Here is a 57,528-nt window from a genome sequence, read left to right as displayed (position 1 = left end):
CAAGCGCGACTGTCTGCCACGAAGCCCCGATGCCCACCTGCGCGGCACCAGATGGCCGCCGGGGGCTGGTGGAGGAGAGCCGGCCAGGCGGCAAATTTGCACCAGATTGCGAGTTGCCGGCGACCGGAGCGCAGAACGTGCACGGCCGCGGCGGCGCGCGGGCCGGCCTTTCCGGTTTTGGCCCGACTTTGGCCTAGCTTCGGCCCGACTTTTGCGCGGCATCGAGCAAGCGTGGCGAGCTCGGTCACTTCGCGCTTCAAGCTGACCGACCCGATCGTGGCACCGCCTACACAACCACACTCGAGGCGACCAAATGTCCGACGAATCCAGCAACGATACCCTGCCCCACTACACCTGGCCCCTGCTGCTGGCCGGCCAGAAGGCGCTGGTGACGGGCGCCAATTCCGGCATTGGCAAGGCGGTGGCGACTGGTCTCGGGCGGTCGGGAGCGGATGTCGCGATCAATTACATCACCGATGAGGACGTCGCCGAGGCGATGGTGAAGGAGATCGAGGGCTTTGGGGTGAAGGCCATCGCGGTTAAGGCGGATGTCTCAAACGAGGACGAGGTCCGGGCGATGTTCAACACCGTGCTGGATGCCTTCGGCACGCTCGACATCCTGGTGGCGAATGCCGGCCTTCAGCGCGACGCCGCCTACGACGAGATGACCTTGGAGCAGTGGAACAAGGTCATCAGCGTCAATCTGACCGGTCAGTTTTTGTGTACGCGCGAGGCGGTGAAGGAATTCAAGCGCAGGGGTGTGCGCGAGGAGGTGTCGGCCGCGGCCGGCAAGATCATCTGCATGAGCTCGGTGCACCAGGTCATTCCCTGGTCCGGCCATGCCAACTACGCGTCATCCAAGGGCGGCATCGACATGCTAATGCAGAGCATGGCGCAGGAGCTGGCGCCGCTGCACATCCGCATCAACAGCATCGCGCCCGGGGCGATCCGCACGCCCATTAATCGCAAGGTCTGGGATTCTCCGGATGCCTACGCCAAGCTGATGAAGCTGATCCCCTATCAGCGCATCGGCGAGCCGGAGGATATCGCCCAGGCGGCGGTGTATTTGGCCTCGGACATGTCCGATTACGTCAATGGCTCGACGCTGTTCGTGGACGGCGGCATGACCTGCTATCCCGGCTTCGCCACCGGCGGCTGAGGGGTTCTCCGCGCATCCTCGTCACCTCGATACACACGGGATCACGCCATGCCTTCCAGCGCTTCCGTCACCGATCACTATGACCTCATCGTCATCGGCAGCGGGCCCGGCGGCGCCTCCCTCGCGTGGCGGCTCGCCGGAACCGGCAAGCGTATCCTGCTGCTGGAGCGCGGCGGCTACCTGCCGCGCTCGGTCGATAACTGGGACCCGCAGCGGGTCTTTGGCGATCTCATCTATCAGACCAGCGAACAGTGGCAGGACAAGGACGGCGAGTCCTTCAGCCCCGAGCTGCACAACTACGTCGGCGGCAATTCCAAGGTCTATGGCGCCGCCCTGTTTCGGCTGCGCGAGCGCGATTTCGGGGAGATTGCCCATGGCGGCGGCATCTCGCCTGCCTGGCCGCTCGGCTACAGCGACTATGCCCCCTATTACGACGAGGCGGAGCGGCTCTTCCAGGTCCACGGCCAGCGCGGCGAGGATCCCTGCGAGCCGCCCGCGGATACGCCCTATCCCTATCCGCCGGTGCGCCACGAGGGCCAGATCGACCGGCTCAATCAGGCCCTGACCCAGCAGGGGCTCAAGCCCTATCACATCCCACTGGGCATCCGGCTCGATGAGGACGCGCAGGGCGCGACGCCAACCAGCCCCTGCATTCGCTGCAGCCGCTTCGACGGCTTTCCCTGCCCCACGAACGGCAAGGCCGACGCGCAGGTCATCTGCGTCGACCCGCTGCTGGCCCGATATCCAGACACCGTCAGCCTGCTGAGCGGGGCGAATGTCACCCGCCTGGAGACCGGCGCCGATGGCCGCCGGGCCGAGCGCGTGCTGGTCACCCGCAACGGCAAGGATGAGGTCTACAGTGCCGAAATCGTCGTCGTTGCCGGCGGCGCCCTGTCCAGCGCGCTGCTGCTGCTGCGCTCCGCCGACGACCGCCACCCGAACGGACTGGCCAACGCCTCTGGTCTGGTGGGCCGCAATTACATGCGGCACAACCTCTCGGCCCTGATGTGCGTGCTCCAGGAGCGCGACGAGAGCGTCTTTCAAAAGACGATGGCGCTCAGCGACTATTATTTCAGTGCACCGGACTGGGCGTATCCGCTGGGCCTCGTGCAATTGATGGCGCGGGCCTACGGCGCGCAGATCCGTGCCCAGGCGCTGCCGTCGTTCCTAAGCTTCCTGCCCGACTGGCCGTTCGAGAAGCTCGCCGCCCATGCGCTGGATTTCTGGATGCAGAGCGAGGACCTGCCCGACCCCGACAACCGCATCCACTACGACGGCGAGCGCGTCGTGCTGACCCTGACCCCCAACAACCTCGAGGCCCACGAGCGGCTGATTGACCGCTGGAAGCAGGATCTCTCCAACGCCGGCACCTTGACCCGGCTGCCGGGCGGCGGGCACCTGTTCTTCACCCAGCGCATCGGCGTCAGCGGCACCGCGCACCAGGTGGGCACGTGCAGGTTCGGCACCGACCCGGCGACGAGCGTGCTCGACACCGACTGCCGCGCCCACGAGTTGGATAACCTCTATGTCGTCGACGGCAGCTTCTTCCCATCGATCGGGGCGGTCAATCCAACCCTGACTATCGTCGCCAATGCCCTGCGGGTGGCCGATCGCATCAAGGAGCGCCTCTGATGGACGCGCTGCTGCACTGGCTCAATGGCGAGGGCGCGCTCCTGCTGGCCCGCATCGGTCTGGTGATCCTGTTTCCCTTCAGCGCCCTGCACAAGATCTTCTTTCGCCAGGAAGCGATGGCGCAGGCCAAGTCGTCGATCCTGCCCGGCGCGGCCGTCCTGCTGGTGCTGGCGGGCACGCTGGAGATCGTCGCCCCGGCGCTGATCGTGCTCGGTCTGTTCGATCGGCTCGCCGCCTTCCTGATGGCGGGCTACTGCGTGGTCACCGCACTATTCTTTCACCGCTTTTGGCGCTACCCGGATCTGTTCTCTCAAGGCGAGAGCGAAGGCCGCACCCATCTGTTCGATTTCATGAAAAACTTCGGCCTGGTCGGCGGATTCATGCTGCTGATCCTGGCCAGTCAATTCCAAACCGTCAGCGACTTCGCGCGGGCGCCCTTGGCGTCGGCACCGCGAGCGCCCACGAGCCTTTCATCGACCCACCCCAGAGGAGACCAACAATGAGCGGCGATGCAACGCCCCCGGTCACCCATTACTGGCACCTGTGGCGCGACGACAATGGCGTCAGCCACCAGGAGCGCTGCGCGCTGAGCGGCTTCGAGCAGCACAGCGTCGGCGATGCGGACCCGCAATGGAACGACCAGCAAGAGCGTGTCGAGTCGACCGTGGTCTTCACCGTGCAGCCGGTGGGCTGGGTCGGCGAATGGCACGAGAATCCCGCGCCGCAGTGGATCGTCCCGCTCTCCGGGCGCTGGTTCGTCGAATCAATGGATGGCACCCGCATCGAGATGGGCCCCGGCGAGCTTTCCTTCGGCGAGGATCAAGGCTGTGTCGCCGACGCCGAGGGGCGCAAGGGACACCGCTCCGGGACGGTGGGCGACGAGCCCGCGCGCCTGATGACCATACAACTGCACGAAGAGGCCACGGCACGGCCCTGCCACCGCAGCTAGCCATGGACCATCTCGAGATCATCGACGAGTCCTTCCGGCCCCTGGTGCTGCCCAATGCGCCGCTGGAGAAGCTGGCGGACGGGTTTCGCTGGCTGGAAGGCCCGGCGTGGTTCGCCGACCACCAGGTCCTGTTGTTCAGCGACCTCCCCAACGACCGTATCATGCGCTGGAGCGAGGCCGGCGGCATATCCGTCTTCCGCGAGCCGGCAGGATTTCCCAACGGCCACTGCCGCGACCAGCAAGGACGCCTGATCGGGTGCTCGCACCGGCAGCGCGCCATTCTCCGCACCGAATGGGACGGCGACCTGACCGTGCTGGCGGAGCGCTTTGCCGGACAGCGGCTCAATTCACCCAACGACGTCGCCTGCAAGCGCGACGGCAGCATCTGGTTTACCGACCCCGTCTACGGCATCAGCACGGACTACGAGGGCGGCAAGCAGCGCAGCGAAGCGCCGGAAGCGGTCTATCGCATCGATCCCGCGGACGGCGCGCTGCACCGGGTGGCCGAGGATCTGCACGGCCCCAACGGGCTCGCCTTCTCGCCCGATGAGTCGCGGCTGTATGTCGTCGCGTCCGGCGCGCAGTTCGCCGCGGAGCCGGAGCACGCCATCCGCGTCTACGACGTCGTCGAGGAGGATCGTTCGTTGGCGAACGGACGCTGCTTTCATCGCGTCACCCCGGGCCACGCCGACGGCCTGCGCTGCGACGAGGACGGACGCCTGTGGAGCGCCGCCGGCGACGGCGTGCACTGCATCGACCCCGACGGGCGCCTGATCGGCAAGATCAAGCTGGGCTGCACGGTGGCCAACATCGAGTTCGGCGACCGCGCTCGCAGCCGGCTGTTCATCTGCGCCGGCCAGGCCTTGTACGCGACCTTCCTCAACGTGCGCGGGGCGCGGCGGCCGTGAGCGTCAGCTGTCTGCTCGGCATCGCCCGCAACTGCCGCGATCTCGGGGCGGCCAGCGCCTTCTATCGGCACGCCTGCGGCTGCGTCGACGGCGAGCCGGCCGCACCCGACGCGCTGCTGATGCCCTTGCTGCGGCCGGCCAGCGAGCCGATGCGGGCCCGGCGCTGGCTGTGGCGCGGCCGGCAACCCCTGTTGCTGCTCGCAGCGCCCGCCGAGGCCCGGCCCGTGCCGCAAGCGCTGCCGGGCAACGACCTCGCCTTCCAGCACATCGCCTTCGTCACCGACGACATCACGGCCGAGCATACACGCTGGCTGCAACACGGCGTGCGGCCGATCAGCCGTGACGGCCCACAGCAGTTGCCGCCCGAATCCGGCGGCGTCACGGCGTTCAAGGGTTACGATCCCGAGGGCCACCCCATTGAGCTGCTGTCCTTTCCCCCGGACGAGGGCGCACCCGCCACGCGCGGCGGCATCGACCACAGCGCCATCTCCGTACGCGACGGCACGGCGAGCATCGCCTTCTATCAGGACATGCTCGGCCTGGACTGCACCGCCCGGCAGCTCAACCGGGGCGCGGAGCAAGACCGGCTGGACGACCTGACGGACACGCAGGTACAGGTAATCACGCTCGCGCCCAGTGACACGCCCGCGCCGCACGTCGAGCTGCTGGCCTATCTCGATCCGCCGCCGCAGGCCCCGGATACACCGCCGGCGCCCGGCGACATCGCGGCCGACCACTTGCTGTTCACGACAACGGCGCTGGAGCAGATCGTCGCCAGGCTCGGCGACGGCGGTCATCCCATTCTTGCGCGAACCGAGGACGCGGGCGGGGTCACCGGCATTGCGACGCGCGATCCGGACGGGCATCAACTGATCATCCTGCTCGCCGGCAGCGCTGGCGAAATAGGCAATAGCAGGGAGCCGACAAAGGCGTAAGCGCTCCTGGCGGCCGCATCGCCTTGTTGGCACTGTGGAAGCGCCGTCTCCGGCGCGGCAAGCGCCAAGTCACGCGCCGGAGCGGCTTTTCCAGCACTTGCGGAAATTCGTCACTCCCTTGGCGCTCGGTTGAACAGTCTTCGAGCCTTCGCTACGCTCATCGTGTCGGCGTCTCTGGATGGGCCGTGACGCGCGGGAGTGCTTGGATTTCTCCGCCGCCGGGCTTGAAGGAGCGGTCGCGGCCAAAGGACCCCCTCAAGGCAATGCTGATTGATTGCGTTTTCCGTCCGCGGCTCGGAGGGTCCAGCATTTTCGAGTGCGCCAAGCGTTTGCAGACGGCGGTGGCGCGTAGCGAGACTCCCGCCCCGCGGAACGGGAGCTGCAGCAACTCCCAGCAACTCCCAGCAATTCAGGGAATCCGCATGTTCTTCATCGTCGCCAACTTCACCCTCGCCGGCGTGTTGCTCGTCATCGGCGTGCTGACCCTGCGCCATGTCAGCAGGCCGAGCGAGTACGTCTTCGCCAGCCTGCCGCTCCTGTTCGGCCTGCACCAGTTCGTCCAGGGCCTCGTGTGGCTTGGGCTGTTCGGTGTCGGAAGCCACACCACGCTGCACGTAGCAGCGACGGTGTTCGTGTTCTATGCCCAGGCCGTGTTGCCGCTGCTAGTGCCGCTGGCCGTCTGGCTGATCGAGCCACGCAGCCGCAGGCGTGTGCTGATCCTCGGGTTGGCAGTGCTGGGCGGCCTGCTCGGGGCCTATGTGGCTTGGGGCCTCATTAAAGTGCCAACTCGGGTTTACGTGCACGACGGCTCGCTGGTGTACGACAACCCGATGACCGAGCAGATCTGGATCGCGGTGGTGTATGTGCTCACGACCTGCGGCTCGCTCATTCTCAGCAGTAGCGTGAGCATACAAATCTTCGGCTGGCTGAACCTCGTGGGCCTGATCGTGGTCTTCCTGGTTGCGCAGTACGCCTTCACTGCGCTGTGGTGCCTGTATGCCGCGCTGGTGAGCGTCGTGCTCTATCTGCACTTCATCGAGCGCCGCATCAACGCGTTGCGCCGCCTACGCGAGCGCGAACAAACACTGAGCCGCGAAGCAGCGGTCGAGCTGGATCAGCTCACCCGCCACTTCCCGCGGCTGCGCCGCTTTCTGTTGCACGCTATCCAGTGATGCCTTCGGGTGTCTCGTCGCAGCCTGTTCGCTCGTGACAGCGCCTGGTGCTTCGCTGGCGAAGTTTCGAGACCGGGCGCCCTCGCTGTCGTTGTCGTCATCGGCGTCCTCATCGAGTAGCCCCGCGGGGGTTGCGACAACGACAACGACAGCGACCTGAGAGGGTCGCGGGACTCGCGCACTGTTGCATTAGATCGTCATCCCGCACCGGGGCGCGGACGACGAGGTCAGGCGCCTTCCTAGCTGAACGCTTCCAGCGCCGCCGCCAGCTCCGCATGCCGCCTGGCGTGCTCGGCTACCGGCACCCCGGCGGCGATCGCGTCCCACGCTTGGCGCAGGCTCGCCGCACCGCCGGTGGGCCCATGCGGGTGGCTGAAGACGCCACGGCCGGGGACGAAGCCGAAGTCCGCGCTGCCGACCTTGGCATGCACCACGGTCAGGGTCGCCGCCGAGTCGCTGCCGCCGGGGACGGGCAGCGCGGGCAGGATCGGCCCCATGGGCTCGGTGCAGGCGGCGATGCATTCGCGCACCTCGGGCTCGGCGGTCATCATGCGTGGGCCGAAGCCGGGCATGATGACGACATCGAAGCCGGCGAGACGTTGCAGCTTAGTGAGCACGCGGGTGTGCACGCCGAAGTTGGGCAGCCGGCTCATGGCCGCGATGACCGGGAAGTGGGCCACCAGCGGCACTTTGGCGTGCTTGCGCAGCATGCGCACGGCGCTGAAGCCGACCGGCAGGGCGTTGACCATGACGGCGTTGGCGCCGTTGCCGACGGCGGTATCGTGCAGGTCGATGAGCCGGTCCACCTCGTCGGTGATGTTGGCGAGATAGACCTTAGGGACGCCGGTCTCCTGCTCCGCCTGGCGGCGGGCGGCGCCGAGCAGCTTGGAGCGCTCCGCCAGCGGTGACCAGTCCGGGTCGGCGAGCATCTCATCGTCCTTGGCGATGTCGAGCCCGCCACGCCAGGCGGCGAGGCCCAGCTCGGCGAAGGGCGCGGGGGCGAGGCCGATGTTGGGCTTGATGACGCCGAAGAAGAAGGGTCGGCCGTGGATCTGCCAGAGGTCGCGCAGCCCGGCGAGGCCGTACCCCGGGCCGTCGAAATGGGCGAGGTAGGCGTCCGGGAATTCGATGTCCAGCAGCTTCACGACGGGGATGCCGGGCGCGAAGTAGGCGCCCTCGCCGAGCACCGCGGAGAGCAGGTTCGGGATGCGCGGGCCGAAGTTGGCGTGCGGATGGGCGATGCGCACCCGGCAGACGCTCACCGGACCGTCCACGGCGGGGTCCAGCGGGCAACTGGTGCCGGACAGCGTCGTCTCGACCTCGAGGTCCACCACCTTGGCCGCGAAGCGCGGGCGGTAGTCCTCGTCCACGCCGACGCGCCGCCACTGCGCCGTGGACTGCTCGCTGGCGAGATGCGCCGCGGCGGCGCGCGGGTCGCCGGTACATTCGATGCGGTAGTCCAGCAGCAGGTGGGCGTCGGCGTCCAACTGCGACAGGTCGGCGTAGAAGCCTGCGATGTCGGCGTCTTGCATGGCGTCCGTCCCCTCAGAAGCTGCCCAGCAACTGGACCATGACCTGGCGCTTCGGCCGCGGTCCGTCCAGCTCCACGAAGAAAACCGACTGCCACTCGCCCAGCAGCAGCTCGCCGTCCGCCACCGGGATGCTCTCGGAGGCGTTGGCGAAGAGGCCGATCAGGTGCGCGTGGGCGTTGTCGCGGTCGTCCACGGGGGCGATGTTGTGGCCGTAGTCGCCGTCGCGCGGCACCAGGCGCTTGAGGAAGGTCACCATGTCCTGCTGCAGCCGCTCCTCGCGCTCGTTGAGGTTGACCCGCGCCGTGGTGTGGCGGGAGATCAGCGTCACCACGCCATCCCGCAACCCGCTGGCCGCGAGCCGCTCGCGCACCGCGGCGGTGATGTCGATGAGCTGGATGGGCTCGGTGGTGGCGAGCTGGATGTGGTCGATGAGGGCATTCATGGGCGGGGCGCGCAATTCTCGGATCAGCCGCGAGCATACTGAAGCAGGCTGCTGCGGGCGAGGGGATGATTGAGTGCGCAGTGCGTGGTGCGAAGTGCGTTGGGGCGCCGCGAGGTGGTGAACCGTGTCATTATTTCTGCACGGTTGTCTTCCCACGCCGCACCCCGCACCCCGTCCACTGGTCGCGGCACCGGGACTGCCGCTCCCACGACACGCGCCCGCGCTTGACCGTCATCATTGTGCACCTGCGGCTGCTGTGTGATTGTGTGATGTTCGGGCGGCCCAGGCCGTCCCGCGTCCTCTGAGCTTCCGCCGATCGCCTCATGCCCCTGTCCGACCTGGTCAATACCTTCGGTCAAGACCTGCTGCGCCGCCATGGCCGGCGGGTGCACAAGCTCGCCATCCACGCGGGCTTCAGTTGCCCGAATCGGGACGGCGCCAAGGGCCGCGGCGGTTGCAGCTTCTGCAACAACGTCTCCTTCAGCCCGAACGCGAAGGCGTTTCCGGACGTCGCCGAGCAGATCGAGGCCGGCCGCCGGGTGGTGCGCAAGCGCACCGGGGCAGAGCGTTTTTTCGCCTACTTCCAGGCGTACACCAACACCTACGGCGATGTCGAGCGCCTAGGTGCGCTCTATCGCGCGGCGCTGGCGGAGCCCGACGTGATCGGCATCTCCGTCGGCACGCGCCCGGACTGCGTGCCGGACGCGGTGCTGGACCTGCTCTGCACGCTCAAGGACGCCGGCCACGAGGTCTGGCTGGAGCTGGGGCTCCAGTCCGCCTTCGACCGGACGCTGGCGCGAGTGAACCGCGGTCACGACTTCGCCGACTATCGCCGCGCGGTGCGTGCGGCGCGACAGCGTGGCCTGCCGGTGTGCACCCATCTCATCATCGGCCTGCCCGGCGAGGGGCGCGAGGCGGCGCTCATGAGCCTGGACCGCGTGCTGGAGCACGGCACCGACGGGCTCAAGCTGCACCCGCTGCACGTGGTGCGGCACACGCTGCTGGCCAAGGAATGGCGCGACGGCGGCTACCGACCGCTGACCATGGAACAGTACATCGCCATCGCCTGCGACCTCATCGAGCGCACGCCCGCCGAGGTCAGCTTCCACCGCGTCACCGGCACCGCCGGCCGTGACATTCTGCTGGCTCCCGACTGGTGCGCCAAGAAATGGGCCGTGCTGAATGGCATCGAGGCCGAACTGCGGCGTCGCGGCACGCGGCACGGCGCGCGGTCGGCGGAGCGGATTGCGGCATGACCGGAATAAAGTGCGTGGTGCGAAGTGCGGGACGCCCGAGCCGCTTGGTCGCTCCTCGCACTTCGCACTGCAACTCGGACAGCCGCCCATCGGCCCCGGCGCCAGCGTCGCCAATCGAATCAGACCCCAACACGAGAATAGCCCATGGAACTCGTCTGCCCCGCCGGTAACCTGCCGTCGCTGAAGGCCGCCGTGGACAACGGCGCCGACGCCGTCTACACGGGCTTCCGCGACGACACCAATGCCAGGCACTTCGCCGGGCTCAACTTCACGCCGAACAAGCTCGCCGAGGCCCTGCGCTACGCCAAGCAGAAGGGCAAGCGGGTGTTCATCGCGCTCAACACCTATCCGCGTCCGGACGGCTTCGAGCGCTGGCAGCGGGCGGTGGACCAGGCGGCGGACCTGGGCGTCGACGCGCTCATCGCCGCCGACATTGGCGTGCTGGACTACGCGGCCAAGCACCAGCCGGGGCTCAATCTGCACCTGTCGGTGCAGGGCTCGGCCACCAACTACGAGGCGCTGCGCTTCTACAAGGACCACTTCGGCATCAGGCGCGCGGTGCTGCCGCGGGTGCTGTCCATCGCGCAGGTGCAGCACGTCATCGAGAACAGCCCGGTGGAGATCGAGGTGTTCGGCTTCGGCAGCCTGTGCGTGATGGTGGAGGGGCGCTGCATCCTGTCGTCCTACGCCACCGGGCGCTCGCCCAACACCTTCGGCGCCTGCTCGCCGGCGAGCCACGTGGAGTGGATCGAGACCGACTCGGGCCTGGACACCCGCTTGGGCGGCGTGCTGATCCAGCGCCATCCCAAGGGCGAGAACGTCGGCTATCCGACCCTCTGCAAGGGCACCTACCGCGCCGGCGGCAACACCTACCACGCCATCGAAGACCCCACCAGCCTCAACGTCATGGAGCTGCTGCCGCAGCTGGCGCAGGCCGGCGTCTCGGCCATCAAGATCGAGGGCCGTCAGCGCAGCCCCGTCTATGTCGCGCAGGTGACGCGCGTCTGGCGGCAGGCGCTGGACGCCTTCAAGCGCGACCCGGCAGGCTTCACGCCGCGGCCGGAGTGGACCGCCGAGCTGGCCAAGGTGTCCGAGGGCGCGCAGACCACCCTTGGCCCCTACCACCGTCCCTGGCAATAAGCGCGGGAGCCGTATCCATGTCCGAAACCACCACCAAACCCCGACTCTCCCTCGGCCCGATCTCCTACTACTGGCCCAAGGACCAGGTGGACGAGTTCTATGCAATGGTGGCCGAGAGCCCCGTCGACATCGTCTATGTCGGCGAGACCATTTGCTCCAAGCGCAACCAGGTGCGCTGGGAGGACTGGCTCGAGATCGCGGCAACCCTCAAGGCGGCCGGCAAGGAGGTGGTGCTGTCCACCCTGGCGCTGCTGGAGGCGGAGTCCGAGCTCAAGCGCCTGCGCGCCATCTGCGGCCAGGACGACCACCTGGTGGAGGCCAACGACATCGGCGCCGTGCAGCTCCGGCGTGGGCGGCCCTTCGCCGTCGGCCACAGCGTCAACGTCTACAACGACCGCACCCTGGAGCTGCTCGCCGCCGACGGCTGCATGCGCTGGGTGCTGCCGGTGGAGCTGACCCGCGAGACCCTCGCGGACATGCAGCAGCGCCGCCCCGAGGGCATCGAGACCGAGGTCTACGCCTACGGCCGCCTGCCGCTCGCCTACTCGGCGCGCTGCTTCACCGCCCGCGCCCGCAACCTGCCTAAGGACGACTGTCGCGACGCCTGCATCGACCACCCCGACGGCATGGTCGTCGAGACCCAGGACGACAACCGCTTCCTGGCGCTCAACGGCATCCAGACCCAGTCCGCCCGTACCATGAACCTGCTGCCGGCACTGGACGACCTGCGCGGCCTCGGTGTGGACATCCTGCGCATCAGCCCGCAGTCCCAGCACACCGATAAGGTCATTGATATCTTCCAGCAGGTGCTCACCGGCGAGATGGAACCCGCCGCGTCCGCGGAGCCCCTCGCCAAGCTCATGCCTACCGGCCCCTGCGACGGCTACTGGCACGGCGCCGCCGGCATGGACGCGCTGGCCGCCGCCTGACTCGCCTCTCCGTCGCGCGATCGGCACCGGCCACGCTGACCCGCCGAAGCGAAGCCCAGTCCACCCTAGGACGGCGTCGGCACCCCTTGGGGGCGCCGAGTTGCACTCGGCCGCGCCCGCCGCGGGCTCAATGCCCGCGGTGGGCGCTCATCCGCCGGACAGACGTTGCACTATCGTATGGGCACCGCAGCGCCGCCGGCGCGGCATCGAGCCGCGCCGGCGGCGGGCCGAGTGCAACTCGGCGGCCCAAAAGAGCCGAGTAAAACTCGGCGCCCCCGGGCGGCACCTGAGCTCCGCCTGCCCTCGCTCAGAACGCGTACAGGAACTTGAACCAGAGGCTGCCACCCTCGGGCCGGTTCTCCACCGCCGTCTCCGCCAGGTACTTCAGCGTGAAGGCCATGTTCTTGTGGTCGTACTTGACCTCCGGGCCGATGGCGAAGGCGCGCCCCCTGAAGCCGCCGAGGAAGGTGCGCCCGTCCAGTTCGTCATCCGTGGTCTGCTGGTAGTAGTAGCCGCCGACGCCGAGGCTCCAGGGCCCGGTGTGATAGCCGATGGTGTAGTCCGCGTGGAACGCCTGCCCGGAGTGGTAGTTGGTGGCGTTGTTCTCCGTGCTGAAGTCGTACATCAGCTTTGCGGATGCCTCGAAGCCGGCCTGGTTCAGATAGGTGAACGCGAAGATCGGCTCGAAGGTCCAGTAGTTGCGGCCGATGTTGGCGAGCCAATCCTTGTCGTAGGCCCCGGTGGGCAGATAGATGTCGACGCCCGTGGTCACGTGCCAGTCCTTGCCGTGCCAGCCGAGGATGAACGGATCGACGATGATGTCGCCCAAGCCGAAGCGGTCTTCGGTCTCACGCGGAAACGGTGGCGCGATGCGTCTGGAGACATCCACGTTGGCCAGCGGCACGAAGGCGTGCAGCGCCCAGTTGGCGCCAAGCACCTTGTGCTCGGTCACGTGGATGAAACGGAAGGTGTTGGCGACGACATCGAGGTTGAAGTCCTGGAACAGCCGCCCGCCGTCGCCGTCGCGGAACGAGTCGGCGCTATACCAACTGAGATAGTCGATGAAGTAGTTTCCGGGCGGCGGCAGCGCGCCGACCATGAAGTCCTCGGCGCCGTTCGGATAGTGCGAGCCGCCGCCCTCGGTGGCGATGGCCGGTGTGCCCGCGACCAGCGCCGCCGTGGCGACGGCTGCGATGACGGCCGTCTTTCTTGTCGAGTCCTGAGCCGTGCCGGAAGTCTGCCCGTGGTCGCTGCTCGTGCGATGGCCTGTTCGATGCATGCTCTGTCCCCTTGCGTGAATTGTAGCGATCACGCAACACATCCGGGCCGACCGCGCCAAGCAAGGCGCGGCGCATGACCGCTGACGGTTACGCAACAGTACTATTGCTGCAACACACGCGCGGTGCATTGACCTGGGTTCAGCATCCCGGCGAGCAACGGGGGCGGACATACGCCGGGTGCAGCATGGCGAGGGTGCTCTGGGCCCCACGCTCCGGCATTGGCTTCGAGCGCCATGTCGGGCTTCGTGCCTCAGCCCGACCTACGGGCGCGGTAGGTCGGGCCGACGTGAGAAGGCCCGACGCTCCCGCTCACAGGGCAGCCCCCGCTTCGGATCGGGCCCGGGGCCGGCGCAGCAGGCTGCGGCCGTCGGCGAGGGCGACGATGGCGAGGTAGAGCGCCATGAGCACACTGCCAGCGGCGAGGTGGTGCCAGCCGAGGTCGGTGGTGAGCCAGCGGCCGGCGCCGTAGAGCCCGAGCCCCAGCACGATGTAGCCCGCGACCCGCGGCACGTCGTAGGGCACCGGGTAGTAGCGCCGGCCGAGGCCATAGGACAGCGCGACCATGACGCTGTAGCAGGCGAGATGCGCCCATGCGGCGCCCTCGTAGCCGATGCGAGGCACCAGCAGCCACAGGATTATCACGGTGATGCCGGCGCCGGTGAGCGACACCCAGGCGCCCATCAGGGTGCGGTCGGTGAGCTTGTACCAGATGGACAGGTTCACGTAGACGCCGAGCAGCAGATTCGCCAGCAGCAGCACCGGCACCACGTGCAGTCCCTCGCGGTAGGCGCTGCCGACGAAGTACTGGAACACGTCGAGGTACAGCGTCACCAACAGGAAGATGAACACGCAGAAGATGACGAACCAGTTCAGCACCAGCGCGTACACCTGGCGCGCGTTCTGCTCTCTGGCGTAATTGAAGAAGAACGGCTCGCCGGCATAGCGGAACGCCTGGATGAAGAGCGTCATCAGGATGGAGAGCTTGTAGCAGGCGCTGTAGATGCCGAGCTGCGCCATGTTGGTGGCGTCGTCATACGGCAGCAGGTACTTGAGCGCGGCGCGGTCGAGCATCTCGTTGACGATGCCGGCGGTGCCGATGACCACCATGGGCAGCGAATAGCGCAGGATGCGCTTGAACAGCGCACGGTCGAAGCCCGTCAGCGCGCCGCGGAACTGCGGCGTCAGCAGCAAAAGCTTGAGCACGCTCGCCGCCAGGTTGGAGATGAAGACGTAGCCGACGCCGATCTCGGGGTTCCAGATCTGGCCGAGGAAGGAGCTTGGGTCCGCCTCGTAGGCGTGCCGGCAGAGCACGATGAAGAAGACATTGAGCCCGATGTTGGCGCCGATCTCGATGAGCTTGATGCCGGCGAACTGAAACGCCCTGTCCTCCGCCCGCAGCCGTGCGAAGGCGGCGTTGCCCACCGAGTCCATGGCCAGAATCGCCGCCACCCACCAGATGTATTCCGGGTGGTCGGCGTGGCGCAGCAGGTCCGCGACGGACTGCTGGAATACCACCGCCGCCAGGAGCATCGCGCCGTTGGCGAGCACCAGGAACCGCACCACTGTCGCCAGCACTGTGCTCGGGTCGTCGTCGCCCTTGGAACGAAAGCGGAAGTAGCCCGTCTCCATGCCGAAGGTCATCAGCACCGCCAGGAAGCCCATGTAGGCATAGAACTCGGCGACGACGCCGTAGTCCGCCGGCACGAAGGTGTAGGTGTAGAGCGGCACCAGCAGGTAGTTGAGGAACCTGCCGATGATGCTGCTGAGGCCATAGACGGCGGTCTGGGAGGCGAGGCGCTTGAGGGGGTTCACGTCGGAGTTCTTGGGGGCGGCCGTGGGTCAGGTTGGTATCGGCGGCATTGTCGCACGCCGCCGCGAAGGCTCGCCCCTCGGCGCTTGACGCCGCTACTTGACGGGCGTAGCGTCGAGAACCGAATTTGAATCGAATTTGGTTCGACGCGATGACTGACAATGTGCTGAGCTTGAGTCAATTCAAGGCTGACGCGAGCCGGCTGCTGGACCAGGTCCGCGATGAGCCCACCACGCTGGTCCTGACCCAGAACGGTCGTGCCCGCGCCGTGGTGCAGGATTACGCGCAGTACCAGGCGCGCGAGCGCGCCATGCTGATGTTGAAGCTGATGGCCGAGGGTGAGCGGGACGTCAGCAGTGGGGACACGCTGCCGCAGGCAGAGGTCTTCGCGGAGCTGCGGCAGCGGCTGCAGGCGCTGCGCGACGAGCGCGATGGCTGAGCGAGCGGTCAGTTGGACCCGCACCGCCCGGCGCGACCTCCATGCCATCGTCGGCTACATCGCCGAGGACAACCTCGAGAACGCCTTCGCCGTGCTGGATCGGCTGCAGGCGCGGGCGGAAACCCTATCGGACAATGCGCAACGCGGCCGCGTCGTGCCGGAACTGCGCGCAATCGACGTGTATCAATACCGCGAGCTCATCGAAAAACCCTGGCGAATCGTCTACCGGATCGAGCGGGACGCGGTGCTGATCATGGCCGTGCTCGATGGCCGGCGGGACCTGAGATCCGTGCTGCTGGAACGCCTGGTCAGGGTGTAGCGTGCCCACTTGATACCGCGCCCGATGGTCAGCGCTCCCGCGTCAGGTGGGCCTGCACCATCTTGAGCTCACCGTAGGAGCAGTCGTCGCCGAGCGCCTGCTTGGCCGCGCTGAGCCCTGCCGCCCCCGTCTCGGCGAGCGCGGCGCTGATGCGCGCGAGCTCGTCTTCTCCGATGAAGTCCGTGACCGCGACCTCGCCGGTGCCGATGTAGTGGGCGAGGTGGCCCTCGATAGTGGTGGGCTTGAGCCCGCGGCGGCTGGCGATCTCCTCGATGCTCAGGCCCTCCTGGTACAGGCGATAGCTGGCCAATCGGGTATCGCCTTCTGCTGCGCCTGCCTTGGTCTTGGCTTCTCGGGCGGCCCCGGGCCGGGTCGTCGGGTCGATGTCGTTGCGCCGGCAGTGGTCCGAGACGATGTCCAGCACCTCCTTGCCATAACGCTCGACGGTGCGCTTGCCGATGCCTTTGATCCTGCACAACGCCTCGGGACTGTCCGGCAGGGTCTCGGCGATTTGCCGCAGGACGGCGCGGGTGAGGATGCGATAGCGGGTTACGCCCTCGCGCTCTTCCGCTTCCCCCGTGCGGGCGCGCCAGCGCCGCAGCGCCGCCAGCAGGCTGTCGTCGTTGGCATCGGGCAGCTGGTCGTCCGGTCGCCGGGCCGGCCCTTTCTGCATCGGCGGCCCGCCGGCCTCGGCGTCGATGCCGGCCTTGGCCAGCTCGGCAAGATAGTCGGACGTCGAGAAGCGCTCGCGGCAGCTCTCGATGCAGGCGGTCTTGATGGTCAGGACCTTGCGCAGCTCGTCAACGGCCTGGCGGAGCGTCTTGCGCAGGGCCTGGTTGTCGGTGTCGAACGCGAAGGCATCGAGCCACGGGACCAGCCCCTCCCGCAGCGCCTCGTCGAAATAGGCGGACGCCTTGCGCACGCGCTCCTGGACATGGTCGTCGTCTTCCGGCGGCAGGTCGGCCCGGAACCGTGACTGGAGCTGGTGGCGAAACTTGGCGCCGACCCCGACCACCTGCTCCAGCGTCTGCCGCTCCAGCGCGTCCATGTCGTGCGCGCCGCTCACGTCGAGGACGCGCTCATTGTCGCGCAGCACGCCGAGGAGCCGCCGCAGCCGGGCGCCGAGAGCGTCGAAGTCCCAGCATTCCAGCAGCAGCCGCTGCTGGTAGGCGATGCGCGCCTGATCGAGCTGTTCCCGGGTGGGCGGATGACGGCTCGCCTCGGCGGAGTAGTGCGCCACACGCTGATCGGTCATGACCGCCCGGCGTGGGATCGGCGTGCTGAGCGCCATGCCCTCGAAGGTCTTGCAGCGGCTCAGGGCAACGTAGACCTGCCCGTGAGAGAAGGCGGCACCGGCGTCGATGATGGCCCGCTCGAACGTCAGGCCCTGACTCTTGTGAATGGTAATGGCCCAGGCGAGGCGCAGCGGGTATTGGATGAAGGTACCGATGACCTCCTCGGTGATCTCCTTGGTCTGCGGGTCAATAGTGTACTTGATGTTATCCCAGGTGACCGGCTCGACGTCGATTTCGCTGCCGTCGCCAGCGCATTGCACGACGATGCGCTCTCGCTCCAGGTGCGTGACGGTGCCTATTTTGCCGTTGAAGTAGCGCTTTTCCGCCGCACCGTCGTTGCGCACGAACATGACCTGGGCGCCCTGCTTGAGAGTCAGCGCTTCGGCGGTGGGATAGCTGTGGGCCGGGTAGTCCCCCTCAATGCGCGCCGTAAAGGTGTGGGGCTTGCCGGCAAGCGCATGCAGGCGTGCCTCGTTGATGCGATCGGCGCCGCGGTTGTGCGTGGTCAGGGTGATGTAGCCGTCCGCGTCGTCCGGCTGGAACCGCTCAATGTGGCGGGAATTGAGCCGCGCCAGGGCCGCATCGTCCAGCCGGCTGTCGCGTACCAGGTTCAGGAGCTCGATGAAGTCCGCGTCGGACTGCCGGTAGATGTGCTCGAGGGCGATCTGCACCACCCGGGTATTCTGAAGCGCCTTGCTGCTGAAGAAATAGCCGGACTCGTAGCGCTCTCGCAGGATGCCCCAATCCTGCCCGGGCACCACGGGCGCGAGCTGATGCAGGTCGCCGATCATCAGGAGCTGCACGCCGCCGAAGGGCAGGTTGGAGCGGCGCTGGTTGCGCAGCACGAAGTCCACCGCGTCGAGCAGGTCGCAGCGGACCATGCTGATCTCGTCGATCACCAGCAGGTCCAGGCTCTGGATGATGTCGCGCTTCTGCCGGTTCAGCCGGTGCGCCGCCGCTTGGCGCTCGGTCTCGCCGCCGGGCACAAAGGGGCCGAACGGCAGCTGGAAGAAGGAGTGCAGGGTCACGCCGCCGGCGTTGATCGCCGCCACGCCGGTGGGCGCGGTGACGATCATGCGCTTGGGCGGGCGCCGCGCCAGCGCGTGCAGGAAGGTGGTCTTGCCGGTACCGGCCTTGCCGGTCAGGAAGACGCTGTGGTCGGTATCGCGAATGAACGCCCGTGCCAGTTCCAACTGCGGATTTGGCATTGTCTTCTCGATGACGCTGTGTGCCCCGTGACTCTCCAGTCCGGGGATTATTATGCATATCAAGGTCCGCGGGAGCGCCGAGTTGCACTCGCCCCGGAGCGCCGAGTTGTACTCGGCGCGCCGCCGGCGCGGCTCAATGCCGCGCAGGCGGCGTCAGCGCGCCAACCGCAGCTGCCCCTTCCAACCGCCGCACGGCGCCTGCCACGGGCATCGAGCCCGCGGCAGGCGCGGCCGACTGCAAGTCGGCGCCCCCAGGAGCCGAGTACAACTCGGCGCCCTCACGCCGCCGCCCTCGGGTCAGCTCGCGGCGGCGAGCGGGGGCACGCCGCGGGTGTCGTCGTGGCCGGTCAGCAGCTCGCGCTCGAAGGCGGTCCAGTCCACGCGCGCCCCCAGGTGCTCGGCCACCAGACGCATGTCCTGCTCGGCGTTGCCGAGGCAGCTGGTGCCGCCGGGCGACGGCGTCATGTTGAAAACGATGCCGTGGCCGTCGAGGATCTTGACCTCGCCCATCTTCAGCTCGCGGGTGCGGCGGTCGATGAGCTGGGGGCGGACGCCGCCGTAGCCGTGGGCGTATTCGATATCCCGCACGCGCAAGTCCGGGACGATCTTGCGGATCTCGCGCAGGAACAGCCGGCGGTTCAGGCCGGGCACCTCGTAGAGGAAGTTGCGCAGCACGTAATTGCGCACGTCGCGGACCTTCATCAGGTCCCATAGGGTCGCCACCACGTCCCGGTCCAGGTTCAGCACGCGGAAGAAGTCGCGGATGGTGGCGCGGTTGTAGCGCTCGAGCATGGGCAGCATCAGCGCCGTCGGGCCGAAGCGGGTCTTGCCGTCGGTGACGATGTCACGATCGCCATGCACGGCGGCGAACGGCAGCTTCGGGTTCTGCACCGTGTAGACCTTGCCGTTCAGCGCCTCCGGGGCGAAGTAGAACGACCCCGCCACCGGCAGGCAGGAGTACTCCAGCCCGAAGCCCATCTGCTGCGCCATCAGCAGCGAGTGCCCGCCGGCACACACCACCACGGAGCGCGCCAGCATAGGGCCGCGGCTCGTCTGCAGCACGTAGTCGTTACCGTCCTTGGCGATGTCCGACACCGCCGTGCCGTAGAGCTGGCTGACATGCCGGTCGGCCGCGCGGTCGATGCGCACGCACTGGGCCGAAAACGACTCCGCCAGCGCCTGGAAGTCCACGGCGCAGTAGTCGTCCGGCGTGCCGGTGGCGACGATCTCCTCCTTGCGCCAGGCACCGTCCACCAGCGCGACGTTGGGCTCCAGGTCCGCGATGTCGTGACGCTCCAGGAGCTGCATGCGCGGATACAGATCGCGGAATGCCTGGAAGCGCCCGCGCAGGTAGCCGCACTCCCGTGCCCCGACGCCAAGCACCATCTTCGGCATGCGATGAATGATGCGGTCGCGCTCGCGGCTTGGCAGCTTGGTGGCGTAGTTGACGATCATCGACGCGGTGCGCTTCACCGCCGCCGCCTTCTCCAGGCTGTAGTTGGTCTCGATATCGCCGAAGTGGATGGTCTGGCTGTTGTTGTGAGCGTGAGAGTTGACCTGCGCCGGGCGCTCGCGGCGCTCCAGCAGCAACAGGCGCTTGAGGTCGGTGAACCGCGCCAGCTCGTAGAGCAGCGCGGTGCCGGTTACGCCGCCGCCGACGATGACGCAGTCGGAGTGGGTCGAGGCTGTCATGGGCTCGGACTCCTGATCGATCCGGGCCGCGGCGCCCGATGCACCGCAGTTGCGCGCTAGGTTATGGCGGCGAAAGACCCACAACCAGCCAATGGCATCGGTTCAAAGTATTGGGATTTCGGATGCAGCCTGACGGAAGCCAGCTTCAGCCTTGCACCAGAAAGCGGCGCACCGCCCCAATCCGGCGCAACTCGTTTAGGCGGTCACTGGGCACGCGCCCCGAGAGCAGGCCGAGGCCTCGGTCCCGGGCGTGCATGCGGGAGCAGATGCGTGCGCGGATTCGCACGCCTGGGGCCAACCGCGCTCTGCGCGCGATCCGACGGCAAAGCCATTCGCGGTCTTGGCGCACAATTTGCTTAACCTTCGAGCGTCGCAACCGGTATCCGCAGCACGCGTCACGACCAAACCCCCGCCGTGTCAACCGCCTTCCAGAGTCAGTCCTTTCGCAGCCTCGACGCGCGCAGCGCGACCGCCGGCAGTCCCACCATCTCGGCCTACCACGAGTTCTACCAAGACGACTTCCGCCCCCGTGAGCACTACCTGCCCATGTGGGAGCACATCCAGCGCGCCGGGCAGCACCTGCTCGGCGACAAGGCGCGGGAGGCGCACCTGGCGCTGCACACAGAGGGGGTGACCTTCACGGTCTACTCGGATTCGGACCAGGGCATCGAGCGGGTCTGGCCGTTCGACATCCTGCCGCGCATCATCACGGCCGCGGAATGGGCGCACATCGAGGCGGGGCTGAAGCAGCGCATCCGCGCGCTGAACCTGTTCTTGAAGGACCTCTATCACGGCCAGCGCATCCTCAAGGACCGGGTGCTGCCGCCGGAGCTGATCTTCCGCGGCAAGGACTTCTGCCGCGAGATCATGGACATCGACGCCCCGCACGACATCTATACCCACATCGGCGGCGTGGACCTGATCCGCGACGAGGAAGGCCGCTACCTGGTGCTGGAGGACAACCTGCGCACGCCCTCGGGCGTGTCGTACATGATCGAGAACCGCGTCGTGGAGCGGCGCATCCTGCCGGAGTTCTTCGAGCGCTACCGGGTGCGCCGCGTGGAGCACTACCCTGCCCTGCTGCTGCAGGCGCTGCGGCACCTGTCGCCGCGCGGCAAGGACCGGGCGAACATCGTCGTGCTGACGCCGGGCATCTTCAACTCGGCCTATTTCGAGCACACCTTCCTGGCCAAGGAGATGGGCGTGGAACTGGCCGAGGGGCGGGACCTGGTCTGCAAGAACGACTGCGTCTACCTCAAGACCACCCACGGCCTGCAACGGGTCGACGTCATCTACCGGCGGGTGGACGACGCCTTTCTGGACCCGCTGGTGTTCCGCGCCGACTCGGTGCTCGGCGTCGCCGGCGTCATCAACGCCTGGCGCGCCGGCAACGTCGCGCTCGTGAACGCACCGGGCTCCGGCATCGCCGACGACAAGGCGGTCTACGCCCATGTACCGGACATCATCCGCTACTACCTGGGCGAGGCGCCGATCCTCAAACAGGTGCCCACCTATCAGATGACCCACGCCAATGACCGTGCCTACGTGCTCGACAACCTGGAGCGCATGGTAGTCAAGGCCGTCGCCGAGTCCGGCGGCTACGGCATGCTGATGGGCCCGAGCTCCACACCCAACCAGCGCACCGAATTCGCCCGCAAGGTGCAGGCCGACCCACGCAACTACATCGCCCAGCCCGTGGTCCAGCTCTCCCGCCACATCTGCTACCTGGACGGCGAGTTGGAATCCCGCCACCTGGATTTGCGCCCCTTCATCATCTACGGCGACGGCATCGACGTGGTGCCGGGCGGCCTGACGCGGGTGGCGATGACCAAGGGCTCGCTGGTGGTGAACTCCTCGCAGGGCGGGGGGAGCAAGGACACTTGGGTGTTGGCGGAATGAAGGTAAGCAGAAGTACGGAGTTCGGGGTACAGAGTACGAGGGCGGCCGGCGCGAGTCTCGCGGTGCCCGCAAAGACAATCGTTGCTGCCCGGTCCCAAGGACGTCGAAGGTACGGACCACGGCTCGTTGCCTGCCGAGGGACCGGGTTCCGCCACCGTACTCCGTACTCCGTACTCCGTACCATCCCCCGCACCGGCGTCCGCCCCGAGCCCCTGTCGCCATCTCCATGCTGAGCCGCATCGCCGAATCCCTCTATTGGATGTCCCGCAACCTGGAGCGCGCCGACGACACCGCGCGCATCCTGGACATCAACGTCCGCCACATGCTGGAGGCGGACGAGGGTGCCACCGAGGAGATGCAGTGGCGGCCGCTGCTCACCATCGTCGACGCCGATGAGCCCTACCTGGAACGCCACCCGGACGGGCAGGTGACGGTGCAGCGGGTGATCCGCTTCCTGACCCAGGGTCCGGATTACCCGAGTTCGCTCTATAACAGTCTTAGGCTGGCCCGCGAGAACGCCCGCGTGGTGCGCGACCGCATCTCGCAAGAGATGTGGGAGGCCATCAACGAGTTCTGGCTTGCCACCGACAGGCATCTTCAGGCCAAGCTCCAACCGTGGAGGGCGGCGGAGTTTTATGCCTACGTGCACCGCGAGGTGGCGCTCTTCTTCGGCCTCAGCCAGAGCACCATGATGCGCGGCGAGGCGTACGGCTTCACGGCGCTGGGCAGCCTCCAGGAGCGCGCCGACATGACCGCGCGCATCCTGGACGTGCGCTATCACTTGCTGCTGCCGGACCTGACCCTCGTGGGCTCGCCGCTGGACTACTACCAATGGGGCGCGCTGCTCAAGTCCCTGTCCGGCTTCGAGGCCTACCGGCGCAAGTACCACGCCGGCATCCGCCCCATCGACGTGGTGGAGTTCGTGCTGCTGGACCCGGCGTACCCACGCTCGCTCCGCTACTGCCTGGACGGCATGGAGCGCGCCCTTGCCCGCATCGGCTATCTGCCGGACGGCGCCGTTCCGGCGCGCATGCAGGCGCTGCGCGAGCACCTGGCCGACGTCTCGCCACGTGGCGTGCTGGAGCAGGGACTGCACGAGTATCTGGAGCGCTTCCTGACCCTGCTCGCGGACCTCACGGGCGCGCTGCAAAACGACTACTTCGAGGCCCATATGGCGGACGCCGCCGACGCCGGAGTCGAGGCATGAAGCTCCGCATCCACCGCAGCGAGCAGATCGCCTTCGACGGACCCGTGCGCGAGCACCACCTGGAGTGGCGCTGCGCGCCCTGGGACGACGCCGGCCAGCGCCTGCACCGGCTGGAGCTGAGCTGCCAGCCCGTGGCGGCGCTCGCCTCACACCGCGACTGCTTCGGCAATCAGGTGCACCGCACCGCGCTGCTGGGCGCCCACGACGGCCTGACCCTGCACATGGAGGCCGAGGTCGAGACGCAGCTGGACGACCCCTTCGACTTCAAGCCGGTGCCGCTGGAGCGTGAGCGCGAATGGCTCCGCAACGCCCTGCGCGAGGCGCCGCGGCTGTGGGACCTGGTGCTCGCCCGCAACGCCGCATCGCCGCTGCTGGATGCCCTGATGAACGGCGACTCGGCCGCGGATCTCGGCGTGCATGCGGCCGTCGCCGACGGGCTGCCGGTGCCGGGCGCTGGCACTGCGCTGTTCGCGAGTCTCCAAGCCGCAAACAGTTGGATCGGCGCCACGTGCGCCACCACCGACCCCGCCGACATGGATGCCGACGACGGCGCCGAAGCCGCTGCTCGGGGGCCCAGCGCCGACACCCCTCTGCGCAGCGCCGCGGGCAGCACCACAGAGCTCGCGCTGCTGCTGCTTGCCGTCGCCCGCGGCTGGGGCCTGCCGGCGCGGTTGGTGAGCGGCTATCGCCACGCCGCTACCGGCTTCGGTCACTCAACGGCGCATGCAGGCCTGCACTACTGGGCCGAGGTGCTGGTGCCAGGCGCCGGCTGGCGCGGCTTCGACCCCGCGCTCGGGCGGCTGGCGGACGGCGCGTACGTGCGGCTCGCCGTCGGGCGGGATGCGGGCGACCTGCAGGGACTGCGCCAGAGCTGGAAGGGGGAAGGCGGTCTCGGCGAAGCGCGCACCGAGATCTTGGTGGAACCGCTGGGATGAGCTGTTGATTGGCCATCCCGGCTAGAACCGGTAAGCATGGCTTACCGACACCCATCGTCGGGTTACGCTGCGCTGACCCGACCTACACGGAATACTTTCATGGTCTCGAAACGCATCCCCCGCAGGCCAAGACTACGGTGTCCACGTTGTTTCTGAACCGTTAAAAACTCTGCGCTTCCCGCAGAAAAAAAAGCCAAGGCCCGGGATTGGCCCCAGGGCCTTGGCGGTCAGTCCGCCCGTGATCCGGCGGCAGCCTGCGATCGCTTGGCTGCCGCGGATGCTTGCGGGGTCGGGCGGGCCAGGGGGGAAGCTTAGTCGAGGAACGGGTTCTTCGCCGCTTCCGTCTTGTGGTGCGTGTCGACCTGTTGGACCTCGACGACAGCCGGCTTGTTGTCCTGCTTGGCGGCGACTTCGTCTTCCGTCACAACGGCAGCGGTGGAGACACCACCGACGACCAGTGCTGCAATGGCAAGTGCTTCGAGCATCTTAAGTCTCCTGCTCAGTTGGGTTTGAACGTTGAGGAGTAGTATATAAGCAGATTCTAAAATTGGAAGTAACAAATCGTAACAGGGCGTGTAACATTCCCCGAAAGTTACACCGCAAAAATTAGGGTTTTCCGCCAGATTCGGCAGATTCGCCAGATTCGTTGGCCAGGCAGCGCCAGCACCCACATGCAGGCCGGCCCGGCGAGCCAGGCCGGACAGCCGTCAGGATCCCGCCTCCAGCGCCCGCTGCGACCGGGTGCGGAACACCCGCATCTCCTTCGCCGCCTGCACGTCGCCCTTGGACTCGGCGGCGGCAATGCCGTGGTCGAACGCCTTCATGGCTTCCTCGTGCCGGCCGGCGGCGGCGAGCGCCTTGCCATAGAGCTTCCAGGCGGCGGAGTAGCCCGGCTCCATGCGCACCGCCTCGGCAAGGTGCTCCAGCGCGACGTCGAGGCGGTCGGCCTTTAGATACTCGTTGCCGAGGCCGTAGCGCAGCAGTGCGGAGTCCTGCCCATGGGCAAGCATGGTTTCGAGGTTGTCGATGATGCTCATGCTGGCTTCACCCTCTTGGTCATCATGTGTGTCTCGGCCCGGGCGGGCTATGCCGCGGCGGACGGATACCGGAGAGATCCCCAAGCCACCGCGGCAATGCACCGCCTGGGCAGCGCCGGGCCCAGCCCGGTGGAAACCCGATATCCTCGACCACAGACAACGAGGAACGCCATGCATGCCCGCATCGACTCCGCCGTCCAGGCAAATTCATGCGTCGCCCCGGCCTGCACGTGTACCTGGGGATGCCGCTGGACGAGCGGAAGGCGGGGCGCGCACTGTGGCTTTCGCGGCGCTCACCTACCCGAAAGGCCGCGCCCGAGGAACATAGGATGCGACGCTGAGTCGATGGCAGTAAACCCGGTGCAGGGTGACAGGCGTTGGGGCTGCGCCGCGGAAATTTCAAGACCGGGCTCCGTCGTTGTCATAATCGGAGTCGTGATCGAATATCCGCGCGGCTGAGGTCACGATTACGACAACGACAACGACAACGAAAGCAAAATTGGGAGAAGCGCTCCCCTAGCCCCTAGCCCCTAGCCCCTAGCCCCTAGCCCCTCTTGAGATGCAAGCCATTCTCTTTGACCTCGACGGTGTCCTCTATCAGGGCGACACGCTGCTTCCGGGCGCGGCCGAGACCGTCGCCTGGGCGCGCGCCGAGTGCATCCCGCACTTGTTCCTCACCAACACCAGCTCGCGGCCGCGGGCAGCCATCGCCGAGAAGCTCGCGCAGCTCGGCATCGAGGTGGCAGCCGAGCAGATCCTGGCGCCGCCGGCGGCCGCGTGCACCTGGCTGCGGGCGGAGGGCATCGAGGACATCGCACTGTTCGCACCGGCCGCCACCGCGGTGGACTTCGCCGGGCTCAACCTATTGCCGGCGAACGCCGAGCGCGGCGCCGGCGCGGTGGTAGTGGGCGACCTCGCCGAGGGTTGGGACTTCAGGACGCTGAACCGGGCCTTCCGGCTGCTGGTGGCCAAGCCGGCGCCGCGGCTGCTGGCGCTGGGCATGACCCGGTACTGGCACGCCGCGGGCGGGCTGCAACTGGACGCGGGGCCTTTCGTGGCGGCGCTGCAATACGCCTCCGGCATCGAGCCCGTGGTGCTCGGCAAGCCGGCGGCGGCCTTCTTCGACACCGGCGTCGCCGCGGTGGGGAGCCTGCCCGCGCGGACACTGATGATCGGCGATGACATCCGCGGCGACGTGGCCGGCGCGCAGCGCGCGGGACTGAAGGCGGCGCTGGTGCGCACGGGCAAATTCCGCCCCGCCGATCTGCACGGGGATGTTCGCCCGGATGCGGTGTTCGACACCGTGGGCCATCTGCCAGCCTGGTGGCAACGGCACGCGGGTTGACCGGCGCCAGGCTCGCCGGGAAGCCGACTCAACGCTGCCAGAATGCCGGCGTGAGCAGCACGACCAGCGTAAAGACCTCCAACCGCCCCAGGAGCATCGCGAAGCAGAGTATCCAGATGCCCACGTCGTGCATGTCGAAGTAATGCGCACCGACGGTGGCAAGGCCCGGCCCCAGGTTGTTCATGCAGGCCGCCACCGCCGAGAAGGAGGTCAGCAGATCGAGACCCGTCGCCGCCAGCGCCAGGTACATGATCACGAACGCGGCCACGTACAGCGAGAAGAAGCCCCAGACGGCATCGACGATGCGGTGGCTGATGACCTTGTCGCCCACGCGCACCGGCATTTGTGCACTCGGATGGATGAGCCGGCCGATCTCACGCATGCCCTGCTTGATGAGCAATAGAAACCTGATCTGCTTGATGCCGCCGCCCGTGGAGCCGGCGCAGCCGCCGACGAAGGCCAGGAACAGCAGCATGATCTCGATGAACGGCGGCCAGTTATAGAACTGCGCCGTCGTAAAACCGGTGGTGGTGCCCACCGAGACCACCTGGAACAGGCCGTTGGTGAAGGCTTCCTCCCAGTCGATGTAGGTGTCGGTGCGGAACAGCGCGACGGTGACGATCACCGTGCTGACCGCCATCAGCAAGATGTAGAACCGGAACTCGCTGTCCTGCGCATAGACGCGCGGGTCGAGCCGGCGCAGCGCCACGAAGTGCAGCGCGAAATTGACCCCGGAGAGCAGCATGAACACCACCGCGATCATCTCGATCGGGGTACTGTCGTAGTAGCCGATGCTGGCATCGTGGGTGGAAAAGCCGCCGATGGCGACAGTGCTGAAGGCATGGCCGATGGCATCGAAGAGCGACATGCCCGCGGCCCAGTAGGCGAGGCCGCAGGCGATGGTGAGCCACAGATAGACGAGCCACAGCGCCTTGGCCGTCTCGGTGATGCGCGGCGTCAGCTTCGTGTCCTTCATCGGCCCGGGCGTCTCCGCGCGGTAAAGCTGCATGCCGCCGACGCCGAGCATTGGCAGCACGGCCACCGCCAGCACGATGATGCCCATGCCGCCCAGCCATTGGAGCTGTTGGCGGTACCAGAGCACCGAGTGCGGCAGCTCGTCGATGCCGAGAATGACGGTGGCACCGGTGGTGGTGAGCCCGGACAGCGACTCGAACACCGCATCCGTCGCCGACAGGTGGGGCTCCGGTGACAGCAGCAGGGGCAACGCACCGGACAAGCCGAGTGCCACCCAAAGCAGCACCACCACCAGGAATCCATCCCGTACCCTGAGCTCCTCGCGCACCCGAGCCACCGGCAGCCAAATGAGGATGCCAGCGCCCAGGATCACCAGGAATGAATCGAAGAAAGGCATCCCGCCACCGTCGCCGTAGATCAGCGCCACTGCCACTGGCGGCAGCATGCTGGCGCTGAACACCATCAGCAGCAGGCCCAGGACCTTCTGCACCGAGGCGAAGTGTTTCACCATCGAAGAAGGTCCGAGGGCCGAGGGCCGAGGACCAGGCGCCACGACCCATTCGTGCCGTCCTGGCCCTCGGCTCTCGGCCCTTGGCGCTGTTCAGGCGTCTGCATCGGGCCAAAAGCCATCGATCAGAAAAACGTCACGCCCACCTGGAACAGCTTCTCGACCTCGGGCACCCGCAGCTTGTCCTGCAAAAACAGGATGACGTGGTCCTCGGACTCGATGACGGTGTCGTGATGGGCGATGACGACCTCGTCGCCGCGCACGATGGCGCCGATGGTTGTGCCCTTGGGCAGGTTGATGGCCTCAATGGGCCGGCCGACTACCTTGCTGGAGCCCTCGTCGCCGTGGGCGATGGCCTCGATGGCCTCAGCGGCGCCGCGGCGCAGCGAGTGCACCATCACCACATCGCCGCGGCGCACGTGCTTCAAGAGGCTGCCGATGGTGGCCTGTTGCGGCGAGATGGCGATGTCGATGGGCCCCGCCTGCACCAGGTCCACGTAGGCGGTGCGGTTGATGAGCGCCATGACCTTGCGCGCACCGAGCCGCTTGGCGAGCATCGCGGAGAGGATATTGGCCTCGTCGTCGTTGGTGATGGCGCAGAAGACGTCGGTGTCCTCGACGTTCTCCTCCAGTAGCAGCTCCTCGTCCGCCGCATCGCCGTGCAACACGATGGTGCGTTCCAGGGATTCCGCGATGTGCTTGCAGCGGTCCAGGTCGTGCTCGATGACCTTGACCCGGTAGCGCTTCTCGGTGGCACGCGCGAGGCGCGTCCCGATGTTGCCGCCGCCGGCGAAGATGAGCCGCTTGTAGGGCTTCTCCAGGCGCCTGAGCTCGCTCATCACCGAGCGGATGTGGCGGGGTGCGGCGACGAAGAAGACCTCGTCGTCCGCCTCGATGACGGTATTGCCCTCGGGCTGGAGGGCGCGGTCGTGGCGGTAGATGGCAGCCACCCGCGCGTCCACGTGCGGCATGTGGTCGTAGAGGGTGCGCAGCTCGTGGCCCACCAGCGGGCCGCCGTAGTACGCGCGCACCGCCACCAGGCGCACCCGGCCGCCGGCAAAGTCCGTCACCTGCAGCGTGCCGGGGTTCTCGATGAGCCGCAGGATGTAGTCCGTCACCTGCTGCTCCGGGCTGATGCGCACGTCGATGGGCAGCGCGCCCGGGCCGAACAGCGCGTCCTGCTCCATAAAGCCGGGCGAGCGCACCCGCGCGATCTTGGTGGGCGTATGGAACAGCGTGTAGGCCACCTGGCAGGCGACCATGTTGGTCTCGTCGCTGTTGGTGACGGCGATGATCATCTCCGCGTCCTCGGCGCCTGCGCGGCGCAGCACGTCCGGGTGCGCACCATGCCCTTGGAGGGTGCGCAGATCGAAGCGGTCGGCCAACTCCCGCAGCCGGCCGGCGTCGACGTCCACCACGGTGATGTCGTTGGCCTCGCTCACCAGGTTCGCGGCCACGGACGAGCCCACCTGGCCGGCACCAAGGATCAGAATCTTCACGAGGAAGGGCCGAACAGGAAGGGGCGAGCGCCAAGGGCCGAGCGCCGAGCTCCGGAAACCGTCCGGCCCTTGGCCATTGGCCCTTGGCCCTCTATTGCCGGAGCGCCATGCTGGATCATCTACGTTCCTTGATCTCGATGCCGAGGGAACGAAGTTTCCGATATAAGTGCGTCCGCTCCATCCCGGCCTCTTTGGCCATCTTGGAAACGTTGCCGGCGTGCTTCTCGAGCTGGTACTCCAAGTACGCCTTCTCGAACTGCTCGCGGGCGGAGCGCAGCGGCTGGTCGAACGACACCATACCCTCCAGTGGCTGGGTCGGCACCGGCGGCGCCGAGCCCAGTGCAGACTCCACCTCGGTCTGCGTGATCTCATCGCCGGCACCCAGGATCAGCACCCGCTGCACCAGGTTCTTGAGCTCACGCACGTTGCCCGGCCAGCTGTAATTGCGCAGGAAGTTCTGCGCCCCGACGCTGAAGCGACGGTAGGCCAGCTTCTCGTGGGTGGCGAAGTAGTCCACGTAGTAGTTGAGCAGGTCCGGGATGTCCTCGGCGTGCTCACGCAGCGGCGGCACCGACAGCGGCACGACGTTGAGGTGGTAGAACAGGTCCTCCCGGAAGCCGCCGCCGCGAACCTCTTCCTTCAGGTCGCGCGAGGTCGCGGCGATGATGCGCACGTCGATGGTCACGGGCTCACTGCCGCCGACGCGGAGGAAGGAGCCCGTATCGAGCGCGCCCAAGAGCTGACCCTGGGCCTCCAGGTCCATGTCCGCCACCTCGTCCAGCAGGAGGGTGCCGCCGGCGGCCTGCTCCAGGCTGCCATAGTGGACGTGGCCCCCCTCCTCGCTGCCGAACAGCTCCAGGGCGGCGTTGCCGCGGGTGATGGCGGATACCGCGAGGTCGACGAAGGGCCGCTCGCGCCGGGCGCTCTGCGAGTGCAGAAAGCGCGCGAAGGTCTCGCGGCCACTGCCCGGCTCGCCGGTGATGAGCACCCAGGTGTCGTGCTGGGCGATGCGCTTGACCTGCTCGCGCAGCCGCTGCATGGCCGCCGAGCGCCCGGCGGGCTCCTGCACCAGCGGCGCGCGCCGGCGCAGCCCGACGTTCTCGCGGGCGAGCTTGTCCGCCTCCAGCGCCCGCTCCACGGTGAGCAGCAGCTTGGCCATGGACAGCGGCTTTTCCAGGAAGTCGTAGGCGCCAAGCCGCGTCGCCTCCACGGCGGTCTCGACGTTGCCGTGGCCGGACATCATGATCACCGGACACGGCAGGCCCTCGTCCTCGTCCCACTCCTTGAGCAGGCTGATGCCGTCGAGGTCCGGCATCCAGATGTCGAGCAGCATCAGATCCGGCCGGCGCTCGCGCAAGGCATGGCGCGCGGCCTCGCCGCTCTCGGCGTTGGTGACGGTATACCCCTCGTCTTCGAGGATGTCCTGCACCGTTTCGCGGATGTCGGGCTCGTCGTCGACGACGAGGATATGGGTGGCGCTCATGTCTCTCCTACCCGGCGCAGCGGTCTCGACGACGCGGTGGGCGTCTCGCGCCAGACGGGTAGTCTGGCCGTAAAGCGTGCCCCTTGTTTCACGTTCTCTGCCGTGATGATACCGCCGTGTTCCTCAATTATCTTCTTGACGATGGCGAGCCCGAGCCCCGTCCCCTTGGACTTGGAGGTGACGTAGGGCTCGAACAGCCGGTCGATGAGGGCGGGATCGATGCCGCCGCCGTTGTCTTCGATGCCGATCTCGATGGAGGGCGTCTCGTCGCTGAAAGCGTAGTGGGTAGACACGTGCACATGGCCGTCGGCATGACCGTCCAGCGCCTCGATGGCGTTCTTCAGCAGGTTGTGGATCACCTGCCGCAGGCGCTTGGAGTCGCCCCGAACCTTCGCCTCGGGCGCGCCGAGCTCGGCGACGATGCGTACCTTGGCGCCCTGATAGAGCTCCAGCACCTCGCTGATCAGCGCGTCCAGCGCAAAGGGCTCGTCCTGCATCTCCGGGGAGCGGGCGTAGTTGGCGAAATCGTTCACCATCGCCTTCATCGCTTCCACCTGCTGGCCGATGGTGTGGGTGGCGCGGTCCACCACCCGCGCATCGGACTCGGGGAGCTTCGCGAGCAGCTTGTGGCGCAGGCGCTCCGCCGAGAGCTGGATGGGCGTCAGCGGGTTCTTGATCTCGTGCGCGAGACGGCGCGCCACCTCGCCCCAGGCGGCGTCGCGCTGGGCGCGGATCAGCGTGGTGATGTCGTCGAAGACCACGACGTGGCCGGTGCGCTCGCTGTCTCGCTCCAAACCGGGGGCGGCACCGGGCAGCGGGCTGCCGCGGCACATGAGCACCTGGCGCACGTCGGCGCCGAGCAGCGTCACCTCCTCGCGCCACTCGGTGCCGGCGGCAATGTGCCTGCGCACTGTCTCGCCCCAATGCAAAAGCCGCGGGTAGGACTGCTCCAGCGTGTCCAGGGCCAGCCCTTCCTCCTCGTAGTCGGGCAGCCTGAGGATGTGCCGGGCGGCAGGATTCATGGTCACCAGCCGCAACCGCTCGTCGAAGGCGATGACGCCGCTGGAGAGCCGCCCGAGCACGGTCTCCAAGTACGCCCGCTGCTCCTCCGCCGCGCGCTGGCTACGCGCCGCCTGGTCGCGGGCCTGGGCGATGCGGCGGGTCATGGCGTTGAACGAGGCCACCAGAAAGGCCAGCTCGTCGTCTTGGGAGGGCAGCGGCAGGCGCTGCTCGTAGTCGCCGTCCGCCACCGCGCGGGTGCCGCGGGCGATGTCCGCCACCGGGGCCACCAACCGCTGCGCGGTGCCGAAGGCCGCCAGCAGCGCCGCCATCAGGCCGAATACCAACACCAGCGATAGCGTGAGCGAGAAGCTCAGCTTGAGCGAGCGGCGCAGGTAGGACAGCTCGGTGTAGCGGTTGTAGGCGTTTTCCAGCTTGGTCGCCAGCTCGCCGATGCGCTCGGAGGTCGGGAAGATAGCCTGTAGCATCATGCGCCGTGCGCGTGGGTCGTTGACCAGCACCCGAACCACCAGCGCGCCGTCCTCGGCGGTCTCCAGCGCCACGTAGTCCACGCCCATGCGCACGCCCTGGAGCATCTCACGCCCAGGGTGGTTGGGCACCAGTTGGGTGGGGTCGTCGATGGCGGTGCCCATCACCTGGCCGTTCGGGTCGAACACCGTCAGCTCCAGCGCACCGGCCTGCCGGCGTAGGTCATCCAGGGTCAGGGTGAGCGCGGTGGCGGAGCGGTCCTCGATGCCGCCGAGCAACTGCTGCGTGTACTTGAGCAGCACGCGCTGATTGAGGTCCAGGGAGGCCTGGTTGAGCGCCAGGGCGTCCTCCATGGCGCTGTCGATCTCGACATCGAACCAGCTGTCGATGCCGCGCAGCAGGAAGCCCAGCGAGTAGTAGTAGACCACGCCCACCGGCAGCAGCGAGATCAGCGCGAACAGCACGACGATGCGCGCCGTGAGCCGCGAGCCCGGGGCACCGCGGCGGCGCTGGTTCACCAGCCGCGTCACGTTGAAGCCCACCATCAGCACCAGGGCGACCAGGCCCGCCAGCACCACCAGCAGCAGCGGCACGAAGGCGCGGCTCAGGGCATCGGAGTTCTGCACGGCGCTGCTCATCAGGTGCAGCGCCACCAGTAGCGCCAGCACCAACAGCCCGACGGCGAAGGCGCCCGGGTGCTTCCAGACCTTGCGGGGCGGCCGCTGGTACGATGGCCCTAGGGGGTCAGCGGCCATTTGGACCACTTGCTGGCTTGCTTCCAGGACGGGTACAGGTAGGCGATCGGGCGCAACGGCAGCGGCAGCTCCTCGATGTCCAGCGAGACACGGACCTGCACCTCGTAAGCCTGATCGTCTTCCAGGCGATCCCGACTCAGCAGCGCCAGACCGCGAATCTCGCCGAGCGCCGTCAGTGCGGCATCGCGGCTGACGTAGGTGCGCCCCTGCTCACCGGGCAACTGCGAGACCAGGTAGCGCTCCGACAGTGGCTTGTAGCGGATGCGGTAGCGCAGGCGCTGGTCCACCAGGCTCTCCTGCCAGATCCAGTCTGCCACCGGCCGCACCTGGATGTGCACCTCCACCGTCAGCGGCACGCCGTTGTCGAGCGCATCCAGGGCGCGGTCGCTGAAGCGATAGCGGATGTTGGCGTCCATGACGTAGATGCCGTCATCCAGGCGCGTGGTCACCTGCTCCACCTTGAAGTCCCGCGCCGGTGCGGCAACGGCGGCCATGACCAGCAGCATCGCCAGCAGCGCCGCGGCGCCCATGCGCAAGGGCCACCGTCTCACGATGCCCGCTCCAGCAACGCGTAATAGAAGCCGTCGCCGCCGTCAGCGGTGGGCAGCAGTTGCAGGCCCGGCGCGCAGGGAACCGTATCAGCAACGCCGGGGGGCGGCGTCAGCGGCAGCTCGCGTGCATCGGGGTGGGTCTCCAGGAAGGCGGCGATGCGCTGCTGGTTCTCGTCCGGCAGCACCGAGCAAGTGGCATAGAGCAGGCGTCCACCCGGGCGCAGGAGGCCCCAGAGTGCGGCAAGGATGGCGTCCTGCGTCGCGGTCAGCGCAGCGACGTCGGCCTCGCGGCGCAGGTACTTGATGTCCGGATGCCGGCGGATGACGCCGGTGGCCGAGCAGGGGGCGTCCAGCAGGATGCGGTCATAGGGCGCGCCGGGCCAGTCGGGGCCGGCCTCGCGTGCATCGGCTGTCAGTACCGTCGCCGCGAGACCGAGCCGGGCCAGGTTCTCGCGCAGTGGTTCGAGCCGCTCGGCATCCACGTCCACGGCGGTCAGTTGCAGCGCGCCGCCGGCCCGCTCCAGCAGGTGCGCCGTCTTGTTGCCGGGGGCGGCGCAGGCGTCCAGCACGCGCTCGCCCGGCCTGGGGTCGAGCAGCACCGTGGCCAGCTGCGCCGATGCATCCTGCACCGACACCAGGCCGCCCGCGAAGCCCGGCAGGCGCAGCACCGGCACTGGCTTGTCCAGCAACAGCGCGGTGTCCAGGCCCGGCAGGGGACGCGCAGCGATGCCGGCGGCGGCGAGGTCGGCAGCATAGGCGGCGCGCTCGCACTGACCACGGTTGACGCGCAGCACCATGGGCGGGCGCTGGTTGCTGACGGCGATGATGCGCCGCCAGTGCGCCGGCCAGGCGGCCTCGAGCCGGGCCACCAGCCAATCCGGGAAGAGCGCGGGATCATCGGGGGCGTTCCCGACGCGCGCCAGCAGCGCGTCGCGCTCGCGCTGAAAGCGGCGCAGGGCGGCGTTCACCAGCCCCGCCGCCCGCGGCCGGCCCAGCGCGCGCGTGGCGTCCACCGTCGCCGCCACCGCAGCATGCGGCGGAATGCGGGTCGAGACGAGCTGGTAGAGGCCCACCGCCATGAGCGCGTAGAGAATCCGGTCGGCACGGCGAAGCGGCCGCGACAGCAGTATAGCGACGAGGGCTTCCAGGCGCGGCAGCAGGCGCAGCGTGCCGTAGCAGAGCTCATGCAGCAGGGCCTGGTCGCGGGCCGCGACCGCGCCGCCGGCGGCGGTCAGCGCGACGGTGAGCGAGCGCCCATCCACGCGCACCGCGTGCACCGCGCGGGCAGCTGCCGCGCGCACCTCCGCGCCCGCGCCGGCCCCGTGCCCGGCCCCGTGTCCGGCGCCGCTGCGGCGCGGGCGCGCGCCGGCCGAATGCCGCGGCGATGTTCCGGCGCGCGGACGCTTCGGCTCAGCCAAGCAGGGCGCCGTCCATGCGGCGGGCATTGAGGAAGTCGCGGGCCGACATGCGCCGCTTACCCGGCGGCTGCAGCTCGGTGATGCGCAGCACGCCGTCGCCGGTGGCGATATCGATGCCGTCAGCGCCCGCCGCCAGCACGCGGCCCGGCTCGCCGCGCGCGGAGACATCGGCCGCCACGGACGCCGCCCAGATGCGCAGCACCTCGTCGCCGAGGCGGGCCTGGGCGACGGGCCAGGGGTCGAAGGCCCGCACCGCGCGCTCGATCTCCGCCGCGGGCCGAAGCCAGTCGATGCGCGCCTCGTCCTTGGTCAGCTTGCGGGCGTAGGTGGCCGCGGCATCGTCCTGGGGCGTCGGCGTGGCGGACCCGTCGAGGATGCCGGGCAGGGCCGCCAACAGCGCCTCGGCACCGAGTGCCGCGAGGCGCGTGGTCAGGCTACCGCCGGTGTCGGTGGCGTCGATGGCCAGCGGCGAGAGGCCGTAGACCGGCCCGGTGTCGAGCCCCGCCTCCATGCGCATGATGCTGATGCCGCTGTGTGCGTCACCGGCCAGCAGTGCGCGCTGAATCGGCGCGGCGCCGCGCCAGCGCGGCAGCAGGGAAGCATGGATGTTGACGCAGCCCCGCTTGGGCGCGTCCAGCACCGCCTGCGGCAGGATCAGCCCGTAGGCGGCCACCACCAGCAGATCCGCGCTCCAGGCCGCAAGCTCCGCCGCCGCGGTGGCGTCCTTGAGCGTCGGCGGCTGCCGCACCGGCAGACCAGCGTCGAGCGCAAGCTGCTTGACCGGCGACGGCGTTAGCCGCCGGCCGCGACCGGCCGGGCGGTCCGGCTGAGTGTAGACGGCAACGACCTCGTGTGCGCCGTCGCGTGCGCTGGCGATGAGGGCGGACAGGGCCGGTACGGCGAATTCGGGCGTGCCCGCGTAGAGGATGCGGGCGGGGGGCGTGCTGGTCACAGGGGAAACTTCGTTGGTCTGGGCGATGGGTTCTGCGACGCTACGGTCCGCTGTCATCGAGACAGCGCACCGCCGCGCAGGTCGGGGCGCCGCTGCGGCGACAGGCACGGTGGCGGCTGGCGAGCGTCGCACCGGCGCACCGGGGCCGCTCGTCGGTCGGCCTCGGTGGGCCTGGGCGCGCGGTCGGGGCGCGGCCAGGACGCTTCCAGGAATGCAGTCGGGGCGCGGTCAGGGTGATCAGATGACCCGGCGGCGCCCCTCCGCGGATGCCGGCTCCGCGGCCTGGCGGCGCTCCTTCTCCAGCTTCTTGCGGATACGCTGGCGCTTCAGCGACGAGATGTGGTCCACGAAGAGGCGCCCTTCCAGGTGGTCGATCTCATGCTGGAGGCACACCGCCAGCAGGCCGCCGGTCTCCAGCTCGAAGGGCTCGCCGTCGCGGTCGAGCGCACGCACCTTGACGAGCTCCGCCCGGGTGACGGTCTCGTAGTAGCCGGGCACCGACAGGCAGCCTTCTTCCATCTGCTCCTCACCGCTGCGCTCGACGACTTCGGGGTTGATCAGGCACAGCGGCTCGTTTTTGTCTTCGGACGTGTCGATGACCACGACGCGCCTGGGCACGTTCACCTGGACGGCCGCAAGGCCAATGCCGGGTGCGGCGTACATGGTCTCCAGCATGTCGTCCACCAGTTGGCGGACGCCGTCGTCCACGCGCTCGACAAGCTCGGCACGACGCCTGAGGCGCTCGTCCGGAAAAGTAAGGATTTCCAATTTTGCCATGACGTTATCGAAACTTGCTAATTCTGGAATACAACAATCAACGATTGCGCTACTATGACGATGATACACCATCGACGGGGCCCTCCGACCTTAGGCGCAGGCAGGGAAAATGCCTTCGCGCCAAACGCTTGCAGCGACGTCGCCGGCCATCTCAGAGGTCCCGCCTGCCGAGCCCCGAGTGAGATCGGAGCGAGCCCAGAGAACGAGCCCAGAGAACGAGCCCGGAGAAGGACCCCGGAACGAGCCCGGAGAAGCAGCCATGTGGCGCCAGCACCCTGCCCACCTGCGACTGTCAACGCTGCTGGCCATCATCACGCTCCCGGGGATCATCTTCCTGGGGCCGATCGATGCCTCGGCACAAGGCCCCCTGCGCCCCGATCATCCGCAAAGCTACGTCGTGCAGCCCGGCGACACCCTCTGGGACATCGCCGGACGCTTTCTCCGGGAGCCCTGGCGCTGGCGGGACGTTTGGCACGCCAACCCCGGTGTCGCCAACCCCAACCGCATCTATCCCGGCGACGTCCTGGTGGTCGACTACAGTGACGGCAGCCCTCGCATCCAGCGTGCCGGCGGCGGCGGTATGCGCACGGTCAAGCTCTCGCCACGGGTGCGGGTGACCGACGTGGACCGCGAGATCCCGACCATCCCGCTCGATGCGGTGGCACCGTTCCTGTCCCGCCCGGTGGTGACCGAGGCCCGTGAGATCGACGACGCCCCATACGTGGTGGGGTTTCCCGAGGAGCAGATCATCGGCGGGCTCGGCAACACCGTCTATGTGCGCAGTATCCTGCGTGCCGGAAAGGACCGTTGGGAGGTGCTGCGTCCCGGCGAGGCTTACCGCGACCCGGACACCGACGAGCTGCTGGGCTACGAGGCGTCTTCCGTCGCCTCGGCGCGGCTCGAGCAGCTGGGCGATCCGGCCACGCTGGTCATCACCCGCTCGAACAAGGAGGTCCAGATCGGCGACCGCGTGCGGCCGGCGCGTGACGAGGAACCCATCCGCAGCTTCTTCCCGGTGCCGGCTCCGCCGGGCACCCGCGGCAAGATCATCTCGGTGCTGAACGGCGTCTCACAGATCGGCCAGTACGACGTCGTGGTGCTGAACCGCGGCGCACGGGACCGGATCGCGGTGGGCCAGGTGCTCGCGGTCTACCGCGGCGGCGAGCTCCGACGCGACCCCGTCAAGGGGCACCGCAGCGCCTGGAACTGGCGCAACGAATCACCGGCCAACGTGTCATTTTGGAACGGCGACTGGCAGCCGGACGGCTGGGCGCGCAACGGACCGGACCCCAACGACCCGCTGCCGCTCCGGCGCCGCTATTCGCGGGCCGATGAGCAGTACATCGTGCCGGACTCGCGCTCCGGTGTCGTGATGGTGTTTCGCGTCTTCCCGAAGGTGAGCTTCGCCCTGGTGATGTTCGCCAACAAGGCGATGCACGTGGGCGAGATAGTCGCCCCGCCACAAGCCCTCTGACAGCCGCGGAGGCGCGCGTGAGCACAGCCGGCATCGACTCCCCGCACCGCTCCCCACAGCGGCGGCCGCGGCCATGAAACCGGCGGAGCGCGAGCGGCTGACCCACTGGCTGGCGCTGGCGCTGGCCCCGGGCGTCGGACCGCGTCGCATCGCGCAACTGCTGGAGCGCTTCGGCGGCGCGGCCGAGGTGCGCGAGGCCGGCCGTGCGGCATTGTCGGACGCGGGCCTGTCCAACGCCGCCATCAACGCCATCGGCGCCCCGGACCGCGACAAGCTGGAGGCGACCTTCACCTGGCTGGCGCATGCGGGTACACAGTTGCTTACCCCGGACACGGCCGGCTACCCGCGCCTGCTGCGCGAGATCGGCGGACCGCCGCCCCTGTTATTCGTGCGCGGCGATACGGCCCTGCTGAACGAGCCGCAGATCGGCATTGTCGGCAGCCGGAACCCCACCGCCGGCGGTCTGGAGACGGCGCGAGACTTTGCCGGCTACCTCGCTGGCCTGGGCCTGGTGGTCACCAGCGGCCTCGCGCTCGGCATCGATGCCGCCGCGCACGAGGGTGCTCTGGCGGGCGGGCGCACCATCGCCGTGCTCGGCACGGGACCGGACCGGGTCTATCCCGCCGCGCACCGCGACCTGGCTCGGCGCATCGCCGACAATGGCGCGCTGGTCAGCGAGCTCATCCCCGGCACCGGGCCGCACGCCAGCAACTTCCCGCAGCGCAATCGCATCATCAGCGGGCTCAGTCTCGGCACCCTGGTGGTGGAGGCGGCCGTGGGCAGCGGCTCACTGATCACCGCGCGGCTGGCGAGCGAGCAAGGGCGCGAGGTGTTCGCGGTGCCGGGCTCGATCCACAATCCGCTGGCGCGGGGCTGCCATGCGCTGATCCGCCAGGGCGCGAAGCTCGTGGACAGCGCCACCCAGATCTTGGAGGAGCTCGGCGCACAGCTCGGCGAGTATCTCGACGAGGCGGGCGATTCCGCCATCCCCGTCGAACCCGACCGACCGGACACCACGGAACTGGACGCCGATCATCACCGGCTCTTGGCGTGCATGGGGTATGATCCTCTTGCACCGGACGATTTGATCGCCCGCACCGGGCTGCCGGCGTTCGAGATCGCATCCATGCTCCTGCTGCTGGAGCTGCAGGGTCACGTGGTTTCCCATCCGGGCGGGCGTTACAGCCTGCGTGGCGGTCGACAGACAACCGAACGGATGGAGCCTGGCCAAAGCTGAGCAAGACGGCCGTCCATTGTCCGAATTGCCCGAGCAGGCCCCCCGTTATAACACGAGGAGTCAGCATGAACGAGAACATGGTCGACGTCCTGATTTACCTCTACGAAAACTACCTGGACGGCGACGCTCGCCCGCCCATCGATCAGGACGAGCTGGAGGCCGAGCTCTCGCGCGCCGGCTTCTCCAACGGCGAGATCCGCCACGCCCTGACCTGGCTCGACGAACTGGCGAGCCACATGGACGCCACCGAGTATCCGCCACGCACCGCGGGCGCCATGCGTGTCTACACGCCGGGTGAATGCGCCAAGCTCGACATCGAGGCACGGGGCTTGCTGCTGTTTCTGGAGCAAAGCGGCATCCTCGACCCGCTCAGCCGCGAGCTCGTCGTCGACCGCGCCATGGCCATCCAACAGACCGCCGTCTCCGTCGACGAGCTGAAGTGGGTCGTGCTGCTGGTCCTGATGAATCGCCCCGGCCGCGAGTCCGCCCACAGCCAGATGGAAGAGCTCATCTACAGCGACGCGCCAGCGCAACTGCACTGAGCGGCTGTGAACAAGACCTGGCGCGGCCCAGAGGCAGGCGGCCACCGTAGATCGGGCCGACGTTAGGAGGCCCGACAAAACGGCGGTTGTGTCGAGCACCGTGTCGGGCTTCGTTCCTTAGCCCGACCTACGCGGTCTGCACTGAGCCCGCGGGCGCCGATCTGACCGGACCGCGTCCGTCGCGCTGACGCTGGCCCGATGGCAGCAACCCCGCAGCAGCAGCGCCATTCGGAACTCCGTCCCCGGCCGCCTGCGCCCTGAGCAACGCGAATCTCGGCCAGGCGCTCCCGCCGCCGGGGGCTTGGCGACCGCTGTCGGCGATCCCGCGCCCCGCACCTTGTGTCTGCACACCCGCCGTCCCCACCTTGACGCGACCTTGGGCTTTCGTATTTCCTAGGTCGCCCCTCGACCCCGCTCCCGGACATCCTCATGCACCTCGTTGTCGTCGAATCCCCCGCCAAAGCCAAGACCATCAAGAAGTACCTCGGTCCCGACTTCGAGGTGGTGGCCTCCTACGGGCACGTGCGCGACCTGGTGCCCAAGGAGGGCGCGGTGGACCCGGAGCACAACTTCGAGATGAAGTACCAGGTCATCGACCGCAACGAGAAGCACGTCTCGACCATCGCCAAGCTCCTGAAGAAGGCCGACACCCTTTACCTGGCAACAGACCCGGACCGCGAGGGCGAGGCCATCTCCTGGCACCTCTACGAGCTGCTGCACGACCGCAAGCTGATCGGTGAGCGGCCGGTGTTCCGCGTGGTCTTCAACGAGATCACCAAGCGCGCCGTCAACGACGCCGTCGCCAACCCGCGCGAGCTGTCCTACGACCTGGTGAACGCCCAGCAGGCGCGCCGGGCGTTGGACTACTTGGTAGGCTTCAACCTCTCCCCGCTGCTGTGGAAGAAGGTCCGCCGCGGTCTCTCCGCCGGGCGTGTGCAGAGCCCGGCGCTGCGGCTCATCGTCGAGCGCGAGCTGGAGATCGAGGCCTTCCAGAGCCAGGAGTACTGGACCGTCGAGGCAGACGCCAAAGCGGAAGAAAAGCCCTTCAGCGCCAAGCTGACCCAGTTCGGCGGCGAGAAGGTCGAGCAATTCAGCATCACTGGCGAGGCCCGCGCCCGCGAGGTCGAGGCGGCGTTGCAACAGGCGGCAGATGGCAAGCTCCGCGTCGAGAAGGTCGAGCGCAAGCAGCGCAAGCGCAACCCGGCGCCGCCCTTCATCACCTCCACGCTGCAACAGGAGGCGGCGCGCAAGCTCGGCTTCACGGCCCAGCGCACCATGCGCACCGCTCAGCAGCTCTACGAGGGCGTGGACATCGGCCAGGGCGCTGTTGGACTCATCACTTACATGCGTACCGACTCCGTCAACCTGGCGCAGGAGGCCATCGCGGAGCTCAGGGACTACATCGGCGAGCGCTACGGCGCCGACCACCTGCCAGCACAGGCACGGGCGTTCAAGACCAAGTCCAAGAACGCCCAGGAGGCGCACGAGGCGATCCGCCCCACGTCCATCCGCAACGTCCCGAAGGACATCAAGGCCCACCTCACCGCCGACCAGGCCAAGCTCTACGAGCTCATCTGGAAGCGCACCCTCGCCTGCCAGATGGCGCACGCGCTCATCAACCAGGTGGCAGTGGACCTGTCCGCCGGCGATGGCAACCTGTTCCGCGCCACCGGCTCCACCGTGGCCGAGCCCGGCTTCATGCGCGTCTACCTGGAGGGCCGCGACGACGCCACGAGTGCCGACGACGACGAGGAACGCATGCTGCCCGACATGACCGAGGGCCAGCTCGTGGACCTGCTCGCCATCCGCCCCGAGCAGCACTTCACCGAGCCGCCACCGCGCTACAGCGAGGCATCACTCGTGAAGGCGCTGGAGGAGCTCGGCATCGGCCGGCCGTCCACGTACGCATCCATCATCTCCACGCTGCAAGAGCGCGAGTACGTGCTGCTGGAGAAGAAGCGCTTCCTGCCCACCGACGTGGGCCGCATCGTCAACAAGTTCCTCACCGAGCACTTCACGTCCTACGTGGACTACGACTTCACCGCCCGGCTGGAGGACGAACTGGACGCCGTCTCCCGCGGCGAAGAGGACTGGATTCCGCTGCTGGAGCAGTTCTGGCGGCCCTTCAAGGACCGCGTGGACCACACGCACGAGAACGTCGAGCGCAAGGACGTAACGCAGGAGACCATCGACGAGAAGTGCCCCGAGTGCGGCGGTCAGCTCTCCAAGCGGCTCGGGCGCAACGGGCTGTTCATCGGCTGCACCAACTACCCGGAGTGCAAGTACACCCGCAACCTGGACGAAGAAAAGGGCGAAAAGGACGAGCCGCAAATCGTCGAGGGCCGCACCTGCCCCGAGTGCGGCTCGGAGCTTGCCATCAAGCGCGGGCGCTACGGCAAGTTCATCGGCTGCACGGCCTATCCCAAGTGCCGCTATATCGAGCCGCTGGAAAAGCCCGTGGACACCGGTGTCAAGTGCCCGAAGTGCGGCGAAGGCACGCTGCAGAAGAAAAAGTCCCGCCGCGGCAAGGTCTTCTTCTCCTGCTCCACCTATCCCAAGTGCGACTACGCCGTCTGGAACCAGCCGCTCGACGAGCCCTGCCCGCAGTGCGGCTGGCCCATCCTGACGCTCAAGGTCACCAAGACCAAGGGCGCACAAAAGGTCTGCCCGCAGAAGGAGTGCGGCTACACCGCACCGGCCGAGGAGACCGAGGTCGAGACGGCGTCCTGACCTTGGAAATGCCCTACGCCGAGAAGCCAGATTCCGCAGGTAGGTCGGGTTAGCGATGGCGTAACCCGACCTATACGGAATACTCGCCCAGCCTCGAAGCGGGCTTCACCACGCGCGCCCGCGTATAGCGCGTCTAGCCGCCGTCACCCGGCCCCTGACTTCATCCATGCGCAGCCTCGGCACCACCCCCTTCGGCCTGCGTGAGGCCGCCCGCCGGGTCAGCGGCGGCGGCGTCGTCGCCTACCCCACCGAGGCCGTCTTCGGCCTGGGTTGCGACCCGCTCGACCCCGACGCGGTGCTGCGCATCCTGGACATCAAGGGCCGCGACATCGACAAAGGCCTGATCCTGATCGCCGCCGACTTCGACGCCCTGCGCCCCTACGTCGAGCCGCTCGCGCCCGCGCGCATGGCCGAGATCCGTGCCACCTGGCCCGGCCCCAACACCTGGCTCCTGCCCGCCCGCCCCGAGACCCCGCGCTGGCTCACCGGCGCCCACGACACGCTGGCCGTGCGCGTCACCGGCCACCCCATTGCCGCCGCGCTGTGCCGCGCCTGCGCCCGCTACGGCGGCCACATCGGCTCAGGTGCGCTGGTCTCCACCAGCGCCAACCGCAGCGACCTCGCGCCCGCCCGCACACCGCTCGCCGTCCGCCGCCAGCTCGGCGATGCGCCCGACCTGATCGTCACCGGCCGCTGCGGCACACAACCGCGCCCGTCCACCATCCGCGACGGGCGCACCGGCCGCGTGCTCCGCGGCTGAGCCAGCGGACCTTCGCGCAATCCGTCATCGGCGTCGACACTCCCAGGGACGGCGGGAGTGTCGCCCTCCATGGCGACACGGACACGGATCGGCCCGAGAGCCGTCTTGGATGTCACCGTGCGGGAGTTCTTCCGCATGGGCGAGGCCGGCGGGCTCGCGCCGGACGCCAGGATCGAGCTCATCGAAGGCGCGATGATCGACATGCCGCCGATCGCCCCGCCCCACGCGGCCAAACCAAGCGCTTGAACCTGCTCCTCATCGAAGCCCTCGGCCGCCGCGCCATCGTCTCCACTCAAGACCGATCCTGCTCGGCGACCTGAGCGCCCCACAGCCGGACATCGCCGTGCTCCGGCCGCGGGACGATTTCTACACCAGCGAGCACCCAAAGGCAGAAGATGTCCTGCTGGTCATCGAGATCGCCGACAGCAGCCTGCCCTGCGACCGCGAGCAAAAGCTCCCGCTCTATGCCCGCTTCAGCATTCCCGAAGCCTGGCTCATGGACATCCCGGGGCGAGCCATCCGGTGTATCGGGCCCCGGAACACGGCGCCTACGCCACCAGCTTCCAACTCGCCGCACCCTACCGGATAACCCCGGCGCTGCTCGGCGGCGTGGCACCGGACCTCGCCGCCCTGGTGACCGAGACCGACTGACGAGCGGGACTGATCAACGGCCTGCGACAGACCGACGGCAAGGTGGCGAGCGACGCGGTGCGGCGCAATTCGTGGGGACACCTCAGGGCCGACACCTCAGGGTCAGAGCCCTTTTTGTTCCCGTGACACCGCTCTGCGGTGTCACGCATCGCCGGGCGCTGCGGTCGCGGGCGCCGAGCAGGTCGGGGACCTCACCACGGGGCAGCTCACCGCGGTAGAGGATCGCCTCCAGCACGTGGCCGGCTCCGGGCGGCAGCTCGCTTATCTGAGGCGATCCCGCTTGCAACGCCCCACCTTGGGCAATACCTGGACATCTGCACGACGACAAACGCCACGGGAGCAGACATGCCCATCTCCGAAGCCAGAATCCTCGACTGGGTGGAACGCGGCCGGGTACCGGACCCGGTGGTGCGCGCCGGCATCCGCCAGCGACTCAAGAAGATGTCCGACGAGCTGCCGGGCGCGGAGCCGGAGGCGGCTTGGGCGCACAAGCGGGACTTCCTGGCCCTGATGGACGCCGCCCCCGTGGCCGCCGTTCCGGAGCGCGCCAACGAGCAGCACTACGAGGTGCCGGCGGAGTTCTTCGACATCGTGCTCGGCCCGCGGCGCAAGTACAGTTGCTGCTACTGGCCCGACGGCGTTGACGACCTCGCCGCTGCCGAGGAGGCATCGCTTGCCACCACCGCCGAGCGCGCCGGCATCGCGGACGGACAGGACGTGCTGGAGCTCGGCTGCGGCTGGGGCAGCTTCAGCCTGTGGGCAGCGGAGCGCTTTCCGGGCAGCCGCTTCACGGCGGTATCGAATTCGGCCTCCCAGCGCGCCTTCATCGAGGGCGAGGCCGAGCGGCGCGGCATCGGCAACCTCACCGTCATCACCGCGGACATGAACGACTTCGACACCACCGGCCGCTTCGACCGCATCGTGTCGCTGGAGATGTTCGAGCACATGCGCAACTGGCGGGTGCTGTTCGGCCGCGTGCACGGCTGGCTCCAGCCCGGCGGGCGCTTCTTCATGCACGTGTTCTGTCACCACGAGCATCCCTATCCCTACGAGGACAGGGGCCCCGAGGATTGGATGAGCCACTACTTCTTCGCCGGCGGCATCATGCCGAGCGACGACCTGCCGCTGTACTTCCAGGACCAGCTCAAGCTCCTCGACCGCTGGCGCTGGAACGGCCGCCACTACGAGCGCACGCTGAACGCCTGGCTCGCCAAGCAGGATGCCGCGCGCGAGCGCATCATGCCAATCCTGGAGCAGACCTACGGCGCCGACGACGCGGCGCTGTGGTGGATGCGCTGGCGGCTCTTCTTCATGGGCTGCGCGGAGTTCTTCGGCTTCCGCGACGGCAGCGAGTGGTACGTGGGCCACTACCTGTTCGAGCGACCCACGGGCGCCTGAAGACAAAACGAAATCCGTTCGCGGCTCCAAGGCACGCGGCCGTCGTAAGTCGGGCCGACGCCAGGAGGGCCGACCGACGGCGCCGACCCCGTGCCCGCGACGGGCTTCGCTAACGCTCAGCCTGACCTATACGGGCACGGAATCCCCGATCTATGAACCTGATTTCCCCTATAGCGCGCTATAGTTGTGCCGCGGCCACGCAAACGGCCGCGGCAGCAACATCGGGGGAGTCATGCACGTCAGCCGAGCAGCCCGTCATTCCCTGTCGGCCCTGCCCGCCCTGTTGATCGCGGTCATCGGCCTCGTCGCCGGCTGCGCCGAGAACAAGGGGCAGATCAACTACAACCTGCTCTTCACCGACGTCGAGCCCATCCAGTACGCGCGCATACTCTGCCGCGGCATCCCCATGCACGATCAGCACACCTGCATGACGTCGGTGCTCGCCCACTACCGCGCGACCCGCTTCGACCAACCGGACCCGAGCCAGGTCACCAACGGCCCGTTCGTCGTGGTGTTCGATGACGACCTCTACCGCGGCAGCTACATCTCGCAGCCCTTCATCGCCGCATTCACGGTCACCAACGGCTCCAACATTTGCCGCGGCCGCTACGACGCCTTCGCCGGCGATACCCGGGCGGACTTCAGGGTGTGGTGCGACGACGGCAGCACCGGCTTCGCCAACATCATCCTCGATGTGGACGGCCGCAACGGCATCGGCGAATTCGTGCTCAACGACGGCAGGCGCGGCGAGATCGTGTTCGGCTATCGCGCCGTCGGTGGGGACTTCCTGTGAGCATCCGCGGGGGCTGCTGTCGGTCGGGCTGACGCCGGTGGGCGCGACCGCCGCAGTAGCTGCCATTCCCGTGTCGGGCTTCGCTGGCCCTCCGCCCGACCCGTGCGGTGCCATCCCCTCGTCGGGCTTCGCTATCGCTCAGCCCGACCTACGCGCTCGGACCTGATCTGCGCGCTGAGCCCGATCTGCGCGCGCTCAGAAGGGCACTGGCGGCCCGGACCAATCCCGGCAGGTATGCGGCCGCGAGCACCGCCAGGCGTGCTCGGCGCTGATCCATCCCAGGCATCAGCGCCATCCGTGATCCGGCCGCCGTGCGGCGCACGACGGCAGCGTCATGGCAGGACCACAAGGTCCATGTGCCCGACAACCATCTGCAGCGTGCCGCCCTCGATGCTGGCCAAGTGCGCCGCATGCCAGTCGTCCAGCCATCCGGCCGCGTCGGCGTCGGCCATCTGCGCCGCGGCGTCGCGCCAGCCATCGAGCAGCACGCGCTGCAACTCGGCCAGCTCCGGGCCGATGTGCCAGTCGCTGGGCGCCGCCCGCACGCGGTAGCCGAGCACGCTGCAGCGGTGACCGGCCGTGGCCGCCGCGCCCGGTCCAAGCGCCAGGCCGAAGCCCTTGTCGATGCGCTGATGGCGGTTCACCAGGCCGATCACCCGCGTGTCGTCCGGATGCGCCGGGCTGAGACCGCAGCGGCCGTCGTAGCTGAGCGCGAGCATCAGCGCACACCCGGCCGTGCGGCAGCGCCGCAGCAGGATCGCGAGCCAGCGCTCCGAGACCAGGTCCAGCAGCGCCGAGGCGGTCACCAACCCGCCGGCGGGCAACGGCAGGCGGTTGACGTCGACCGCGAGATCCATCGCCTTCCAGGCGACGTCGGCCTGCCAGGCGTCCGCTTGAATGTGCAGACCGGCGCCGGTGCCCGCGCAGGCCAGATCCCTGGCATCCGCCCAGGCATGGGTGCGCGCCGGCAGGCGTGCCAGCAGCGCGGAATCGCGATCCACGCAGGTCCACTGCTGGTGCGCATGGCCGGCGGCCGCCAGCAGCGGCGCCAGGTGGCGCAGGTTGGCACCGATACCGCAGCCGAGATCCAGCACCTTGAGGCCACCGTGCGCCGGCACCGGCAGGCTGCCGAGCGTCGCCACCAGGTGATCGGCCCGCGCGGCGCTGTCCGCCGATGCGCGCAGGGCGAGCCAGTGGTCGTTGAAGTCAGACATCGGCAATGGCCTCAGCGAAGTGGGTGGCGGCGGTGGACCAGTCCGGGAGCTGCCGTATCGCTCGCGCGGCGCGGGCGGCGCGGCGACCGCGCGGATGCGTCCCGGTGAGCTGGGGGGAGCGCCTCGCGCAGTGCGTGCCCGCGGTCCGACTCCACCGGGATGCCGACATCGGCCGGCGCCGTGTCGGCGACGGCACCAGCCGCGGGACCCCGCACCGCCAGCGCGTGCGCCGGGGCCTCGGCATGGGCCACGCCGTCGCCCTCGAAGGGGCTCGCGAGCGCGACCAGGTCAGCGCATGCGAATTGCCCAGCCAACTCGGCGGGCGACAACTCGCCTGGGGGCCGGACACGGGTTTCCGGGTCCGGGGGGCTCCCTATTCTGGCACGCCATTCCGGGACTTTGCTCTGGCACTCCGCTCTGGGACTCGGTGCTGGCACGCAACCGTAGCGGATGCGCTGGGCATCACCGCAGCCCGTAGATGTCGCCGGAATTGGCGTGCTGCGGCAGCGCGTCCAGCCAGGCGCGGATGCCGTCGCCGGAGAGCCAGGCCGGGTGCAGCAGGTGTGGGCTTTCGCCGAGGGCGGCGTTGAAGCGGTACAGGCCCAGCCGCCGGCACTCCGCCAGTGCCGCTCGCGCCACCGGCCGCTGGATGGTGGTGAACCCGAACGACAGCGCCTGCGGTGCGCTGCTCAGCCCGCGCAGCACCTGGTCCTCGAAGCCCTCCACGTCGATCTTGACGAAGCGCGGCTCGCCGAAGCGCCGCACCAGCGCGTCCAGGGTCGTCACCGGCACCGCTACGTCCCGCTCCCAGTGCTGGCCGCACCAGGCCCGGTCGGTCTCCGCGGCGTGGATGAAGTCCGTGGACACCGTGCTGACGGTGGGATTATCCAGGTTCAAGTGCATCATGAGCTCGCCCGGTGCGGCACCGACGGCCGCCTGCACCACGGTGACCTTGGGATCGAGTCCGTAGAATAGCCGCAGAAACCGCGCCAGGAGCGGCTGCGGCTCCACCGCCACCACCCGCATGCCCAACCGGCGAAAGCTCGCCACCCGGTCGCCGACGTCGCTGCCGATGTCGAAGCCGAGGTCGCCGCGGCCGGCGAAGCGCGCGTGCATCTGGTCCAGCGCGGCACGCCGCGAGGGCCGGTAATAGGTGCCGACCGAGCGCAGAACCCCCAGCAGGCTGCGCAGCGCGGACGGTAGGCGCGGCGGGGGAGACATGCGGGAAAACACGTGACGGACTGGCTCAGTCGGCGTGCCCGACCGTGGCCGCGTCCTCGTTGCGGTCGGACGACGCGTCGGCATTTGCACGCATACAACTCCCTGGGGGTCGGGGCGGCCCGGCGGAAATCCCGCGCCGGGCGGCGGCCATCGCCGGGCACGGCACTACCAGCGGCCAATGCAGTTCGGTATTAAGGGAACTGCGGCCTTTTGCAAGGGCCGGAGGGCGGTGCACCGCTGCGACTTGGCGGCTCAATATTGCTGCGCCAAGACATGCTCGATGGGAATGAAGCGCGCGGGCATCGGCCGCGGGACCCCATCCACCCACATGCGCCCGGCGCGATAGTCGCGGCGGACGTGGCTGCGCCCGCCTTGCGGCCGGATGATGCGGATGTCATCCGAGTACAGTCCGAGGGCACGGTGCGTCTGATCCCAGCCGATCTGGAGCTGCACCGCCTTGGTGAGGCGGCCGCGCTCCAACCAGCCCACCTCTACCAGCCCGTCCTCGGAGACCTCCAAGTCGAAGACCGCGGAGCCGATGGTGCCGCCAAGCGTGCTCAGGCAGTCCACACAGGGCAGCAGCCCGGCCGCCAGCTGGCCACGCCGCCAGCCGCCGACGGCATCGCCGAATAGAATGAACAGCCCGCGCGAGCCGCGCGGGAAGGCTGGATCATCCGGTGCGTCGGTGCGCCTTTCCACCAACACCACCAGATCGTCGTAGGCGTCCTCGTCGATCCGGCCGCCGACCGCCTGCACGGGCACCCACCAGTCACGCGGGAGCCAGTCCTCGATCCGCGGCGGCAGCACCTCCCGGGCGGCGGACACCTCGTCCGCGGTAGCCGGCGCGGCGCCGGCGGTGAGCCCCGCGACCAAACCGAGCAGGAGCAGCGGTGCACGCCGGGTGCACACGATCGACTGCGGCCGGCAGATACGCTCAGTCGGCACGGCGGGCACCGGTGGCATCCGCCTCGGCTCGCCGCAGGTGGTCAAGACGCCGGTCGAGACCGTCGACAACGACGCTGCTCTCCGCCAGGCGTTGCGCCAGGGCCTCGGCCTCATCGCGGATCACCGCGAGCTGCTGACCGTCGAACAGCTCGCAGGCGGCCGCCAACTCGGAGTCGGTGGCGGACAGCAGCGACGGAGTCAGTTCTTGCGGGAGGATCGGCGTCTCCGGGTGCAGCAGATCCGCCACCAGTGGCTGCTCCAGCAGCCGGAAATGGATCTGGCGGGCGGCGGCCTCGTCGGCCAGCTCCTGGTGGGCCGTGGCATCGTCGCCCACGTGGCGCAGAAGCGTGCGCATGATGACGTCGATGAGCTTGGCCAGTGCCGCCTTCGGCTCCGTTTGGTCCTCCGGCAGCCCACAAGCCTGCTCGTAGTGGCGCTCCAGGTCGGTCTTCAGCTCCAGGACCAGGTCACTTCCGGCGTCCGGCGGCAGGTCCACGGCACGCTGCACGACGCCCCGGAAGGAGTGGCGAAAAGCCTCCAGCTCCTCGTGATCGGCGCGCTGGGCGTCCAGCAGGCGCTCGGGCGCGACCTCCTGCGGCGGCCAGCCGAACAACGGATTCACGTGCCGGCGGCGCAGGTGGCGCTCGCGACGGCCGGGCTTGTGGGTGAAGGGCAGGTCCGAGTCGGCGAACATGATGAGGAACTGGGAGCTGGAAAGATAGTGAGAAGCTGGAAAGATAGTGATCTGTTGAGTGCCGGGACCTAGTGCACCGTCGCGGAAATGCCGAGGGCGCTTGCAGTGGCTATCCGTGTCGCCCTGGAGGGCGACACGGACAAGCGTCCGCCCAAGCCCGGTCTCGGAATCTTCACATCGCTGCATGAGCCCTAATGCAGCGTTTCTCCCAATTTTGCTTTCGTTGTCGTTGTCGAGTATCCGATTACGACCACGACCACGAGCAGAGACTTCGACCAGGTTACTCGGCTCCAGCCCCACCCGGGTTGGCGCCCTGCAAAATTGGCTGAAACGGGGTACTAATCCCCAGCCCCTTGATTGAGTGCCTCGTACAGAGCCGAGTAGTCGGCCTCGCCGAAACCGGCGGCGACGCCGCGCTCGGCCGCGGCGGCAATCGCCCGGAGCGTGGCGGTGTCGATGCCGGCATCGCTCATGGCCCTTTCCATCAGTCGCACGTCTTTCAGCAGGTGCTTCAGCGGGAAGTTGGCGCTGCCGTAGTCGTGGCTCAGGTACTTGTCCAGCTTCTTGTCGAAAGTCGGGGCGTAGAGGGCGCTGCCGCGCACCACGGTCATGAACTGCTCCACGTCCAGCGCCTCCTTGCGCACCAGTCCCAAACTGAGACAGAAGGTAGCCGTGAGGCCGGCGATGAGCTGGTTTAGCGCCAGCTTCAGCGCCGCCGCCTGGCCCAGCTCGCCAATGCGCTGCGGGGTCTCGGACAGGGCCTCGAACACGGGCAGGCAGCGCTCGTACAGCGCCGGATCGCCGCCGGCCATGACGAAGAGCTTGCCGGCACGTGCCTCCGGCAGGCTGCCGAGCACGGGGGACTCCAGGTACTCGCCGCCCGCCGCCGCCACCCGCTCCGCCAGGGTGCGGCTCTCGGCCGGTGCGATGGTGCCCATCTGCACGATGATCCGACCCGCGAGCGCGGGCTCAGTGTCCGCCGCGAACAGCGTCGCCTCGATGGCGGCGGCATCCGCCAACAGCAGCAGCACCGCGTCCGCGACCGCGACCGCGTCTGCAGCACTACCGGGCAGCGCGATGCCGGCGGTTGCGAGCGGCGCGGCCTTTTCCGCGGTGCGGTTCCAGGCGCTGACGCCGAATCCCTGCGCCTTGAGACGCAGCGCGATCTCACTGCCGAGCAGACCCGTGCCAAGGACGGAGATACGCATGAGGACTCCTCCCGCTTTGCAGCCAGTTGGAATTGAGTACAGGGCCGGTGCGCGGCTGGCTGAGCCGGGCTGGTACTTCGCTGCGGAACTTCCGAGACCGGCCTCCCTCGTTGTCGTTGTCGTTATCGGAGTCGTCAGCGACTATCCGCGCGGTTGAGATCACTCACGATTACGACAACGACCCAAGACGGTCTCTGCGCTTGCTCGCTGTTGCACTAGGGTGGACCGGCCAGGCCCCGGCGCAGCTCGGCGATCACCGGCGTGGTCTCGGGCCGCACGCCGCGCCAGAGCCGAAACGATTCCGCCGCCTGCTCCACCAGCATGCCGAGCCCGTCCAGCGCGCGCACCGCCCCCCGCGCCTCGCCCCAGCGGCAGAAAGGTGTCGGCGCATCGCCATAGACCATGTCGTAGGTCCAGGCGCCGGCGGCCAGCAGGCCGTCCGGCAGGTCCGGGACGCCGCCCTCCAGCCCGCTGGACGTGGCATTGACGATGAGGTCAAAGCTGCGGTCCGCAAGGTCGCCGAGACCGCAGCCGTCGATTCGGGCATCGGCCGCCGCCCGGGCGAGATCCACCGCCTTGGCGGCGGTGCGGTTGGCAATGGTCAGCGCCGCCGGACCCGCGTCGAGCAGCGCGCCGAGCACGCCGTGCGCCGCGCCGCCGGCACCGAGCAGCAGCACTCGCTTGCCGGCGAAGTCGAAGCCCTGATTGTCCACCAGATCCCGCACCAGACCGACGCCGTCGGTGTTGTCGCCGCGCAGCCGGCAGTCGTCCAGGACGATGATGGTGTTGACGGCCCCGGCCGCCTCGGCGCGCGGGCTGCGGTCCGCGAGCAGCTTCCATGCCGCCTGCTTGAACGGCACGGTGACGTTGAGTCCGCGGCCGCCGTCGGCGACGAAGGCGCGCACGTCGCCAGCGAAGTCATCCAGGCTGCCCAGCAGCCGGCCGTATTCCATGCGCTGCCCGGTCTGCCGGGCGAAGGCGGCATGGATCTGCGGCGACTTGCTGTGGGCGATGGGGTTGCCGATAACGGCGTATCTATCCACGTCGAATCAGGGACTAGCTGCTAGGGGCTAGGGGCTAGGGGCTAGGGGCTAGGGGCTAGGGGCTAGCACTCGGTCTTCCTAGTGCACCAGTGCGCAAGTCCCGAGACCGTCTGAGGTCGTTGTCGTTGTCGTTGTCGTGGTCGTCATCGTGATCTCAATTGTCCGGATATTCGATTACGACCACGACCACGAGGGACCCCGGACGCGGAATTCCCGCAGCGAAGCACTAGCGAGGCGCTGCCTCAGACCGACAACGACATGAGGCGGCGAATGTCGCGTCGATCGACTTCGGGCATGCAACAAGGGCCGAGGGCCGAGGCCTAAGGCCCAAAACGCGACCGCACAGAACCGCTCGATTGCCGTGCCGGCCCTTGGTCCTTGGCCCTTTCAGAGCCCTGCCGCGGTGTACACAAAACGTGACGCGTCTGCAAAGATTTCGGCCCTTCAAGCAATCTAGTCCCTGGCTGCCAGCCTCTGGCCGCTCATTCGGAGAGCCATTCCGCGGCTTGCTTGGCGTAGTAGGTCAGAATGCCGTCGGCGCCGGCGCGCTTGCAGCTGGTCAGCGCCTCCAGCACCACCGCGCGCTCTTCCAGCCAGCCGTTCTGGCTTGCGGCCTTGAGCATCGCGTACTCGCCGCTCACGTGATACACGAAGGTCGGCGCGCCGAAGCGATCTTTGATGCGGCGGACGATGTCCAGGTAGGGCATGCCGGGCTTCACCATCACCATGTCGGCGCCCTCGGCGAGGTCCATCGCCACCTCGTGCAGGGCCTCGTCGGTGTTCGCCGGGTCCATCTGGTAGGTGTACTTGTTGCCGCCGCCGAGGTTCGCGGCCGAGCCCACGGCGTCGCGGAACGGGCCGTAGAAGCTGGAGGCGTACTTGGCGGAGTAGGCCATGATGCGGGTGTGAATCTGTCCGGCCTCCTCCAACGCCGCGCGCACCGCGCCGATGCGCCCGTCCATCATGTCCGACGGGGCGACGATGTCGGCACCGGCCTCGGCATGGGACACCGCCTGCCGCACCAGGACCTCGACGGTGGCGTCGTTCATCACGTAGCCGGATTCGTCGATGAGCCCGTCCTGGCCGTGGGTGGTGAAGGGGTCCAGCGCGACGTCGGTCATGACGCCCAGCCCCGGCACGGCGTCCTTGAGCGCCTTGACCGCGCGCTGGGCGAGGCCGTCCGGGTTGTAGGCCTCACGCGCGTCCTCGGACTTGGCCTCCATTGGCGTCACCGGGAACAGCGCCATCGCCGGCACGCCGAGCCGGGCGATGATCTGCGCCTCCTCCACCAGCAGGTCGATGCTCATGCGCTCGATGCCCGGCATGGACGGCACTGGCTCACGCTGGCCGCTGCCTTCCAGCACGAACACCGGGTAGATGAAGTCGTCCGGGGTCAGCGTCGTCTCGCGCATCAGCCGGCGCGAGAAGTCGTCGCGGCGCATGCGGCGCATGCGGGTGGTGGGATAGGCAGCGCGTTGCGTGAGGACGTCGGTCATGGGCTGAACCCGCGTGTTGGTCGTGGCATTGCTAAACCTGCAACAATAGCGCATCGGGCCTGATTGCCTCCACCCCTTGCCGCAAAGGGGTAGACGGCCCGCAGAGACGCGGGCAGCACCCAATCGTTACACTCGGAGATGCTGGGTCGATCGCCGTCGCCGTGCTTCAGTCGTCGCGAATCGCCCACCGCAACCTTAGACTTTGCCGCCGGCCGTCAGTTGCGCCGTTAACCGATCACATCAGGATGCCGCAGATGCTGTTCCACAACCACGACACGAGCCCACACGCCTTCGATGTCGACCTCGAGCGCTTTGAGCAGGAAGTGATCGCCGCCTCTCAGGACCAGCCGATCCTGGTGGACTTCTGGGCCGAGTGGTGCGCGCCCTGCCATCAGCTGACCCCTCACCTGAACCGCGTTGTCAACGAATTCGACGGCACGGTGCGCCTGGCCAAGGTCGAGGTGGACGAGGGTGAGAACATGAAGCTCGCGGGCCATTACCGGCTGCGCGGCTTCCCGACGGTGATCCTGTTCCGCAACGGGAAGGAGTGCGGGCGCTTCAGCGGCTCCCGGTCGAGCCACCAGGTGCGCGAATGGCTGACGTCGCACCTCGGCGAGGACGCCGCCGACTGCGCGGCGGCCTGACGCGCACCCGCCGGGGCCGCCGCGGACACACGCCGCGGCCTGCCCCGCATGCGCGGTCAGACCGCCGGTGTGCGCTGCTCGGACCGCCGAGCACCGGCGTCGTCGAGACCCGGCCGCGTCCCTTCCCGCTGCTCCAGCTCAGCGCCGTTCAGGGCCGAGAGCACGGCCCGCAGCGACGCGCCCACGGTATCGCGGTCGATAGCGGCGCCCGGCACCTGGCGGCCGTCGAGGGTCAGCAGCACATAGGCCGCCGCCTCGGCATCGGTGCCGGCGCCGATGGCATGCTCGCGGTAGTCGGCGACGTTCACCTCGGTGCCGAAAGCCTGCCGCCAGGCGTCGGCGAAGGCGGCGATAGCGCCGTCGCCGCTGCCGGCGATGGACCGCTCGACCCCGTCCACCGCGATACGCGCCTCGATGTGGTCATGACCGTTGCGGTTGAGCCGATAGCCCAGCAGGCGCGCCGGGGCACCATCCTGCACGAAGTGCTCGCGGAACAGGGCATGGATGCGCTCCGCGTCGATCACGCCGCCGCGTTGCTCGCTCTCGCGCTGCACGATGGGCGCAAACGCTTGCAGCAACCAGCGCGGCAGGTTGAGCCCGAAGTCGCGCTCCAGCACGAAGGCGATGCCGCCCTTGCCGGACTGGCTGTTGACGCGGATGACGGCCTCGTAGCTGCGCCCGACATCGTCCGGATCGATGGGCAGATAGGCCACCTGCCAGGGTAGTTCCGCGTCGGCGCGCTGGTGGCGCAGCGACTTGTTGATGGCGTCCTGGTGGCTGCCGGAGAAGGCGGTGTAGACGAGCTCGCCCACCCAGGGGTGGCGCGGGTGGCAGCTGATGCCGGTGCACTGCTCCACCACGTCGATGATGCGGTTCGGATCGCGCATGTCCAGCCCCGGGTCCACGCCCTGGCTGTAGAGGTTCATGGCGACGGTGATGAGGTCCATGTTACCGGTGCGCTCGCCGTTGCCGAGCAGCGTGCCCTCCAGCCGGTCGGCACCCGCCAGCAGGCCCAGCTCCGCCGCCGCCGCGGCGCCGCCGCGGTCGTTGTGGGTGTGCAGCGAGACGACCACGGAATCCCGCCGGTCGAGATGGCGGCAGAACCACTCGACCTGGTCGGCGAAGACGTTGGGGCTCGCCGACTCCACCGTCGCCGGCAGGTTGATGATGCAGGGGCGCTCCGGCGTCGGCTGCCAGACATCGAGTACCGCGTTCACGACCTCCACGGCGTATTCGGGCTCGGTCTGCGAGAAGCTCTCCGGCGAGTACTGGAACGTCCAGTCCGTGCCAGGGTACTTGGCCGCCTCCCGCGCCAGCAGCTCCGCACCGCGGATGGCAATGTCGCGGATGCCGTCACGGTCGCGCCCGAACACCCACTCCCGTTGTACGGGCGAGGTGCTGTTGTAGACGTGCACAATGGCCCGCGGCACACCGTCCAGGGCCGCAAAGGTGCGCTCGATCAAGTCCTCGCGCGCCTGCACCAGCACCTGGATGGTGACATCGTCCGGGATCTGCCGCTCCTCGATCAGCCAGCGCACGAAGTCGTGGTCCGGCTGGCTCGCCGACGGAAAGCCGACCTCGATCTCCTTCACGCCGACATCCACCAACAGCCGCCATAGCGCCTGCTTCTGCGCGACATTCATCGGCGCCAGCAGCGCCTGGTTGCCGTCGCGCAGGTCCACGCTGGCCCAGCGCGGGGCGCGGGTGATGGTGCGGTCCGGCCAGGTGCGGTCGGGCAACGATACGGTCGGTGCGGGGCGGTATTTGCGGTGGTCGAACATGGCGGCGAATGAGGGGGTAGGAGTTAGGGGCCAGTGGCTAGGGGGTGGCGGCTCCGGCCCGCGCCGGGTTGCGGCGACGGGCGTTGGAGCCACGGTTGGGAGCCGCTGCCTTGTGGGCGCAACCCGCGTGCCGGCTTGTGGCCGACGCGAATAGTCTGCGCGCTTTGCCCCCGCAGTTGATTGCTAACATGGCGCGGAATAGCTCACTTCTGGCAATTTTCTGCCGTTCTATTGAGCATGCGCGCAAGATATGCGTTATTGTTGAGGCAAGTGCGAAGTGCGCTGCCGGCGCCCGCGGCCAGAACGGCCGCTTAGCGCTTGTGAAGCCGCTCGTAGCGGCCATCGAGGGAATCGCCTGTGTGTCGGGCCTCCTACGACGGCCCGACCTACGGCAACTGTCCTGCCGCCGGTCGCGGCACCAAGCGTGCCGCTCCCACGAGCGCTGCTCGCATAGCCGCGGCTCCGGGCGCGCCGGTGTGGGAGCGCCACTGCCTTGTGTGGCGCGACGACGGCTGCGAGGTTGCCCGACGCTTGCTAGTTACTCGGGGCGTGGTGTGCTGCTTGACCGCCGGTCGCGGCACCAAGCGTGCCGCTCCCACGAGCGCTGCTCGCGTAACGGCTGCTCCGGGCGCGCCGGTGTGGGAGCGCCACTGCTTTTTGTGGCGCGACGACGGCTGCGAGGTTGCCCGACGCTTGCTAGTTACTCGGGGCGTGGTGTGCTGCTTGACCGCCGGTCGCGGCACCAAGCGTGCCGCTCCCACGAGCGCTGCT

Annotated in this window: 50 protein-coding genes and 1 pseudogene; 27 read left to right on the top strand and 24 right to left on the bottom strand. The window is 68.3% G+C overall.

Going from position 1 to position 57,528, the window contains the following annotated elements; translation table 11 throughout:
* Positions 1-313 precede the first annotated feature (313 nt).
* From LJE69_RS11275 to LJE69_RS11245, 7 genes are all read left to right on the top strand, one after another.
* The gene (locus LJE69_RS11275) at positions 314-1,159 is read left to right on the top strand and encodes an SDR family oxidoreductase (protein ID WP_296924969.1); all 846 of its coding nucleotides are present in this window, start codon (positions 314-316) and stop codon (positions 1,157-1,159) included.
* 48 nt (positions 1,160-1,207) lie between these two features.
* The gene (locus LJE69_RS11270; RefSeq protein ID WP_296924968.1) at positions 1,208-2,791 is read left to right on the top strand and encodes a GMC family oxidoreductase; all 1,584 of its coding nucleotides are present in this window, start codon (positions 1,208-1,210) and stop codon (positions 2,789-2,791) included.
* The gene (locus tag LJE69_RS11265) at positions 2,791-3,294 is read left to right on the top strand and encodes a DoxX family protein (protein WP_296924966.1); all 504 of its coding nucleotides are present in this window, start codon (positions 2,791-2,793) and stop codon (positions 3,292-3,294) included. The genes LJE69_RS11270 and LJE69_RS11265 overlap by 1 nt, the downstream gene beginning before the upstream one ends.
* Entirely contained in the window at positions 3,291-3,740 is a 450-nt protein-coding gene (locus LJE69_RS11260; protein WP_296924964.1) for a cupin domain-containing protein, read from the top strand. Before LJE69_RS11265 ends, LJE69_RS11260 begins: the two co-directional genes overlap by 4 nt.
* 2 nt (positions 3,741-3,742) lie before the next feature.
* Positions 3,743-4,648 carry an SMP-30/gluconolactonase/LRE family protein gene (locus LJE69_RS11255; RefSeq protein ID WP_296924961.1) on the top strand — a complete coding sequence of 302 codons (906 nt, stop codon included), beginning with the start codon at positions 3,743-3,745 and terminating at the stop codon, positions 4,646-4,648.
* On the top strand, positions 4,645-5,583 hold the full coding sequence (locus LJE69_RS11250) for a VOC family protein (protein WP_296924959.1): 939 nt from the start codon (positions 4,645-4,647) through the stop codon (positions 5,581-5,583). The genes LJE69_RS11255 and LJE69_RS11250 overlap by 4 nt, the downstream gene beginning before the upstream one ends.
* Positions 5,584-6,005: 422 nt before the next feature.
* Entirely contained in the window at positions 6,006-6,755 is a 750-nt protein-coding gene (locus LJE69_RS11245; RefSeq protein WP_296924956.1) for a DUF6629 family protein, read from the top strand.
* A gap of 239 nt (positions 6,756-6,994) precedes the next feature.
* On the opposite strand, the gene LJE69_RS11240 is transcribed toward LJE69_RS11245, so the two are convergent.
* Positions 6,995-8,287 (bottom strand): RuBisCO large subunit C-terminal-like domain-containing protein, encoded by a 1,293-nt coding sequence (locus LJE69_RS11240; RefSeq protein WP_296924953.1) that lies wholly within the window; start codon positions 8,285-8,287, stop codon positions 6,995-6,997.
* A gap of 13 nt (positions 8,288-8,300) precedes the next feature.
* Positions 8,301-8,729: a secondary thiamine-phosphate synthase enzyme YjbQ gene (locus LJE69_RS11235; RefSeq protein ID WP_296924951.1), complete on the bottom strand. Its 429-nt coding sequence runs from the start codon at positions 8,727-8,729 to the stop codon at positions 8,301-8,303.
* A gap of 323 nt (positions 8,730-9,052) precedes the next feature.
* Between LJE69_RS11235 and LJE69_RS11230 the strand changes: the two genes are divergently transcribed.
* The 3 genes from LJE69_RS11230 (at position 9,053) to LJE69_RS11220 (ending at position 12,054) form a co-directional block, all read left to right on the top strand.
* Positions 9,053-9,985, top strand: coding sequence for a TIGR01212 family radical SAM protein (locus LJE69_RS11230; protein WP_296924948.1), 933 nt, complete (start codon positions 9,053-9,055; stop codon positions 9,983-9,985).
* Positions 9,986-10,129: 144 nt separating this feature from the next.
* A complete protein-coding gene (locus tag LJE69_RS11225; RefSeq protein WP_296924946.1) occupies positions 10,130-11,125 on the top strand; it encodes a peptidase U32 family protein in 996 nt (331 codons plus the stop codon).
* Positions 11,126-11,142: 17 nt separating this feature from the next.
* Positions 11,143-12,054, top strand: a complete 912-nt coding sequence (locus LJE69_RS11220) for a U32 family peptidase (protein WP_296924943.1) — start codon at positions 11,143-11,145, stop codon at positions 12,052-12,054.
* Between the two features lie 307 nt (positions 12,055-12,361).
* Here LJE69_RS11220 and LJE69_RS11215 read toward each other — a convergent pair whose 3' ends face one another.
* Complete coding sequence (locus LJE69_RS11215; RefSeq protein ID WP_296924940.1) at positions 12,362-13,333, bottom strand: transporter; 972 nt, start codon at positions 13,331-13,333, stop codon at positions 12,362-12,364.
* 310 nt (positions 13,334-13,643) lie between these two features.
* Entirely contained in the window at positions 13,644-15,146 is a 1,503-nt protein-coding gene (locus LJE69_RS11210) for an oligosaccharide flippase family protein (protein WP_296924938.1), read from the bottom strand.
* A gap of 149 nt (positions 15,147-15,295) precedes the next feature.
* Between LJE69_RS11210 and LJE69_RS11205 the strand changes: the two genes are divergently transcribed.
* Positions 15,296-15,583 (top strand): type II toxin-antitoxin system Phd/YefM family antitoxin, encoded by a 288-nt coding sequence (locus LJE69_RS11205; protein ID WP_296924936.1) that lies wholly within the window; start codon positions 15,296-15,298, stop codon positions 15,581-15,583.
* Entirely contained in the window at positions 15,576-15,902 is a 327-nt protein-coding gene (locus tag LJE69_RS11200; protein WP_296924933.1) for a type II toxin-antitoxin system RelE/ParE family toxin, read from the top strand. Before LJE69_RS11205 ends, LJE69_RS11200 begins: the two co-directional genes overlap by 8 nt.
* A gap of 28 nt (positions 15,903-15,930) precedes the next feature.
* Here LJE69_RS11200 and LJE69_RS11195 read toward each other — a convergent pair whose 3' ends face one another.
* The gene (locus LJE69_RS11195; protein ID WP_296924930.1) at positions 15,931-18,405 is read right to left on the bottom strand and encodes a helix-turn-helix domain-containing protein; all 2,475 of its coding nucleotides are present in this window, start codon (positions 18,403-18,405) and stop codon (positions 15,931-15,933) included.
* Positions 18,406-18,702: 297 nt separating this feature from the next.
* Positions 18,703-20,097, bottom strand: coding sequence for an FAD-dependent oxidoreductase (locus tag LJE69_RS11190; RefSeq protein ID WP_296924929.1), 1,395 nt, complete (start codon positions 20,095-20,097; stop codon positions 18,703-18,705).
* 486 nt (positions 20,098-20,583) lie between these two features.
* Here LJE69_RS11190 and LJE69_RS11185 point away from each other — a divergent pair, with 486 nt between their 5' ends.
* The 3 genes from LJE69_RS11185 to LJE69_RS11175 all read left to right on the top strand — a co-directional run bounded on the left by LJE69_RS11185 (position 20,584) and on the right by LJE69_RS11175 (position 24,138).
* Positions 20,584-21,996 (top strand): circularly permuted type 2 ATP-grasp protein, encoded by a 1,413-nt coding sequence (locus LJE69_RS11185; protein WP_296924997.1) that lies wholly within the window; start codon positions 20,584-20,586, stop codon positions 21,994-21,996.
* 226 nt (positions 21,997-22,222) lie between these two features.
* Positions 22,223-23,203, top strand: coding sequence for an alpha-E domain-containing protein (locus tag LJE69_RS11180; RefSeq protein WP_296924927.1), 981 nt, complete (start codon positions 22,223-22,225; stop codon positions 23,201-23,203).
* Positions 23,200-24,138 carry a transglutaminase family protein gene (locus LJE69_RS11175; protein ID WP_296924925.1) on the top strand — a complete coding sequence of 313 codons (939 nt, stop codon included), beginning with the start codon at positions 23,200-23,202 and terminating at the stop codon, positions 24,136-24,138. Before LJE69_RS11180 ends, LJE69_RS11175 begins: the two co-directional genes overlap by 4 nt.
* 311 nt (positions 24,139-24,449) lie before the next feature.
* On the opposite strand, the gene LJE69_RS11170 is transcribed toward LJE69_RS11175, so the two are convergent.
* Complete coding sequence (locus tag LJE69_RS11170) at positions 24,450-24,623, bottom strand: hypothetical protein (RefSeq protein ID WP_296924924.1); 174 nt, start codon at positions 24,621-24,623, stop codon at positions 24,450-24,452.
* Between the two features lie 222 nt (positions 24,624-24,845).
* Complete coding sequence (locus LJE69_RS11165) at positions 24,846-25,175, bottom strand: tetratricopeptide repeat protein (protein ID WP_296924923.1); 330 nt, start codon at positions 25,173-25,175, stop codon at positions 24,846-24,848.
* A 559-nt stretch (positions 25,176-25,734) separates the two neighbouring features.
* Here LJE69_RS11165 and LJE69_RS11160 point away from each other — a divergent pair.
* Positions 25,735-26,520: a TIGR01458 family HAD-type hydrolase gene (locus LJE69_RS11160; RefSeq protein WP_296924921.1), complete on the top strand. Its 786-nt coding sequence runs from the start codon at positions 25,735-25,737 to the stop codon at positions 26,518-26,520.
* 28 nt (positions 26,521-26,548) lie between these two features.
* Here LJE69_RS11160 and LJE69_RS11155 read toward each other — a convergent pair whose 3' ends face one another.
* The 8 genes from LJE69_RS11155 to def all read right to left on the bottom strand — a co-directional run bounded on the left by LJE69_RS11155 (position 26,549) and on the right by def (position 36,926).
* Positions 26,549-28,006 (bottom strand): TrkH family potassium uptake protein, encoded by a 1,458-nt coding sequence (locus tag LJE69_RS11155; RefSeq protein WP_296924920.1) that lies wholly within the window; start codon positions 28,004-28,006, stop codon positions 26,549-26,551.
* Positions 28,007-28,128: 122 nt separating this feature from the next.
* Positions 28,129-29,502, bottom strand: coding sequence for a Trk system potassium transporter TrkA (trkA, locus tag LJE69_RS11150; protein ID WP_296924919.1), 1,374 nt, complete (start codon positions 29,500-29,502; stop codon positions 28,129-28,131).
* A gap of 115 nt (positions 29,503-29,617) precedes the next feature.
* Complete coding sequence (locus tag LJE69_RS11145; RefSeq protein WP_296924917.1) at positions 29,618-30,985, bottom strand: sigma-54 dependent transcriptional regulator; 1,368 nt, start codon at positions 30,983-30,985, stop codon at positions 29,618-29,620.
* The gene (locus LJE69_RS11140; RefSeq protein WP_296924916.1) at positions 30,982-33,228 is read right to left on the bottom strand and encodes an ATP-binding protein; all 2,247 of its coding nucleotides are present in this window, start codon (positions 33,226-33,228) and stop codon (positions 30,982-30,984) included. The genes LJE69_RS11145 and LJE69_RS11140 overlap by 4 nt, the downstream gene beginning before the upstream one ends.
* Complete coding sequence (locus tag LJE69_RS11135) at positions 33,210-33,779, bottom strand: DUF4390 domain-containing protein (RefSeq protein WP_296924915.1); 570 nt, start codon at positions 33,777-33,779, stop codon at positions 33,210-33,212. Before LJE69_RS11135 ends, LJE69_RS11140 begins: the two co-directional genes overlap by 19 nt.
* Positions 33,776-35,080: a 16S rRNA (cytosine(967)-C(5))-methyltransferase RsmB gene (gene rsmB / locus LJE69_RS11130; RefSeq protein ID WP_296924914.1), complete on the bottom strand. Its 1,305-nt coding sequence runs from the start codon at positions 35,078-35,080 to the stop codon at positions 33,776-33,778. Before rsmB ends, LJE69_RS11135 begins: the two co-directional genes overlap by 4 nt.
* A gap of 109 nt (positions 35,081-35,189) precedes the next feature.
* Positions 35,190-36,149, bottom strand: a complete 960-nt coding sequence (fmt, locus tag LJE69_RS11125; RefSeq protein ID WP_296924913.1) for a methionyl-tRNA formyltransferase — start codon at positions 36,147-36,149, stop codon at positions 35,190-35,192.
* A gap of 237 nt (positions 36,150-36,386) precedes the next feature.
* The gene (gene def / locus LJE69_RS11120; RefSeq protein ID WP_296924911.1) at positions 36,387-36,926 is read right to left on the bottom strand and encodes a peptide deformylase; all 540 of its coding nucleotides are present in this window, start codon (positions 36,924-36,926) and stop codon (positions 36,387-36,389) included.
* A gap of 259 nt (positions 36,927-37,185) precedes the next feature.
* Between def and LJE69_RS11115 the strand changes: the two genes are divergently transcribed.
* From LJE69_RS11115 to LJE69_RS11075, 10 genes and pseudogenes are all read left to right on the top strand, one after another.
* The gene (locus LJE69_RS11115) at positions 37,186-38,400 is read left to right on the top strand and encodes a LysM peptidoglycan-binding domain-containing protein (RefSeq protein WP_296924909.1); all 1,215 of its coding nucleotides are present in this window, start codon (positions 37,186-37,188) and stop codon (positions 38,398-38,400) included.
* A gap of 73 nt (positions 38,401-38,473) precedes the next feature.
* Complete coding sequence (gene dprA, locus LJE69_RS11110; protein WP_296924907.1) at positions 38,474-39,637, top strand: DNA-processing protein DprA; 1,164 nt, start codon at positions 38,474-38,476, stop codon at positions 39,635-39,637.
* Between the two features lie 65 nt (positions 39,638-39,702).
* On the top strand, positions 39,703-40,179 hold the full coding sequence (locus LJE69_RS11105; RefSeq protein WP_296924905.1) for a DUF494 family protein: 477 nt from the start codon (positions 39,703-39,705) through the stop codon (positions 40,177-40,179).
* 429 nt (positions 40,180-40,608) lie between these two features.
* Entirely contained in the window at positions 40,609-42,909 is a 2,301-nt protein-coding gene (gene topA, locus LJE69_RS11100; RefSeq protein ID WP_296924903.1) for a type I DNA topoisomerase, read from the top strand.
* Between the two features lie 166 nt (positions 42,910-43,075).
* The gene (locus LJE69_RS11095) at positions 43,076-43,669 is read left to right on the top strand and encodes a Sua5/YciO/YrdC/YwlC family protein (protein WP_296924900.1); all 594 of its coding nucleotides are present in this window, start codon (positions 43,076-43,078) and stop codon (positions 43,667-43,669) included.
* 105 nt (positions 43,670-43,774) lie between these two features.
* Positions 43,775-43,915: a hypothetical protein gene (locus tag LJE69_RS11090; RefSeq protein WP_296924897.1), complete on the top strand. Its 141-nt coding sequence runs from the start codon at positions 43,775-43,777 to the stop codon at positions 43,913-43,915.
* A 55-nt stretch (positions 43,916-43,970) separates the two neighbouring features.
* Positions 43,971-44,147, top strand: a pseudogene (locus tag LJE69_RS21010) (Uma2 family endonuclease); the annotation flags it as partial.
* Between the two features lie 44 nt (positions 44,148-44,191).
* Positions 44,192-44,320, top strand: coding sequence for a hypothetical protein (locus tag LJE69_RS11085; protein WP_296924894.1), 129 nt, complete (start codon positions 44,192-44,194; stop codon positions 44,318-44,320).
* 345 nt (positions 44,321-44,665) lie between these two features.
* A complete protein-coding gene (locus LJE69_RS11080; protein ID WP_296924892.1) occupies positions 44,666-45,718 on the top strand; it encodes a cyclopropane-fatty-acyl-phospholipid synthase family protein in 1,053 nt (350 codons plus the stop codon).
* Between the two features lie 232 nt (positions 45,719-45,950).
* On the top strand, positions 45,951-46,511 hold the full coding sequence (locus LJE69_RS11075) for a hypothetical protein (RefSeq protein WP_296924889.1): 561 nt from the start codon (positions 45,951-45,953) through the stop codon (positions 46,509-46,511).
* A 332-nt stretch (positions 46,512-46,843) separates the two neighbouring features.
* On the opposite strand, the gene LJE69_RS11070 is transcribed toward LJE69_RS11075, so the two are convergent.
* From LJE69_RS11070 to hemB, 7 genes are all read right to left on the bottom strand, one after another.
* Positions 46,844-47,725, bottom strand: a complete 882-nt coding sequence (locus LJE69_RS11070) for a class I SAM-dependent methyltransferase (protein WP_296924887.1) — start codon at positions 47,723-47,725, stop codon at positions 46,844-46,846.
* Positions 47,726-48,187: 462 nt separating this feature from the next.
* A complete protein-coding gene (locus tag LJE69_RS11065) occupies positions 48,188-48,946 on the bottom strand; it encodes an FkbM family methyltransferase (protein ID WP_296924884.1) in 759 nt (252 codons plus the stop codon).
* A gap of 252 nt (positions 48,947-49,198) precedes the next feature.
* Positions 49,199-49,855 carry a hypothetical protein gene (locus tag LJE69_RS11060; RefSeq protein WP_296924881.1) on the bottom strand — a complete coding sequence of 219 codons (657 nt, stop codon included), beginning with the start codon at positions 49,853-49,855 and terminating at the stop codon, positions 49,199-49,201.
* A gap of 25 nt (positions 49,856-49,880) precedes the next feature.
* A complete protein-coding gene (locus LJE69_RS11055) occupies positions 49,881-50,585 on the bottom strand; it encodes a hypothetical protein (protein WP_296924878.1) in 705 nt (234 codons plus the stop codon).
* A 338-nt stretch (positions 50,586-50,923) separates the two neighbouring features.
* The gene (locus LJE69_RS11050) at positions 50,924-51,793 is read right to left on the bottom strand and encodes an NAD(P)-dependent oxidoreductase (RefSeq protein WP_296924874.1); all 870 of its coding nucleotides are present in this window, start codon (positions 51,791-51,793) and stop codon (positions 50,924-50,926) included.
* Between the two features lie 215 nt (positions 51,794-52,008).
* The gene (gene aroE, locus LJE69_RS11045; RefSeq protein ID WP_296924871.1) at positions 52,009-52,836 is read right to left on the bottom strand and encodes a shikimate dehydrogenase; all 828 of its coding nucleotides are present in this window, start codon (positions 52,834-52,836) and stop codon (positions 52,009-52,011) included.
* 482 nt (positions 52,837-53,318) lie between these two features.
* Entirely contained in the window at positions 53,319-54,332 is a 1,014-nt protein-coding gene (gene hemB, locus LJE69_RS11040; RefSeq protein WP_296924868.1) for a porphobilinogen synthase, read from the bottom strand.
* 254 nt (positions 54,333-54,586) lie between these two features.
* Between hemB and LJE69_RS11035 the strand changes: the two genes are divergently transcribed.
* Positions 54,587-54,976, top strand: a complete 390-nt coding sequence (locus LJE69_RS11035) for a thioredoxin domain-containing protein (RefSeq protein ID WP_296924866.1) — start codon at positions 54,587-54,589, stop codon at positions 54,974-54,976.
* Positions 54,977-55,032: 56 nt separating this feature from the next.
* Here LJE69_RS11035 and leuA read toward each other — a convergent pair whose 3' ends face one another.
* Complete coding sequence (leuA, locus tag LJE69_RS11030; protein WP_296924864.1) at positions 55,033-56,757, bottom strand: 2-isopropylmalate synthase; 1,725 nt, start codon at positions 56,755-56,757, stop codon at positions 55,033-55,035.
* Positions 56,758-57,528: the final 771 nt, after the last annotated feature.

It is taken from the genome of Thiohalocapsa sp. (genome assembly GCF_022340605.1).
GTDB lineage: Bacteria > Pseudomonadota > Gammaproteobacteria > Chromatiales > Chromatiaceae > Thiohalocapsa.
The sequence above is the reverse complement of the archived record's forward strand: the minus strand, read 5'-3'. Positions and strand labels throughout refer to the sequence as shown.

Coding starts and splice junctions, on each gene's coding strand:
- LJE69_RS11140 (WP_296924916.1), bottom strand. CDS start 33,228: ATGGCCGCTGACCCCCTAGGGCCATCGTACCAGCGGCCGCCCCGCAAG.
- LJE69_RS11070 (WP_296924887.1), bottom strand. CDS start 47,725: ATGTCTGACTTCAACGACCACTGGCTCGCCCTGCGCGCATCGGCGGAC.
- LJE69_RS11270 (WP_296924968.1), top strand. CDS start 1,208: ATGCCTTCCAGCGCTTCCGTCACCGATCACTATGACCTCATCGTCATC.
- LJE69_RS11065 (WP_296924884.1), bottom strand. CDS start 48,946: ATGTCTCCCCCGCCGCGCCTACCGTCCGCGCTGCGCAGCCTGCTGGGG.
- LJE69_RS11190 (WP_296924929.1), bottom strand. CDS start 20,097: ATGACAGCCTCGACCCACTCCGACTGCGTCATCGTCGGCGGCGGCGTA.
- LJE69_RS11245 (WP_296924956.1), top strand. CDS start 6,006: ATGTTCTTCATCGTCGCCAACTTCACCCTCGCCGGCGTGTTGCTCGTC.
- LJE69_RS11240 (WP_296924953.1), bottom strand. CDS start 8,287: ATGCAAGACGCCGACATCGCAGGCTTCTACGCCGACCTGTCGCAGTTG.
- LJE69_RS11255 (WP_296924961.1), top strand. CDS start 3,743: ATGGACCATCTCGAGATCATCGACGAGTCCTTCCGGCCCCTGGTGCTG.
- LJE69_RS11155 (WP_296924920.1), bottom strand. CDS start 28,006: ATGGTGAAACACTTCGCCTCGGTGCAGAAGGTCCTGGGCCTGCTGCTG.
- LJE69_RS11225 (WP_296924946.1), top strand. CDS start 10,130: ATGGAACTCGTCTGCCCCGCCGGTAACCTGCCGTCGCTGAAGGCCGCC.
- LJE69_RS11205 (WP_296924936.1), top strand. CDS start 15,296: ATGACTGACAATGTGCTGAGCTTGAGTCAATTCAAGGCTGACGCGAGC.
- LJE69_RS11195 (WP_296924930.1), bottom strand. CDS start 18,405: ATGCCAAATCCGCAGTTGGAACTGGCACGGGCGTTCATTCGCGATACC.
- LJE69_RS11230 (WP_296924948.1), top strand. CDS start 9,053: ATGCCCCTGTCCGACCTGGTCAATACCTTCGGTCAAGACCTGCTGCGC.
- LJE69_RS11275 (WP_296924969.1), top strand. CDS start 314: ATGTCCGACGAATCCAGCAACGATACCCTGCCCCACTACACCTGGCCC.
- LJE69_RS11095 (WP_296924900.1), top strand. CDS start 43,076: ATGCGCAGCCTCGGCACCACCCCCTTCGGCCTGCGTGAGGCCGCCCGC.
- LJE69_RS11170 (WP_296924924.1), bottom strand. CDS start 24,623: ATGCTCGAAGCACTTGCCATTGCAGCACTGGTCGTCGGTGGTGTCTCC.
- LJE69_RS11160 (WP_296924921.1), top strand. CDS start 25,735: ATGCAAGCCATTCTCTTTGACCTCGACGGTGTCCTCTATCAGGGCGAC.
- leuA (WP_296924864.1), bottom strand. CDS start 56,757: ATGTTCGACCACCGCAAATACCGCCCCGCACCGACCGTATCGTTGCCC.
- LJE69_RS11080 (WP_296924892.1), top strand. CDS start 44,666: ATGCCCATCTCCGAAGCCAGAATCCTCGACTGGGTGGAACGCGGCCGG.
- LJE69_RS11235 (WP_296924951.1), bottom strand. CDS start 8,729: ATGAATGCCCTCATCGACCACATCCAGCTCGCCACCACCGAGCCCATC.
- LJE69_RS11260 (WP_296924964.1), top strand. CDS start 3,291: ATGAGCGGCGATGCAACGCCCCCGGTCACCCATTACTGGCACCTGTGG.
- LJE69_RS11175 (WP_296924925.1), top strand. CDS start 23,200: ATGAAGCTCCGCATCCACCGCAGCGAGCAGATCGCCTTCGACGGACCC.
- LJE69_RS11050 (WP_296924874.1), bottom strand. CDS start 51,793: ATGCGTATCTCCGTCCTTGGCACGGGTCTGCTCGGCAGTGAGATCGCG.
- LJE69_RS11105 (WP_296924905.1), top strand. CDS start 39,703: ATGAACGAGAACATGGTCGACGTCCTGATTTACCTCTACGAAAACTAC.
- LJE69_RS11055 (WP_296924878.1), bottom strand. CDS start 50,585: ATGTTCGCCGACTCGGACCTGCCCTTCACCCACAAGCCCGGCCGTCGC.
- LJE69_RS11220 (WP_296924943.1), top strand. CDS start 11,143: ATGTCCGAAACCACCACCAAACCCCGACTCTCCCTCGGCCCGATCTCC.
- LJE69_RS11200 (WP_296924933.1), top strand. CDS start 15,576: ATGGCTGAGCGAGCGGTCAGTTGGACCCGCACCGCCCGGCGCGACCTC.
- LJE69_RS11115 (WP_296924909.1), top strand. CDS start 37,186: ATGTGGCGCCAGCACCCTGCCCACCTGCGACTGTCAACGCTGCTGGCC.
- hemB (WP_296924868.1), bottom strand. CDS start 54,332: ATGACCGACGTCCTCACGCAACGCGCTGCCTATCCCACCACCCGCATG.
- dprA (WP_296924907.1), top strand. CDS start 38,474: ATGAAACCGGCGGAGCGCGAGCGGCTGACCCACTGGCTGGCGCTGGCG.
- LJE69_RS11165 (WP_296924923.1), bottom strand. CDS start 25,175: ATGAGCATCATCGACAACCTCGAAACCATGCTTGCCCATGGGCAGGAC.
- topA (WP_296924903.1), top strand. CDS start 40,609: ATGCACCTCGTTGTCGTCGAATCCCCCGCCAAAGCCAAGACCATCAAG.
- def (WP_296924911.1), bottom strand. CDS start 36,926: ATGGCAAAATTGGAAATCCTTACTTTTCCGGACGAGCGCCTCAGGCGT.
- LJE69_RS11035 (WP_296924866.1), top strand. CDS start 54,587: ATGCTGTTCCACAACCACGACACGAGCCCACACGCCTTCGATGTCGAC.
- LJE69_RS11215 (WP_296924940.1), bottom strand. CDS start 13,333: ATGCATCGAACAGGCCATCGCACGAGCAGCGACCACGGGCAGACTTCC.
- LJE69_RS11180 (WP_296924927.1), top strand. CDS start 22,223: ATGCTGAGCCGCATCGCCGAATCCCTCTATTGGATGTCCCGCAACCTG.
- LJE69_RS11265 (WP_296924966.1), top strand. CDS start 2,791: ATGGACGCGCTGCTGCACTGGCTCAATGGCGAGGGCGCGCTCCTGCTG.
- LJE69_RS11145 (WP_296924917.1), bottom strand. CDS start 30,985: ATGAGCGCCACCCATATCCTCGTCGTCGACGACGAGCCCGACATCCGC.
- LJE69_RS11075 (WP_296924889.1), top strand. CDS start 45,951: ATGCACGTCAGCCGAGCAGCCCGTCATTCCCTGTCGGCCCTGCCCGCC.